The sequence below is a fragment of the Vibrio sp. 10N.222.49.A3 genome (assembly GCF_041475145.1).
GTDB classification, from domain to species: domain Bacteria; phylum Pseudomonadota; class Gammaproteobacteria; order Enterobacterales; family Vibrionaceae; genus Vibrio; species Vibrio tasmaniensis_A.
The window spans coordinates 1-57,671 of record NZ_JBFRVM010000056.1; the positions used below are offsets into that span (position 1 = coordinate 1).

49 protein-coding genes (1 of these 49 running past the window's edge) are annotated in these 57,671 nt (G+C 45.4%); 28 read left to right on the forward strand and 21 right to left on the reverse strand.

From position 1 onward, the window contains the following. Positions 1 to 267: 267 nt before the first annotated feature. On the reverse strand, positions 268 to 1,029 hold the full coding sequence (locus AB4589_RS11635; protein WP_371709450.1) for a TatD family hydrolase: 762 nt from the start codon (positions 1,027 to 1,029) through the stop codon (positions 268 to 270). Between the two features lie 208 nt (positions 1,030 to 1,237). Between AB4589_RS11635 and hemB the strand changes: the two genes are divergently transcribed. From hemB to polA, 3 genes are all read left to right on the forward strand, one after another. Next, entirely contained in the window at positions 1,238 to 2,281 is a 1,044-nt protein-coding gene (hemB, locus tag AB4589_RS11640; RefSeq protein ID WP_372100538.1) for a porphobilinogen synthase, read from the forward strand. A gap of 81 nt (positions 2,282 to 2,362) precedes the next feature. Next, the gene (locus tag AB4589_RS11645) at positions 2,363 to 2,803 is read left to right on the forward strand and encodes a GNAT family N-acetyltransferase (RefSeq protein ID WP_009848048.1); all 441 of its coding nucleotides are present in this window, start codon (positions 2,363 to 2,365) and stop codon (positions 2,801 to 2,803) included. Positions 2,804 to 3,496: 693 nt separating this feature from the next. After that, positions 3,497 to 6,298, forward strand: a complete 2,802-nt coding sequence (gene polA / locus AB4589_RS11650; protein WP_372100540.1) for a DNA polymerase I — start codon at positions 3,497 to 3,499, stop codon at positions 6,296 to 6,298. Positions 6,299 to 6,805: 507 nt separating this feature from the next. Here the strand turns inward: polA and AB4589_RS11655 are convergent. Together AB4589_RS11655 and yihA are read right to left on the reverse strand one after the other, a co-directional pair. After that, on the reverse strand, positions 6,806 to 7,411 hold the full coding sequence (locus AB4589_RS11655; RefSeq protein WP_372100542.1) for a GTP-binding protein: 606 nt from the start codon (positions 7,409 to 7,411) through the stop codon (positions 6,806 to 6,808). A gap of 231 nt (positions 7,412 to 7,642) precedes the next feature. Further along, positions 7,643 to 8,302 (reverse strand): ribosome biogenesis GTP-binding protein YihA/YsxC, encoded by a 660-nt coding sequence (gene yihA / locus AB4589_RS11660; protein WP_009848045.1) that lies wholly within the window; start codon positions 8,300 to 8,302, stop codon positions 7,643 to 7,645. Between the two features lie 148 nt (positions 8,303 to 8,450). Between yihA and AB4589_RS11665 the strand changes: the two genes are divergently transcribed. From AB4589_RS11665 to hemN, 5 genes are all read left to right on the forward strand, one after another. Then, complete coding sequence (locus AB4589_RS11665) at positions 8,451 to 9,068, forward strand: cytochrome c (protein ID WP_009848044.1); 618 nt, start codon at positions 8,451 to 8,453, stop codon at positions 9,066 to 9,068. A 557-nt stretch (positions 9,069 to 9,625) separates the two neighbouring features. After that, on the forward strand, positions 9,626 to 10,264 hold the full coding sequence (locus tag AB4589_RS11670; protein ID WP_372100544.1) for a class I SAM-dependent methyltransferase: 639 nt from the start codon (positions 9,626 to 9,628) through the stop codon (positions 10,262 to 10,264). Continuing rightward, the gene (yihI, locus tag AB4589_RS11675) at positions 10,264 to 10,821 is read left to right on the forward strand and encodes a Der GTPase-activating protein YihI (protein WP_004735577.1); all 558 of its coding nucleotides are present in this window, start codon (positions 10,264 to 10,266) and stop codon (positions 10,819 to 10,821) included. Before AB4589_RS11670 ends, yihI begins: the two co-directional genes overlap by 1 nt. 6 nt (positions 10,822 to 10,827) lie before the next feature. Beyond that, the gene (locus AB4589_RS11680) at positions 10,828 to 11,316 is read left to right on the forward strand and encodes a DUF2489 domain-containing protein (protein WP_009848043.1); all 489 of its coding nucleotides are present in this window, start codon (positions 10,828 to 10,830) and stop codon (positions 11,314 to 11,316) included. Positions 11,317 to 11,663: 347 nt separating this feature from the next. Further along, positions 11,664 to 13,055: an oxygen-independent coproporphyrinogen III oxidase gene (gene hemN / locus AB4589_RS11685; protein WP_017099251.1), complete on the forward strand. Its 1,392-nt coding sequence runs from the start codon at positions 11,664 to 11,666 to the stop codon at positions 13,053 to 13,055. A gap of 83 nt (positions 13,056 to 13,138) precedes the next feature. On the opposite strand, the gene AB4589_RS11690 is transcribed toward hemN, so the two are convergent. The 5 genes from AB4589_RS11690 to glnA all read right to left on the reverse strand — a co-directional run bounded on the left by AB4589_RS11690 (position 13,139) and on the right by glnA (position 20,840). Further along, positions 13,139 to 15,754, reverse strand: a complete 2,616-nt coding sequence (locus AB4589_RS11690) for an EAL domain-containing protein (RefSeq protein ID WP_372100546.1) — start codon at positions 15,752 to 15,754, stop codon at positions 13,139 to 13,141. Positions 15,755 to 15,862: 108 nt separating this feature from the next. Beyond that, positions 15,863 to 17,266 carry a nitrogen regulation protein NR(I) gene (gene glnG, locus AB4589_RS11695; protein ID WP_009848040.1) on the reverse strand — a complete coding sequence of 468 codons (1,404 nt, stop codon included), beginning with the start codon at positions 17,264 to 17,266 and terminating at the stop codon, positions 15,863 to 15,865. A gap of 110 nt (positions 17,267 to 17,376) precedes the next feature. Beyond that, positions 17,377 to 18,453, reverse strand: coding sequence for a nitrogen regulation protein NR(II) (gene glnL / locus AB4589_RS11700; protein WP_017099571.1), 1,077 nt, complete (start codon positions 18,451 to 18,453; stop codon positions 17,377 to 17,379). A 168-nt stretch (positions 18,454 to 18,621) separates the two neighbouring features. Next, the gene (locus AB4589_RS11705; RefSeq protein WP_012602998.1) at positions 18,622 to 19,191 is read right to left on the reverse strand and encodes a DUF4124 domain-containing protein; all 570 of its coding nucleotides are present in this window, start codon (positions 19,189 to 19,191) and stop codon (positions 18,622 to 18,624) included. Between the two features lie 239 nt (positions 19,192 to 19,430). After that, the gene (glnA, locus tag AB4589_RS11710; protein ID WP_009848037.1) at positions 19,431 to 20,840 is read right to left on the reverse strand and encodes a glutamate--ammonia ligase; all 1,410 of its coding nucleotides are present in this window, start codon (positions 20,838 to 20,840) and stop codon (positions 19,431 to 19,433) included. 563 nt (positions 20,841 to 21,403) lie between these two features. Here glnA and typA point away from each other — a divergent pair. Next, complete coding sequence (gene typA / locus AB4589_RS11715) at positions 21,404 to 23,236, forward strand: translational GTPase TypA (RefSeq protein ID WP_009848036.1); 1,833 nt, start codon at positions 21,404 to 21,406, stop codon at positions 23,234 to 23,236. A gap of 192 nt (positions 23,237 to 23,428) precedes the next feature. On the opposite strand, the gene AB4589_RS11720 is transcribed toward typA, so the two are convergent. After that, positions 23,429 to 23,959, reverse strand: a complete 531-nt coding sequence (locus AB4589_RS11720) for an AAA family ATPase (RefSeq protein WP_372100549.1) — start codon at positions 23,957 to 23,959, stop codon at positions 23,429 to 23,431. Between the two features lie 20 nt (positions 23,960 to 23,979). Then, the gene (locus AB4589_RS11725) at positions 23,980 to 24,621 is read right to left on the reverse strand and encodes a DUF2959 domain-containing protein (RefSeq protein ID WP_017099256.1); all 642 of its coding nucleotides are present in this window, start codon (positions 24,619 to 24,621) and stop codon (positions 23,980 to 23,982) included. A gap of 205 nt (positions 24,622 to 24,826) precedes the next feature. Here AB4589_RS11725 and AB4589_RS11730 point away from each other — a divergent pair, with 205 nt between their 5' ends. Genes AB4589_RS11730 through AB4589_RS11740 form a run of 3 tightly spaced genes read left to right on the forward strand, consistent with a single transcriptional unit; the run spans position 24,827 to position 27,126 of the window. Further along, positions 24,827 to 25,768, forward strand: a complete 942-nt coding sequence (locus AB4589_RS11730) for a virulence factor BrkB family protein (protein ID WP_372100550.1) — start codon at positions 24,827 to 24,829, stop codon at positions 25,766 to 25,768. After that, entirely contained in the window at positions 25,740 to 26,174 is a 435-nt protein-coding gene (dtd, locus tag AB4589_RS11735) for a D-aminoacyl-tRNA deacylase (protein ID WP_004735590.1), read from the forward strand. Before AB4589_RS11730 ends, dtd begins: the two co-directional genes overlap by 29 nt. A 16-nt stretch (positions 26,175 to 26,190) precedes the next feature. Continuing rightward, on the forward strand, positions 26,191 to 27,126 hold the full coding sequence (locus tag AB4589_RS11740) for a YiiD C-terminal domain-containing protein (protein WP_372100552.1): 936 nt from the start codon (positions 26,191 to 26,193) through the stop codon (positions 27,124 to 27,126). A 39-nt stretch (positions 27,127 to 27,165) separates the two neighbouring features. On the opposite strand, the gene AB4589_RS11745 is transcribed toward AB4589_RS11740, so the two are convergent. From AB4589_RS11745 to hslR, 4 genes are all read right to left on the reverse strand, one after another. Then, positions 27,166 to 29,136, reverse strand: coding sequence for an AsmA family protein (locus AB4589_RS11745; protein WP_372100554.1), 1,971 nt, complete (start codon positions 29,134 to 29,136; stop codon positions 27,166 to 27,168). Positions 29,137 to 29,289: 153 nt separating this feature from the next. Next, complete coding sequence (gene pckA, locus AB4589_RS11750; protein ID WP_372100556.1) at positions 29,290 to 30,915, reverse strand: phosphoenolpyruvate carboxykinase (ATP); 1,626 nt, start codon at positions 30,913 to 30,915, stop codon at positions 29,290 to 29,292. A gap of 337 nt (positions 30,916 to 31,252) precedes the next feature. Next, on the reverse strand, positions 31,253 to 32,146 hold the full coding sequence (hslO, locus tag AB4589_RS11755) for an Hsp33 family molecular chaperone HslO (protein ID WP_009848029.1): 894 nt from the start codon (positions 32,144 to 32,146) through the stop codon (positions 31,253 to 31,255). Between the two features lie 18 nt (positions 32,147 to 32,164). Then, positions 32,165 to 32,551: a ribosome-associated heat shock protein Hsp15 gene (gene hslR, locus AB4589_RS11760; protein WP_371707173.1), complete on the reverse strand. Its 387-nt coding sequence runs from the start codon at positions 32,549 to 32,551 to the stop codon at positions 32,165 to 32,167. Positions 32,552 to 32,882: 331 nt separating this feature from the next. On the opposite strand from hslR, the gene gspC reads away from it, so the two are divergent. The 12 genes from gspC to AB4589_RS11820 all read left to right on the forward strand — a co-directional run bounded on the left by gspC (position 32,883) and on the right by AB4589_RS11820 (position 44,448). Continuing rightward, complete coding sequence (gene gspC / locus AB4589_RS11765; protein ID WP_372100558.1) at positions 32,883 to 33,764, forward strand: type II secretion system protein GspC; 882 nt, start codon at positions 32,883 to 32,885, stop codon at positions 33,762 to 33,764. Positions 33,765 to 33,805: 41 nt separating this feature from the next. Beyond that, a complete protein-coding gene (gene gspD, locus AB4589_RS11770; RefSeq protein ID WP_372100560.1) occupies positions 33,806 to 35,830 on the forward strand; it encodes a type II secretion system secretin GspD in 2,025 nt (674 codons plus the stop codon). Further along, positions 35,830 to 37,332 (forward strand): type II secretion system ATPase GspE, encoded by a 1,503-nt coding sequence (gene gspE, locus AB4589_RS11775; RefSeq protein WP_009848025.1) that lies wholly within the window; start codon positions 35,830 to 35,832, stop codon positions 37,330 to 37,332. Before gspD ends, gspE begins: the two co-directional genes overlap by 1 nt. Before the next feature lies 1 nt (position 37,333). Further along, on the forward strand, positions 37,334 to 38,554 hold the full coding sequence (gene gspF, locus AB4589_RS11780; RefSeq protein WP_371707170.1) for a type II secretion system inner membrane protein GspF: 1,221 nt from the start codon (positions 37,334 to 37,336) through the stop codon (positions 38,552 to 38,554). An 88-nt stretch (positions 38,555 to 38,642) separates the two neighbouring features. Next, on the forward strand, positions 38,643 to 39,086 hold the full coding sequence (gene gspG / locus AB4589_RS11785; RefSeq protein WP_009848023.1) for a type II secretion system major pseudopilin GspG: 444 nt from the start codon (positions 38,643 to 38,645) through the stop codon (positions 39,084 to 39,086). 100 nt (positions 39,087 to 39,186) lie between these two features. Continuing rightward, positions 39,187 to 39,780, forward strand: a complete 594-nt coding sequence (gspH, locus tag AB4589_RS11790) for a type II secretion system minor pseudopilin GspH (RefSeq protein WP_102257545.1) — start codon at positions 39,187 to 39,189, stop codon at positions 39,778 to 39,780. Beyond that, positions 39,767 to 40,156 carry a type II secretion system minor pseudopilin GspI gene (gene gspI / locus AB4589_RS11795; protein ID WP_076667666.1) on the forward strand — a complete coding sequence of 130 codons (390 nt, stop codon included), beginning with the start codon at positions 39,767 to 39,769 and terminating at the stop codon, positions 40,154 to 40,156. The genes gspH and gspI overlap by 14 nt, the downstream gene beginning before the upstream one ends. Then, positions 40,143 to 40,910: a type II secretion system minor pseudopilin GspJ gene (gene gspJ / locus AB4589_RS11800; RefSeq protein WP_017099559.1), complete on the forward strand. Its 768-nt coding sequence runs from the start codon at positions 40,143 to 40,145 to the stop codon at positions 40,908 to 40,910. The genes gspI and gspJ overlap by 14 nt, the downstream gene beginning before the upstream one ends. Then, on the forward strand, positions 40,894 to 41,943 hold the full coding sequence (gene gspK, locus AB4589_RS11805; RefSeq protein WP_371701502.1) for a type II secretion system minor pseudopilin GspK: 1,050 nt from the start codon (positions 40,894 to 40,896) through the stop codon (positions 41,941 to 41,943). The genes gspJ and gspK overlap by 17 nt, the downstream gene beginning before the upstream one ends. Further along, positions 41,912 to 43,159 carry a type II secretion system protein GspL gene (gene gspL, locus AB4589_RS11810; protein WP_371701504.1) on the forward strand — a complete coding sequence of 416 codons (1,248 nt, stop codon included), beginning with the start codon at positions 41,912 to 41,914 and terminating at the stop codon, positions 43,157 to 43,159. The genes gspK and gspL overlap by 32 nt, the downstream gene beginning before the upstream one ends. Positions 43,160 to 43,178: 19 nt before the next feature. Next, positions 43,179 to 43,661 (forward strand): type II secretion system protein M, encoded by a 483-nt coding sequence (locus AB4589_RS11815; RefSeq protein WP_009848017.1) that lies wholly within the window; start codon positions 43,179 to 43,181, stop codon positions 43,659 to 43,661. 7 nt (positions 43,662 to 43,668) lie between these two features. Further along, positions 43,669 to 44,448: a type II secretion system protein N gene (locus AB4589_RS11820; protein ID WP_372100563.1), complete on the forward strand. Its 780-nt coding sequence runs from the start codon at positions 43,669 to 43,671 to the stop codon at positions 44,446 to 44,448. A 121-nt stretch (positions 44,449 to 44,569) separates the two neighbouring features. On the opposite strand, the gene cysQ is transcribed toward AB4589_RS11820, so the two are convergent. From cysQ to AB4589_RS11840, 4 genes are all read right to left on the reverse strand, one after another. Beyond that, positions 44,570 to 45,397, reverse strand: coding sequence for a 3'(2'),5'-bisphosphate nucleotidase CysQ (gene cysQ, locus AB4589_RS11825; RefSeq protein WP_009848015.1), 828 nt, complete (start codon positions 45,395 to 45,397; stop codon positions 44,570 to 44,572). Between the two features lie 36 nt (positions 45,398 to 45,433). Next, positions 45,434 to 45,985, reverse strand: coding sequence for an ADP compounds hydrolase NudE (gene nudE / locus AB4589_RS11830; RefSeq protein ID WP_009848014.1), 552 nt, complete (start codon positions 45,983 to 45,985; stop codon positions 45,434 to 45,436). Between the two features lie 345 nt (positions 45,986 to 46,330). Next, the gene (gene nfuA / locus AB4589_RS11835) at positions 46,331 to 46,954 is read right to left on the reverse strand and encodes a Fe-S biogenesis protein NfuA (protein ID WP_372100565.1); all 624 of its coding nucleotides are present in this window, start codon (positions 46,952 to 46,954) and stop codon (positions 46,331 to 46,333) included. A gap of 70 nt (positions 46,955 to 47,024) precedes the next feature. After that, positions 47,025 to 47,738, reverse strand: coding sequence for a ComF family protein (locus AB4589_RS11840; RefSeq protein ID WP_372100567.1), 714 nt, complete (start codon positions 47,736 to 47,738; stop codon positions 47,025 to 47,027). Between the two features lie 93 nt (positions 47,739 to 47,831). Between AB4589_RS11840 and bioH the strand changes: the two genes are divergently transcribed. Next, positions 47,832 to 48,608: a pimeloyl-ACP methyl ester esterase BioH gene (bioH, locus tag AB4589_RS11845; protein WP_009848011.1), complete on the forward strand. Its 777-nt coding sequence runs from the start codon at positions 47,832 to 47,834 to the stop codon at positions 48,606 to 48,608. Positions 48,609 to 48,969: 361 nt separating this feature from the next. Then, positions 48,970 to 49,443: an ATP-dependent Lon protease gene (locus AB4589_RS11850; protein WP_372049459.1), complete on the forward strand. Its 474-nt coding sequence runs from the start codon at positions 48,970 to 48,972 to the stop codon at positions 49,441 to 49,443. Between the two features lie 267 nt (positions 49,444 to 49,710). On the opposite strand, the gene AB4589_RS11855 is transcribed toward AB4589_RS11850, so the two are convergent. After that, positions 49,711 to 52,041: a Tex family protein gene (locus tag AB4589_RS11855; RefSeq protein WP_372100568.1), complete on the reverse strand. Its 2,331-nt coding sequence runs from the start codon at positions 52,039 to 52,041 to the stop codon at positions 49,711 to 49,713. A gap of 663 nt (positions 52,042 to 52,704) precedes the next feature. After that, on the reverse strand, positions 52,705 to 53,187 hold the full coding sequence (greB, locus tag AB4589_RS11860) for a transcription elongation factor GreB (protein WP_371709431.1): 483 nt from the start codon (positions 53,185 to 53,187) through the stop codon (positions 52,705 to 52,707). 178 nt (positions 53,188 to 53,365) lie between these two features. Between greB and ompR the strand changes: the two genes are divergently transcribed. Both ompR and envZ read left to right on the forward strand, forming a co-directional pair. Beyond that, on the forward strand, positions 53,366 to 54,085 hold the full coding sequence (gene ompR, locus AB4589_RS11865) for a two-component system response regulator OmpR (protein WP_009848007.1): 720 nt from the start codon (positions 53,366 to 53,368) through the stop codon (positions 54,083 to 54,085). Positions 54,086 to 54,393: 308 nt separating this feature from the next. Beyond that, complete coding sequence (gene envZ, locus AB4589_RS11870) at positions 54,394 to 55,689, forward strand: two-component system sensor histidine kinase EnvZ (RefSeq protein WP_371709430.1); 1,296 nt, start codon at positions 54,394 to 54,396, stop codon at positions 55,687 to 55,689. 67 nt (positions 55,690 to 55,756) lie between these two features. Here the strand turns inward: envZ and recG are convergent, their stop codons facing one another. Then, positions 55,757 to 57,671 carry the 3' portion of an ATP-dependent DNA helicase RecG gene (recG, locus tag AB4589_RS11875; RefSeq protein ID WP_372100571.1) on the reverse strand. 164 nt of this gene lie beyond the right edge of the window, so only the last 1,915 of its 2,079 coding nucleotides appear in the window; the start codon falls outside the window, past its right edge — the gene reads right to left on this strand; its stop codon occupies positions 55,757 to 55,759.

Genomic DNA, 57,671 nt, shown 5'->3' on the forward strand with positions numbered 1-57,671 from the left:
TTTAACTGATCGGCATTAGGCCCGAGGCCGCTTTTTTATTATGTCGATTTTATCGAACCTTTAACTGATAGCCACAGTTCTGACATATATAGAGCTCTTTGATGCCCAAAATTTTATGCCATAGGGTTCGATGTTGACGTTGTAAGTGAATAGTGTGATTACACATAATCATCTCAATTTGACTTTTATTTATTATAATCGTCAATATTAAACAATGTACCTATGCATTTCAATGAATAACTCTAAAGTATTATGTGAAGTAAGGTCTTATATATTAAAGAGGGTGCTAGCATTTTTTGAAGTTGTGGTGTCGACCTCTTCAAGGCTAATCCCGCGCAATTCAGCGATGCGTTTTGCTACCAATTCCGTGTAGGCTGGCTCATTACGTTTACCGCGATTCGGTGTTGGTGCCAAGTATGGGCAATCTGTCTCTAGAATGACGTAATTCATATCAAGATGTGGAATCACTTTGTCCATTCCTGAGTTCTTAAAGGTCGATACACCGCCTAAACCTAAGTGAAAGCCTAGCTCGTTGATTGCCTGGGCTTCCTCTAAGCTGCTGCCAAAGCAGTGGAATACGCCACGTAAGCTGCCATCTTGTTCTTGGCGAAGCAGGGCAAGTGTCTCTTCAATGGAATCACGCGTGTGGATTACGACAGGTAGGTCTAGATCTTTTGCCCACTGCAGTTGAGTCACGAAAGCCATCTCTTGTTCAGCCTTGAAGGTTTTATCCCAGTACAAGTCGATACCAATCTCACCCACGGCGATAAAGTCATGTTTATCAAACCAAGCTCGAATGGTTTTGAGGGTTTGCTCGATATTCGCATCCACATAACAAGGGTGTAAGCCCATCATTGAACGACACACATCAGGAAACTGAGCTTCCGTCGCTAACATGGGCTCGATAGATTCTAAATCGATGTTCGGCAATAGAATGGTATCAATACCTTGAGCCAGTGCGCGTTGCACGACTTGTTCACGGTCTTCATCGAATTCGCTCGCGTAAATATGAGCATGGGTGTCGATCATTATTTTGTCCTGAAAGCAGTCTTTACTGAGTTGTCATGAGTATACGGCAGTGTGAGGAGAAGGTCATTTTTTGCCATTTATCCCTGTTTTTGAGTGGGTTTTATATTTTACTGCTAGCGTCCTGAGCCATCAGTGATATGCTTTTGCCTGTATTTAGCACTTTTCATATCTAAGCATTTCGGTGCTTAGACTAGGCAAGGAGAATCTAGTGTCTGTTTCAATTCAAGGTCAATTCCCAGGTCGCCGTATGCGCCGTATGCGTAAACACGACTTTAGCCGTCGCCTAATGGCAGAAAATCAATTGTCTGTGGATGACCTCATCTACCCAATGTTTATCCTGATGGGTAAAGACCGCCGCGAGCCTGTCGAGTCAATGCCGGGTGTTGAACGCTTGTCGATCGATCTGATGCTTGAAGAAGCGGATTACCTGTCAAAATTGGGTGTTCCGGCGATTGCTCTGTTTCCGGTCGTGAACCAAGATGCTAAAAGCTTATGCGCGGCTGAAGCTCATAATTCAGAAGGTTTAGTGCAGCGTGCGGTACGTTCATTAAAAGAGCACGTGCCAAATATGGGTGTGATTACTGATGTTGCACTGGACCCATTTACTACTCACGGGCAGGACGGCATCATCGATGAAGATGGTTACGTGATGAATGATGAAACGACTGAAGTGTTGATTCAGCAGGCGTTATCGCATGCTGAAGCCGGTGCAGATGTGGTTGCTCCGTCGGATATGATGGATGGTCGTATTGGTAAGATCCGCGAAGCGTTAGAGGAAGCGGGTTATATTCATACTCAGATTATGGCGTACTCTGCGAAATACGCATCGTGTTATTACGGCCCATTTCGTGATGCAGTCGGCAGTGCTTCGAACCTGAAAGGTGGTAATAAGAAGAACTACCAGATGGATCCTGCCAACAGCGATGAAGCGATTCACGAAGTGGCAATGGATCTTAATGAAGGTGCGGATATGGTGATGGTTAAGCCAGGCATGCCTTACTTAGACATCGTGCGTCGTGTGAAACATGAACTTCAAGCACCAACGTATGCTTATCAAGTGTCTGGTGAGTATGCGATGCACAAAGCAGCAATTCAAAACGGTTGGCTGAAAGAACGCGACACCGTTATGGAATTACTGCTGTGCTTTAAGCGTGCTGGTGCTGATGGCATTCTGACTTACTTCGCTAAAGATGTTGCAGAGTGGCTTGCTGAAGACAATGCACAAGCAGCCAAGCACTTAAAAGAAAAGTAACAACTTAACGTTAACTTAAGTGATATTCAGTAAAAGGGTTGGCCATTGTGTCAGCCCTTTCGCTTATGAGGATGGAAGAAGATGTCAGTCATAGTACGTGAAGGTTCACTGGGAGAGGTTGTGTCTGTTGTCGAGCAGATCTCTGAATTTGCTAGAAAAGAGAGTGTCGCTTCACTGGCAGCTCGGCTTGAAGGGAAAAAGAGCCTGATCTTAGTGGCTGAAGAGGCGAACGTGTTACTCGGCTTTAAAATTGGTTATGAGCTTAACTCAAATACTTTCTATAGTTGGTTTGGTGGTGTGTCACCGCTTGCAAGAAATAAGGGGGTCGCACAGGCTCAATTAGATGTTCAGGAGCAGTGGGCACAAGAGCGGGGTTATGAGCAGCTGAAAGTAAAATCTCGTAACCAGTTTCCTGCGATGCTGTGTTTACTATTGAAAAATGGATATCGAATTGAAAAATTGGAAGAAAAAGAAGAGATTAATGAAAATCGAATCCATTTCGTGAAGCAATTATCAGCTTAATGATTTGCTTTATCGGGGTGATAAATCATTTAAAATGAATTTAATGAGATTTATTATCATTTATTTGTTGACTATTAAATGAGAATCATTATTATTAACCCTGTCTTAGGGAATGAGGAAATGTTCACAAGGATGTTAAGTACTCAAGTATCAACTTGGTTACCCAACAGAATTCTCGCGAACTTGTACTAAGTTCTTTTTGACACGACATTGCTCACATTGCTTCCAGTGTAATTTATAGCTTTTAGGTAAAGCTGTGGTATTCAATTTGAATGGCTTTACCAGTTTTTGCTAGGCGACATCTTCGGGTGTCGCTTTTTTTATACCTCCAATTCAACAATATGCATATTTAGTGGCACGTTTTTTTATGAATAAAACGCCATCAGCATTCTTTTCCACAATGCAGGATCGTAAAAAGATCGTTGATCATATGTTCGATCTGTAGAATTATTCTTTATTTTCAGTGTGTTGCTGGTGTTTTTTGATTTGTTAACCTTACTTCTCAACAGGGTGGATAAATAATATAAACAGAGTTATCCACAGAACGCTTGCGTCTAAGAACAAAAAATAACAACAAATCGATTATAACGAATACAACCGAGTGAACGGATACAGATCGACAACATGGAATCCAACCAACAGACGTGGCATTCTTAACAGATAATTTCTGTACTTACTGGATTCACAAATATTATGGCTCGTATTCCTGATAATCCATTGATTCTGATCGATGGCTCTTCTTACCTATATCGCGCGTTCCATGCTTACCCTGGCACCATGAGCAATGGTGATATCCCAACGAACGCTGTTTATGGTGTAGTTAACATGCTACGCAGCATGATGCGTCAATTTGCTTCTGATCGTATTGCGGTTATTTTTGATGCGAAAGGGAAAACGTTCCGTGATGACATGTACCCAGAGTACAAAGCAAACCGCCCACCTATGCCTGACGATCTTCGTTGCCAGATAGAACCATTGCACAATGTGATTCGTGCGATGGGTTTGCCACTTATCTCTATTCCTGGCGTTGAAGCAGATGACGTGATTGGTACGCTTGCTTCTCAAGCTTCTGCGATGGGGATGCCTGTACTTATCAGTACTGGTGATAAAGATATGGCGCAGTTAGTTGATGCCAACGTTACTCTGATCAACACCATGACCAACGTGGTAATGGATCGCGAAGGTGTGATTGAGAAGTTTGGTATCCCACCAGAACTGATCATCGATTACTTGGCACTGATGGGCGATAAAGTCGATAACATCCCTGGTGTTCCGGGTGTGGGTGACAAGACAGCGACGGCTTTACTACAAGGCATTGGTAGTATCGAAAAGTTGTATCAGAATCTTGATGATATTGCGGCGCTTGGTTTCCGCGGTTCGAAGACGATGGCTAAGAAGCTGGCTGATAATAAAGCCAATGCTGACATGTCCTACGAGCTTGCAACAATCAAGCTAGATGTTGAGCTTGAAGAGACACCAGAATCATTGGTAAAAGCTCAACCCAATATCGATGAGTTGATCAAGCTATACGGTCAATTGGTTTTCAAATCTTGGCTGAACGAGCTCCTTGAAGGTGGCAGCGGAGTGGTTGAGGCGGATGAGAAATCTTCCGCAGCGGGAGCTGGATCAGTACGTAGCAGCGCTTCTACTGTAGAGATGAATACGTCTGCCGTGACGATTGATCGTAGCAACTACGAAACGATTCTAGATGAAGCGTCATTCAATGTTTGGTTAGAAAAGCTTAAAGCAGCTGAATTGTTTGCTTTTGATACTGAGACAGACAGCCTTGATTACATGGTGGCGAACCTGGTCGGTCTATCATTTGCGACGGACGAGGGCGTTGCCGCTTACGTACCGGTTGCTCATGATTACCTAGATGCACCGCAACAGCTGGATCGTGATTGGGTACTTGAACAACTGAAACCGATTCTTGAAGATGATGCTCAAGCTAAAGTGGGTCAAAACCTGAAGTACGATATGAGTGTGCTAGCGCGCTACGGTATCGAGATGAAAGGCATCAAACACGATACCATGCTGGCGTCTTACGTTTTCAACAGCGTAGGTGGCAAGCATGATATGGACAGCCTAGCGCTGCGTTTCCTTCAGCACAGCTGCATCTCATTTGAGCAAATCGCAGGTAAAGGTAAGAAACAGCTTACTTTCAACCAGATTGAACTGGGTGAGGCGTCTCCATACGCTGCAGAAGATGCTGATGTGACATTACGTCTTCATAACCGCCTGATGGAAAACATTGAGCAAGATGAAAAGCTAAAAACCATCTATGAAGAAATCGAAGTACCGCTGATCCCTGTGATGTCTCGCATTGAACGCACAGGTGTATTCATTGATGACATGTTGTTAGGGGCTCAATCGCAAGAGATTGCGGTTCGTCTGGATGAGCTAGAGCAGAAAGCTTACGAGATAGCAGAGCAAGAGTTCAATATGAACTCGCCAAAACAACTGCAAGCGATCCTGTTTGAGAAAATGGGTCTGCCAGTTATCAAGAAAACGCCATCAGGTGCACCTTCAACCAACGAAGAAGTGCTTCAAGAGCTGGCGCTTGATTACCCGCTACCTAAGTTGATCATTGAGTATCGTGGTCTTGCGAAGCTTAAGTCGACGTACACAGATAAACTGCCGAAGATGATCAACGCTGAGACTGGTCGTGTTCATACGTCTTATCATCAAGCGGTGACCGCGACGGGCCGTTTGTCTTCGACTGATCCAAACCTACAGAACATCCCAATTCGTAATGAAGAAGGTCGTCGTATCCGCCAAGCATTCGTTGCACAGCATGGTTGGAAGATTCTAGCGGTCGATTACTCTCAAATTGAATTGCGTATCATGGCGCACCTATCGGGTGATAAAGCGCTGCTGGAAGCATTCCAACAAGGCAAAGATATCCACGCGGCAACGGCTGCTGAGATCATTGGTGTTGATATTGAGAGTGTGACCACTGAGCAGCGTCGTCGTGCTAAAGCGGTTAACTTTGGTCTTATCTACGGCATGAGTGCTTTTGGTTTGGCTAAGCAGCTAGGTATTCCTCGTGGCGAAGCACAACACTACATGGATACTTACTTTGAGCGTTACCCAGGTGTGATGCAGTATATGGAAGACACACGCAGCGCGGCTTCAGAGCAAGGCTTTGTTGAAACCATTTACGGTCGTCGTCTGCACCTTCCTGAGATTCAATCTCGAAATGGCATGCGTCGTAAGGCTGCTGAACGTGCGGCAATCAACGCGCCAATGCAGGGCACAGCAGCAGATATCATTAAGAAAGCGATGCTGTTGGTTGATGAATGGATTCAAGCGGAAGGCGATGGTCGTGTGAAACTGCTTATGCAAGTACACGATGAATTGGTCTTCGAAGTGGAAGAGTCAGCTTTAGCCGAAATTGAAAGTAAAGTACAAGAATTGATGGAATCCGCCGCAGAGCTAGAAGTACCGCTTGTCGCGGAAGCTGGCCACGGTGACAACTGGGATCAAGCCCACTAATCAGTTTTTGACCTTATTGAGTAAATTAGTATGAGCCAGTGCACAAACACTGGCTTTTTTTTGTCTCGAATAAAGTTAAGTCATAAGAAGATTTTGGGTGTTTTAATAAAACGTTCATGAAAAAAAACTACAAAAATGGTTTTCATTTCTGAGCAATTGTTGTACATTAAATCTTGTAGGGTACAGAGGTAAGATGTTCTATCTTTCAGACCTTTTGTTTCACGTTATTGGATTAGGCTGATTCAGCCGCCCCAGTCAGTATTTGACTGGGGCGTTTTTTCTTGTGCGAAAGAAAAATATCTCCAACCTACTATTCCCCCGTAAAATCTCCCATTTTTAGTGCCTTTTGTTACGTTTCCCCCAAGCAGCGTGATAAACACTTGATTGCCTTAGATCTGGAATTCAATCAGCAATTGGTAATTTTAATCCGTCTCTAAGTGCATTGTTTTATTCTTGAAAATAACTTTTATTTTACAAGTAACTCATAATACATTGATCGCTTACGTCTTATTTATCAGGACATTGAGTGGGTGAATGCTCAATGTAGTCCATGATTTCCTGTTGTTTCTCGGTGCTGTATTTCAGAGCTTCGGCCGTGATCTGGATAGATTGCGCCATAGAAGAGATATTGTTGGTCGCTTCCACCAAGGTTTGCTGCATGGGTTTTAGGATAAGTAGATAGATAGCGGTCAACGCGATAACAATGACAGCGATAACGGCTGCCAACGCAATAATGATTTTAGTTTGGATATCATCTAGCAGTAATTGACTGGTTTTCTTAAAGGCGAGTCGAGATTGGTCTAAGACTTGTGGGAGTTGATTGAGTGATGTCTTGGTGGAGCTCGCAAGCTGATTGAGGCTTTCAACGGTTTGATTCAGGGCTTGTTGTTGGTCATTGCTGAGGTTGGGGTTGTTGACTATCGCCTGCAAAGATTGCGATATCACCTCAAGGGACTCACTCGCGTCTTTTGCATACTTTTCCATACCATCTAGGTCTAAAGTCATATCAACATTGACTAGAGCGGCCTCGGTCTTGGGCTGTTCCGCTTCAGATGCTACACCGGAAAATGAGATCAATATAAGTGCGATGGTCGCCAAGGGTTTTTTCCACATGAGTATTCCTTTCTCACTGTTTAGTTTGTTAAAGGTTGTCTTTTAGTATGGTTCACTTCTCTCGCTTCTAACTGATTAATCTTGTCTTTAACTCTCAAGATCTAGGTTTAACTCACTAATTTGTGGGTAAAAAAATACCCCACCTATAAAAGGCAGGGTATTGATAAGGCTAAATCACGTGTTGTCAGTGCTTTAACCTCTAATTAATAGATAAAGCTCTAGATAGAGGAATTACTCTGAGTCGTTTTGCTCTTCGTCCGCTAGCTCATCAATGATTTGATCAGCAAACACAGGTGCAAACCACTCATCCATCTTGGCACGCAGTTGGTCAACGCCGATGCCCTTCATTGAAGAGAAGACATCAACCGCTACATCACCACCGAAAGATTTCGCATCATTACGGATTTTCAGTAGCTGTGCTTTACGCGCACCGCTTTTCAGTTTGTCTGCTTTTGTTAACAAAACCTGTACTGGGATGCGGCTATCGATAGCCCAGTAGATCATTTGTTGGTCAAGGTCCTTCATTGGGTGACGGATATCCATCAATACCACTAAACCTTTTAGGCTTTCACGTCGTTGTAGGTATTCACCTAGCGACTTCTGCCATTTTTTCTTCATCTCAAGCGGTACTTGAGCGAAGCCATATCCCGGTAAATCGACAATATGACAGCCGTCGGTAACCTTAAATAGGTTAATTAGCTGAGTTCGACCTGGGGTTTTACTGGTTTTCGCCAAGCTTTTTTGGTTTGTAACGCGGTTTAGTGCGCTAGATTTACCAGCATTGGAGCGTCCTGCAAACGCAATTTCGATCCCTTCGTCTTCTGGTAAGTGACGAATATCAGGTGCACTGGTAATGAAATGCGTGTTTTGATAATGAATTTTTACGCTCACTGTTAACTCCATCTCGACTTTGTGTAGTCGATTGATTACTTTTTTGTGAATTTGTGTAAAATAACCGTGCTCGGCATAAGGTCGCCTATTGTACCATGAGTGGCAACATAGAGTGGTACTGGAAGCTTGATAATTATAATGGAATGTCATGAAGAAATTAGCGCTAATTTTGAGTCTTTTAGCCAGCTGCTCAGTATGGGCTCAAGGTAGTATTGAAGCTGGTAAAGCCAAATCACAAACATGTGTTGCCTGCCACGGTGCTGACGGCAACAGTCTGATCACTCAGTATCCTAAGCTGGCTGGTCAACATGAGAAGTATCTAGAGAAGCAGTTAAAAGAGCTTAAGCTAGGTATGACGAGTGGTGGTAAACAAGGTCGTTACGAGCCTGTAATGGGTGCAATGGCGATGCCTTTATCTGAAGAAGATATGGCTGACCTAGCGGCATACTACGCATCTCTCCCTATCTCTAGTAACTCTACTCCTGAAAATGTAGTAGATGAAGGTAAGGTTCTTTACACTGCGGGTAACGCAGAACGCGGCGTAACGGCTTGTATTGCTTGTCACGGCCCTCGTGGTAATGGTACCGAACTTTCTGGTTTCCCTAAGATTTCAGGTCAGCACGCAGATTACATCAAGGCTCAACTTGAGAAATTCCGCGATGGTAACCGTAATAACGACATGAATGCGATGATGCGTGATGTAGCTAAAAAGTTAACAGACGCAGATATTGATACCTTATCGAAGTACGTTGGTGGTTTACACTAATATGTCGGTTTCTTGCTCTTAGCCAGAGTAATGAAATGTACGTTCGAGCGAGATTGAAGAGACGCCCCGATCAGTAATGGTTGGGGCGTTTTCTTTTGTATTGATTTTATATATCCGGTTTGTGTTAATGTCTAATTTATCAATGCTTGTTCGAATTGTGTACAAAAGTGTGAGCTCGCACTCTTGTAGTCTTTTTGTAAAAAGGTAAAGTAGCCGCCATCAGCTAGGAGCTGACTTAGATACGGATGGTCATCTAGTCTAACGGTATAGACAGAAACGGATCAGGCTAGGACAGCCCAGCAACAAGGTGTTAGAAAAGGATAGCCAAAACTCATCAGGACGATGAACAACAAACAAATTTGGCATGGAAAGCACCAATAACAAATGGAGATTTGTGTACCAAGTTGAGTATGCAAATTTTGGCCGATATAGGCAGATTTAGAGAGCGATAGGTTTTCCTATCGCTTTTTTTATTGATTTGATGAAAAAACACCCAATACCTCTCCACTATAAACTCAGTTTCTGGTATGTTTCGCATCCCTGTTTAAGGATGTGCTATGTATACTTGTCCCTTATGCCATCACCAAGGCGTGAATCACTATTTTGAAGACAAACGCAGAGCCTATCTGCAGTGTCAGCAATGTGAACTGGTATTTGTTAAACCTGAACAAAGGTTAGAAGCAAAAGAAGAGAAAGCACACTATGATCTCCATGAGAACGATCCTAGTGATGCAGGCTATCGCCGTTTTCTATCTCGCATCGCGGATCCACTAACAGACAAAATTCCATCTAACTCACACGGGTTGGATTTTGGTTGTGGCCCAGGCCCTACGCTATCTATTATGTTAGAAGAAGCCGGACACACCATGGAGTTGTACGATATCTATTACCACCCAGAAACTTCTGTGTTGGAAAAAGCGTATGACTTTATGACTGCCACGGAGGTGATAGAGCATCTTTATCACCCAGACAAAGTGTGGCAGCAATGGTTGAATTTAGTTAAACCCAAGGGCTGGATTGGTCTTATGACTAAACTAGTAATAGACGTAGACGCGTTTGCTGGTTGGCACTACAAGAATGACCCGACACATGTCGTCTTCTTTAGTCGTCAAACATTCCAGTTTTTGGCAGAGCGGGATAAGCTCGAACTAGAATTTTTTGGAAATGATGTAATTTTACTGAGGAAAGTGCAGTAATGGGTCGTAGTAAGAAATCAAGAAAACCGGGAGCACTTGGCGCTCCGGAACCTATGGTTACTCGTAACCGTAGTGAATCTGATGTTGAAGGTCGTGAACGTAAGCGTGTTAAAAAGCGTAAAGGCCTTAAGTCTGGCAGCCGTCACTCTGATGGTAGCGAAGCAAAACAGCGTAAAGCTGCACTAGCTCGTGACCCTCGTTTAGGCAGCAAGAAAAAAATCCCGCTGATTGTTGAACCAGCGAAGAAGTCGACGAAACAAGAGCGCAAGCTATCTAACGAACAAGAGTTAGAGATGCTTGAGAATGATGCTCAACTGAACACATTGCTAGATCGTATCGAAAATGGTGAAAACCTAGGTGCTGGTCTGCAGAAGTTTGTTGATGAGAAACTTGATCGTATCGAACACCTAATGGGCCGCTTAGGTCTGCTAGAGCCAGAAGACGATGAAGAAGAGATCTTCGAAGAAGCACCTGTTGCCTCTAAGAAGAAAGCAAGCTCTGACGAAGACTTGCTATCTCAATTCGAAGATTTCGACTTAGACAGCTTTAAAGGTTAATAGCCAATGAACGTAACCTTATTAGCAATTGCTGGTGGAATTATCATTCTCGGCTTGGGCTCTTACGCAGGTTACCTTCTACTTCAAGTGAAGAAGCAGACGGAGTTGCAAAAGCAGCATCAAGCACTTGCCATTGAAAAACGTAACGCGACGATTTACGAAAACGTAAATACTTTGTGCTTAGCGGGTATTCAAGGCCAGTGTGACTTACCTGAGATCAGTATCCGAGTGTGTATCATTATGGATAACGTTCAGGGTGATGAGCGTGTCGATTTTGATTCTGAGTATCCTGCTCTTTCTGAGCTGTACCATATCGTAAAAGATATGGCTCGCGGAGATGCAAGACAGGAACTGACGAAGAAAGATCGCATGCAGCAGAATCTCACGCGCCATAAGGCAGAGACTCGCTTGAATGATGCGGTCATCGAAGATTTGAAAAGGTTGCAGGAGAAGGTTAAGCCTCTCAACAACCAAATCAACATTCAGATGATCTAGTCACTAAGACTATTTAATATAGAGGCTTGTTGAACACTCCATTTTTAAGACGTGCTGCTTTTAATACCTATGCCTTTAAGACTTTTCATCTTAAATGCATCTTGTTTTTAAGTCGCCTTGTCTTTTAATAGACGATGTTAAATGAGCCTTCTTACCTTTTGCGTCTTGTTAATCCCGACGCTTTGTTAGTGATCAAGCTAGCAGTTCTGAGTTTTTGTCTGAAAAATTGATTTTGTCTTGGAACGACCTTACTGGTCGTGTGGCAAAATAACCCGTCTATATTTTAATGTATGTAAAATGATTTGAGAGACCTTAGGTTCTCGTGGATCTAAATTGGAATTACCGCTATGTCGAGCAAGCCAGTAACAACGAATCAGCAAATCGTTTGGGATCAAGAGATCTTAAACAAGTACAACTATTCGGGACCTCGTTACACTTCATATCCAACAGCGTTGGAGTTTCATGAAGCGTTTACCGTCGCTGATTACGACATGGCGTGTACTCAGTACCCTGAGCGTCCACTCTCTCTTTACGTGCATATCCCGTTCTGCCATAAGCTTTGTTACTACTGTGGTTGTAATAAAGTCATTACTCGTCACTCGCATAAAGCGGATGAGTACTTGGATGTGATTGAACATGAAATCCGCCAGCGCGCCTCTTTATTGAATGGCCGTAAAGTGACTCAACTGCACTTCGGTGGTGGTACACCAACGTTCTTGACCAAAACACAAATCACTCGTTTGATGGGCATTTTGCGTGAAGAGTTTAACTTCACCGCTGACGCTGAAATCAGTATTGAAGTTGACCCGCGTGAGATTGAGCTAGACGTACTTGACCACCTTCGAAATGAAGGCTTCAACCGCCTGAGCATTGGCGTGCAAGACTTTAATAAAGAAGTACAGAAGCTGGTTAACCGTGAGCAAGATGAAGAGTTCATTATTGCAATGGTTCAACGTGCGACAGAGCTAGGCTTCCGTTCAACTAACCTGGATTTGATCTACGGCCTACCAAAGCAGACTCAAGCTTTGTTCGCTGAAACATTGAAGCAAGTGTTAGAAATGAAGCCGGGCCGTTTATCTGTATTTAACTACGCACACATGCCGCAACTGTTTGCTGCGCAGCGTAAGATAAAAGATGAAGACCTACCTGAAGCTAAAGAGAAGATGGCTATCTTACAAGATACTATCGAGACGCTAACCGGGGCGGGTTATCAGTTCATAGGTATGGATCACTTCGCATTACCTGAAGACGAGCTAGCCGTAGCACAACGTGAAGGTATTCTGCATCGTAACTTCCAAGGTTACACTACTCAAGGTGAAGCTGACCTAATTGGCTTCGGTGTTTCTGCGATTTCTATGGTTGGTGATGCTTACGCACAAAACCAAAAAGAGCTGAAGAAGTACTACGCTCAGGTGAATGACCTGCGTCATGCACTTTGGAAAGGTGTAGCTCTAGACAGTGACGACCTTCTACGTCGAGAAGTGATCAAGCAGCTGATTTGTAACTTCAAGCTTGATAAAACAATGATCGAATCTGAGTTCTCGGTTAACTTTAATCGCTACTTCAAAGAAGACTTAGAGCTTCTACAAACCTTTATCAACGATGAGTTGGTTGAAGTCGATGACAAAGAAATCCGCGTAACTTTGCGTGGCCGTTTGCTGATCCGTAACATCTGTATGTGTTTTGATAAATACCTACGTGCCAAGGCTCGCCAACAGCAATTCTCTCGCGTCATCTAATAACTCGATAGAGAATAGAAACATAAAAAATGCCAGCATCATGCTGGCATTTTTGTATCTGACTCATTCGGTTTCTGCCTGATTTAGGTGAGGCTCTCTTTGGTGCCCTGTTTAGCCTCTGCGTTTTGTTCGACTTTGTTATTCGTTTTAAACTTGGCATTTAGCTTACTGCCGAGGTCGGTAGGCCATTGGTCAAACGGAACTGGACGGCTGTATAAGAAACCTTGAGCTAATGGGCATTGAAGCTGCTTGAGTAGTTCAGCTTGTTGTTGTGTTTCAACGCCTTCTGCCACCAAACTCACTTTGAAACCCTTGGTAATGTTGACGATGGCCGCGACGATGGAGCTGTCTAGGTTCTCTTTTTCCAATTTACTGACGAAGCTGCGATCGATCTTTAAGCAATCAAATGGCAGTTTGTGTAAGTAAGCCAGTGACGAATAGCCGGTACCAAAGTCATCAATTGCAATCGAGATGCCTAGTGCTTTTAGCGTCAGCATATTATCGATGATGGTTTGGTCATTGTCGACGATGCGTGATTCAGTGATCTCTAGCGTCAGGTTTTGGGCTGGTAATTTGGTGTCACGCAGCGTGGTTTTAACCAATTCAATGAATCCGCTTTCACTCAGTTGGTCGACAGATAAGTTAACGTGAATAGAGAAGTCTTTATTCCATTTTCCAGATTCAATCGCAATTGCGGCATCTCGACATGACTTGTGCAAAATCTGCTTACCAATGTCGTAGATCAATCCTGTTTCTTCTGCTAAAGGAATGAACTCCAAAGGTGAGATTATACCCTCGTCCGTTACCCAACGAGCCAAAGCCTCGGCACCTATGGTAGCTCCGGATTCCAGGTCGATTATAGGCTGATAGAAGGGCTCGAACTGCTGAAGCTCAATTGCCTTGTTAAGACGTGCCAGCATCTTGGTACGATATCTCGATGCTTTGCCCATTTCTGGGTTGTAAATACTGACACTGGTTTTGTCTTGCTTTGCGTTGCTCAAGGCTATACTGCTGTTGCGTAGCAGCAGTGTAATGTCGTTGACGTTCGAGACATTCACTACACCCATTGATACTTTGATCACCACGCTTTCTGATTCCATGGCAAATGGGGAGGTAAAGATTCGAAGCAAGCGGCTCGTCAGTAGCTGGACGTCATCTATTTGATTGATGTTAGGAGCGTAAATCGCAAATTCATCCCCGCCAGTTCGAGCTAACAGGAAGTTCGATGGCAGCGTACCTCTTAAACGAGCAGCCGCAATGATAAGCAGTTGGTCACCATTGTAATGGCCGAGGCTATCATTAATATCTCGAAAGCGGTCAATACCAATTAAGTAAAGTGTACCTTTTTCGTTTTCAGGGTTTTTCTTGGCTGTATCAATAAAGCCTTCACGACTATACAGTTTAGTTAATGAGTCATAGGTAAGTTGAGCCTGTAACGCCTGAAAAGAAGCCTTCAAATTGTTGGTCATTTCATTAAATGACGCAGTTAACATGCTAATTTCATAGATATTGCCCGTTTTTGGCATGCTCGTATCCCAGTCACCTTTGGCGAGGCGCTTTGCTGCCCCTGCAGTTGAAGTGATGGGTTGAGTTACGCGATTAAAGGCAATTAATCCAGCGATAATACCAATGCAACTGAGCGTTAGACCGAGTAACCAACTGTTTCTTTGGTTTTTTGGTAACTCACCAAGTAGGCTACTTTCTGGGATCGACATACCAATAATCCAAGTGATGCCGTACTCATCTTCATAAGGGGTAAGTTGATTGAAATATCGTTCGTTATCTAAATTAAAACTAAAGCGCTGCACATTTAAATCATCGATTAGATGAAACTTATCTACATAACGGGCACTTTCACGTATTACCGCGTTAGCACTCTCTGTTGCTAACAAGCGCTGGCCTTTGTCTGTTTGTCCTGTTCCCCAAGAGACCACGCTGCCTCCGCCCGAATGAGCGACTAAGCGCTGTTGCTTATCAATAATATAAACAGAGGCATCCGTTTTATCTTTGAGATCCTTGAGAAAAGCATTAAAGGTGTTGATCTTAATATCGCTGGCGAGGACACCTTTGAGCTCGTTATCACTATAGATAGGAGCGAGAGCCGATAAAGTGATCTCTTGTCGTTCATCTGCATTGGCATAAATTGATGACCATACAGCCTTGTTCTGTGTCACGACTGGAGTGTACCAAGGGCGAACTCTAGGGTCATAACCTGAAATTATGGTTCGAATGTCTCCGCTAATCGCATTACCACGATAAATGACAAGTTTGCCTTGAGTTCGATCATCCCGGGCCATTAAAGTTAAGCCGCGGTTTGTTTCTTTTCGAAAGCCGACATAGTTACCATCTTCAGAACCAAAGCCGATTACATCAAGCTGAGGGATCGCTTGAAAATGCGCAGAAAACTTATAAAGAATATAGTCTTGAACTTGACTAAGATTTCCCTCTTTATAAAGGTTGTGATAACCGATGTTATGACTTAGTGAAAGGTTAGCGTGAAATGGCTTTTCTAAAAAATCGGCAAGGCTTTGATGAACGTTATCAGTGAGTGATGTTAGTTGGCGCGCACTAATATCACTCACCATCTCCTTGTAGCTTTGCTTTTGAGTGAAAATCATTACGCCCATAGTGAAGAGAAATATCATCACGAATGGCAGAACCACTGCGGTTCTCAAGGTAATTTGTGTTTTCAAAGACATCTTTAGCTACAGTTTGGATAGATAGTGTACTGTAATTGTACCGATACTATTCAAAGCAAGCGACACTTTTTTAGCTTTAAAAAATATGTATGTAGAGGCATATAAAGATCAGTACAACTCTTTGAGTTTACGAGTAAGGGTATTTCTTCCCCATCCTAAAACTTTCGCTGCATCTTGTTTATGGCCATTAGTATGGTTGAGTGCGGCCTCTAATAATATACGTTCAAACTCGGGTAGAGCATAAGTCAGCAGCTCTTTTTCGCCGGAATCAAGCGCACTCTTGGCCCAATTAGCCAGCAGTTGTTGCCAATTACCATCAGTACCTTCGCTGATCACAACCTTCTCTTCCAACAACTCAGGTGGTAGATCCGAAGGGAGTATTTCGCTGCCGCTCGCCATTACAGTTAGCCAACGACAAATGTTCTCAAGCTGACGTACGTTACCCGGCCAATTGAGCTGATTGAGCTTCAGAATGGTCTCTGGGTGTAGTGTCTTCACTTCTACGCCAAGCTCTTCAGCGGCTGATGCTAGGAAGTGGTGAGTCAGCTTTTCAATGTCCTGTTTACGTTCGCGCAGTGCCGGAATATGGATTCGGATAACGTTGAGTCGATGGAAAAGGTCTTCACGGAAACCACCGTCATGTACTAAGCGCTCAAGATCTTGGTGGGTTGCGGCAACGATACGAACATCGACCTTAACCGCAGAATGTCCACCTACGCGATAAAACTGGCCATCAGACAGCACGCGCAGTAGTCGAGTCTGAATATCGAGTGGCATGTCGCCAATCTCATCAAGAAACAGAGTACCCCCGTTGGCTTGCTCGAAGCGTCCTTGGCGAACACTGTTAGCACCGGTAAAGGCGCCTTTTTCGTGGCCAAACAGTTCTGACTCGATGAGATCTTTGGGAATCGCAGCCATGTTCAGGGCGATAAAGGGCTTTTTCGCTCTTGGGCTGTGACGATGTAAGGCGTGTGCGACTAGTTCTTTACCTGTACCTGATTCACCATTGATCAGTACGGAAATGGATGACCGAGACAAACGACCAATGGCGCGGAAGACTTCCTGCATCGCAGGCGCTTCGCCAATGATTTCTGGCGCGTTGGTGTCTTCTACTGCTTCACTCGCCTGTTCTCGCTTTTGCTCTTGGCTGTGGGCGATTGCTCGTTCTACTAAAGTCAGTGTCTCATCGATATCGAACGGCTTAGGCAGATACTCAAAAGCGCCTTTTTGATAAGCATTGACCGCTGCATCAAGGTCTGAGTGCGCGGTCATAATGATCACTGGCAGGTCGGGAGAGCGTTGATGAACCTGATGCAAAAGCTCAATACCGTCAATGCCGGGCATGCGAATATCAGATACCAATACATCTGGCGTCTCGCGCTCAAGAGCAAGTAATACGCTCTCTGCATCAGCAAATGTTTCACACTTTATATCCGCAGATGAAAGTGTTTTCTCTACTACCCAGCGGATAGAGCTGTCGTCATCGACGACCCAAACGTATCCTTTACTCATAATTCAATTCCTTTGCAGCCAAATCTATTGTGATAATCATTGTTGTTTTTATTGTTCGGTATTCAGTGTTGCTAATGAAACGTTGTTTCCAGTGGGAGACCCAGCTTTGCTTATATCGGCAAATAAATCGTGAATGTGGTGTTGCCCGGCCAGCTTTCAACATCAATTTTCCCATTGTGTTGATCGATCAGGTTTTGAGATATCGATAGCCCTAGCCCTGTACCTCCTTCTCGTCCGCTGACCATTGGGTAAAACAGGGTGTCTTTCAATTCATCGGGGATACCCGGGCCGTTGTCGCAGATCTCAATGCGAGCGGCGAGTTTGTGTCGCTGACCATGAATGTTTGCTTGATGCACCGTTCTGGTGCGAATGGTGATTTTCCCTGATTCTTGAGCCTTCAGAATCTGAGCTGCGTTGCTCACTATGTTGAGCATGGCTTGTTCTACCTGTGCTGAATCCATCAAGATGTCCGGTAGGCTCGGGTCGTAGTCTCGTTCGATGATGAGTGTTGAGCCTGATTCTAGCTCGACGAGTTGCCTTACTTTTTCAAGTATTTGGTGAAGGTTCTCTTCCGATTTGGTCCCCGGTTTCTGTGGGCCAAGCAGGCGATCGACCAAAGCTCTCAGGCGGTCGGCTTGCTCAATAATGATCTGCGTATATTCATTAAGGGACTGATCAGGGAGCATTTTACCAAGTAGCTGCGCGGCTCCTCTTAATCCGCCCAATGGATTCTTAATCTCATGGGCTAATCCGCGCACCAATAGTTTAGCCGCTTGTTGTTGTGCGTGTTGGTTGAGCTCTTGGCTGAGGCGTCTTTGTTGGTCTATCTTGCGCATCTCAACCAATAACAGCGTTTCTCGCTGCCAAGAGATTGGGCTCACTGTTACCTCAAGCATTAGTGGGCGGTTATCAACCACAAAGGTAACGTCACTGTCGGTAATGCTCTGGCCACTTTGTAGCGGTTGAGTCAACAGCGCTAAATCCAGTGAGGCGTGCTGGATAAGTTGGCTCAGAGGGTGATCAACGATACGTCGTGCACTTTGCGAAAAGAGTTGTTCAGCCGCCGGGTTGGCATATCGGACATACAGTTGCTCATCGAGCATCAATGTTGAGGTCACCATATTGTCGAGAATGGCGCTGGAAAGATGATGTGTATCTATGCTGTCGCTTTTGGCTGATCGATTCACTATTTCGTCCTTGAACTGGTGTTTTTCTCACTGCACCAAATTGGTGCGAAGCTAAGTTCAAGTATGGCGCATATCAACCAGAAGCTAAAGATAATTCATTAGAGTTGCTGAAAGCTGCTTCGAACAGGTGAAAAGTAGAGGTAATTTGGCCTCTTTTAACACATTGGCTTACTTGAGCGTCGCTCGATGTAAATACACGGTGACTGGACTAGTAGATGCAATAAGCTTGCCGCTTCTATGTGCTTGAATTGCAATGGTGTGAGTGCCTCGATCGATACCTTTCAATTCCCAGTTAGGTTGGGTTTGTGGAGCGCCATAACGACGACCATCGAGCATCAGTTGCAACTGCTCTCCAATACCAAGCTTGCGGTTGAGTTTTATTTTTATTGGGATTAAGCCACGGTTGCTGCGGATGGTTTGATCATGAACTGGAGTCAGCATGCTGAGGGCTAACTGAGCGGGTACCTCTCGTTTCGTGTTATCTGTTTTTTTCTGAGCTTGAGCTGGTGTTGCCGTTTTACTTGTAGAGGGATCTGCAGCGTCAACAGGCGTTGAGGCCTCAAATTTAGGGGCTGGTGCGGAAGCTTGTACGTCAGGTAGGCGAAGAGCCTCCGCACCTTGATCGGTAGGGGTATCACTAAAGTGAAGCACACCATCCTCATCTTCCCAGGTGTACACCGTTTGAGCAGAGCACGAGAATGCGACTGTTAATCCGATTAGGAACAGTATGTTTTTCATATCGTTAGCCTCTTTCCACCGTTAGGTGTTTTCACGTTTGACGTTAGTTTTGTTATTGATTTTATTGTATTTATAGCAACAGCCTCTGAGGGCTTTGTTTAAGATATGGTACGAGGAAGCAGGGGGAGGGAGAATAGAAAAAAGGCCCGCCTGCGAGGCGAGCCTAATATTTTTTAGTGCTTCTTACATGTTGCAATAGCCTTTACTGCAGTAAGAATTACATGCTAACCGACTAAGGATTAAACTGAGTAGTACAGTTCAAACTCAAGTGGGTGTGTAGCCATGTTCACGCGCTGTACGTCGTCAGATTTCAGTGTGATGTAAGAATCGATGAAGTCGTCAGAGAATACGCCACCAGCAGTTAGGAACTCACGGTCTTCGTTAAGTGCTGCTAGAGCACCTTGTAGAGATTCTGCAACTGTTGGGATTTCAGCTGCTTCTTCTGCAGGAAGGTCGTATAGATCTTTATCCATAGCTTCGCCAGGGTGGATCTTGTTCTTAATACCGTCAAGGCCAGCCATAAGCATTGCTGAGTAGCATAGGTATGGGTTAGCTGCTGGGTCACCAAAACGTAGCTCGATACGACGTGCTTTCGGGCTTGGTACTACTGGGATACGGATAGAAGCAGAACGGTTACGTGCTGAGTAAGCAAGCATTACAGGTGCTTCGAAACCAGGTACAAGACGCTTGTATGAGTTCGTTGATGGGTTAGCAAATGCGTTGATTGCACGAGCGTGCTTGATTACACCACCGATGTAGTAAAGCGCCATTTCAGATAGGCCGCCGTACTTATCACCAGCAAACAAGTTTTGTCCATCTTTGTTCAATGACATGTGAACGTGCATGCCAGAACCGTTGTCACCAACTAGTGGCTTAGGCATGAATGTCGCTGTTTTGCCAAATGCGTGCGCAACGTTGTGTACAACGTACTTGTAGATTTGAGTCTCATCCGCTTTTGTTGTTAGCGTGTTGAAGCGAGTTGCGATTTCGTTTTGACCCGCAGTTGCAACTTCGTGGTGGTGAGCTTCAACAACTAGGCCCATCTCTTCCATTACTAGACACATTGCTGAACGGATATCTTGAGATGAATCGACAGGAGCTACTGGGAAGTAACCGCCTTTAACGCCAGGACGGTGACCTTTGTTACCGCCTTCGATGTCAGAACCTGTGTTCCAAGCTGCTTCTACATCATCAATTTTGAAGAAAGAACCAGACATGTCGTTTGAGAACTTAACGTCATCGAATAGGAAGAATTCTGGCTCTGGACCCACTAGAACTGTGTCTGCGATACCCGTAGAACGTAGGTATTCTTCAGAACGTTTAGCGATAGAGCGTGGGTCACGGTCGTAGCCTTGCATTGTTGCAGGCTCAAGGATGTCACAACGGATGTTTAGCGTTGCATCTTCTGTGAATGGGTCCAGTACAGCAGAAGCTGCGTCTGGCATCATTACCATGTCAGATTCATTAATGCCTTTCCAACCAGCTACTGAAGAGCCGTCAAACATTTTGCCTTCTTCGAAGAAGTCTGCATCAACTTGGTGAGAAGGAATAGAGATGTGCTGCTCTTTACCTTTTGTATCAGTAAAACGTAAGTCGATAAATTTAACTTCGTTCTCTTGGATCAGGGATAGTACATTTTCTACTGACATCTTGGATAACCTCCAGTGTTATTAATTCGGTATTAGCTCGATTCGGTTGAAACCAGCATTGATTAATGTCTATACGTGCATTAATCGATGCTGATTTATCTATAGCCAAAAACGTGCCAAAAAAATTATTCCATTAATTTCAATGATTTACTTTTTTTCTTGATTTGCGAACTCTGACTTTTGCACCAAAATGATCTTTGATTGCACGATATTGGTGCAATTATTTATCTGTGCACCAATATGAGACATAAGCGAACACCATTCAGCAATGAATTGTCTAAGTTGTCAATCCACTTTTGTTATTTTACCGGAGATTTGGTTGCCCACTTAGCGGGTGATACTTTTCGATAACCCTACGAATTAGTCGACTAGACACTGTACGGAACCAAAGTTAAGCGGATATGAATCGCTAATAAAGAAAAAAGCCTTGGTTCAGATCACATATTTCTGGGTTTTTGTCTAGAATCTGGTATATTATTGACCGTTTTTTAAATCAAGCTAGCGGTTATTATCCAAACTTTTGAGATAAGTGACGGCTACTTTTATGAGTGAATCGAGAATCCATGTCTACTCCACAGATTGATAAGTTAAGAAATATCGCGATCATCGCGCACGTTGACCACGGTAAAACGACTTTGGTTGATAAACTACTACAACAGTCAGGCACTCTTGAGTCTCGTGGTGAAGCTGAAGAGCGTGTCATGGATTCGAATGACATCGAAAAAGAGCGTGGCATTACAATCCTTGCTAAGAACACAGCAATCAACTGGAATGATTACCGCATCAACATCGTAGATACTCCGGGACACGCGGACTTCGGTGGTGAAGTTGAGCGTATCATGTCTATGGTTGATTCTGTTCTGCTTATCGTTGACGCAGTTGATGGCCCAATGCCTCAAACTCGTTTCGTAACGCAAAAAGCATTCGCACACGGTCTTAAGCCAATCGTTGTAATCAACAAGATTGACCGCCCAGGCGCTCGTCCTGATTGGGTTATGGATCAAGTATTCGACCTTTTCGACAACCTAGGTGCTACAGATGAGCAACTAGACTTCACCGTTGTTTACGCTTCAGCTCTAAACGGTTGGGCAACAATGACTGAAGGCGAAACTGGCGAGAACATGGAACCATTGTTCCAAGCTGTTGTTGATACAGTAGAAGCGCCAGCAGTTGACCTTGACGGTCCACTACAAATGCAAATTTCGCAACTTGATTACAGCTCTTACGTAGGTGTTATCGGTGTTGCTCGTGTTACTCGTGGTTCGGTTAAGCCAAACCAACAAGTAACTATCGTGAATGCTGAAGGCAAAAAACGTAACGGTAAAGTAGGTACTGTACTTGGTTACCTAGGCCTTGAGCGTCACGAAGTAGAACAGGCTAACGCTGGCGACATCATTGCAATCACAGGTCTTGGTGAGCTGAAAATTTCAGACACTATCTGTGACGTAAACACTGTTGAAGCAATGGAACCTCTATCTGTTGATGAACCAACAGTAACAATGACTTTCCAAGTAAACACTTCTCCGTTCGCGGGTAAAGAAGGTAAGTTTGTAACTTCACGTAACATCCTTGAGCGTCTTGAAAAAGAATTGGTTCATAACGTTGCACTACGTGTTGAAGAAACTGAAAGTCCAGACCGTTTCCGCGTATCAGGCCGTGGTGAACTTCACCTTTCTATCCTGATCGAAAACATGCGTCGTGAAGGTTTCGAGCTAGCAGTATCTCGTCCAGAAGTAATCATCAAAGAAGAAGATGGTCAGAAAATGGAACCGTTCGAAACGGTTACTATCGATGTAGTTGAAGAGCACCAAGGTGCGATCATGGAAAGCATCGGTCTACGTAAGGGTGAGCTAACAGATATGGCACCAGATGGTAAAGGCCGTGTTCGCATGGACTTCATGATGCCTTCTCGTGGTCTTATCGGTTTCCAAACTGAATTCCTTACAATGACGTCTGGTTCTGGTCTTATTTACCACTCGTTCGATCACTACGGTCCTTACAAAGGCGGTATCATTGGTCAACGTAACAACGGTGTTCTAATCTCGAACGCGACTGGTAAAGCACTGACTTACGCATTGTTCTTCCTTCAAGCTCGTGGTCGTCTATTTACAGAGCACGCTGATGAAGTTTATGAAGGTCAAGTAATCGGTATTCACAACCGTTCAAACGACCTGACAGTAAACTGTCTGAAAGGTAAGCAACTAACGAACGTTCGTGCATCTGGTACTGATGAAGCACAAGTTCTTTCTCCACCGATCAAGCACACTCTAGAGCAAGCTCTTGAGTTTATCGATGAAGATGAACTAGTAGAAGTAACGCCACTAAACGTACGTATCCGTAAGAAGCTTCTTACTGAAAACGAACGTAAGCGTGCAGCACGTCCAGCTAAGGCTTAATCGCCAGATGACTAGCTTCTAGCTATTCAAGCAATAGGTTTTAGAATAAATAAGAAAGCCCCGAGTAGCCTAGCTGCTCGGGGCTTTTGTTTTATGTGGTGTTAGAGTTGATACGGGTAAACGAGATGCGAGATACGAAAGGCGTTTAAGTATTCGTCATCCTCAAGAGGGAGGGACGACCGAGTTGGGGATCTAGCTTTTGATACCTAAGTAACGCTCAACGAATTGAAGCCGCTCATCGACTGATATAAATGGCACCTCGACAACCTCATAGCCAAGCTCTTGATAGACTCTGACTAGCGCGTGGTGAATGTCTAACGCTTCCTCAAACGGATAAGGTCTCACATCATCTTGTACGTAAATCGATGCCTCAGGACGACAGAACAAGACTTGTGAGTGGTAGCCTTGGCTCGCTTCTCGGTAGTTCGCATCAATCTCAAGATTAGCCTGAGCTAAGTAACCACAGATATCTGGAGTCGCACGGTCAAGAAAAGCAATTTGGTGCTGCTTCGCTTGCTCTTTTTGCTCGCTCATCACGTCTAAACACAAGCGAGCAAAGCCCGGTAGGTCTAACCAAGGTAAGATACCGTTCTCAAGTTGGCTCTGTTGTTCTATCAATTGGCGAGAGGATTCTGCGAAGGTTGGGTAACCTATGTCACCCAAGGCATTAATCAGAGTTGTTTTTCCGGCTCCGGGGCCGCCAGTAATAATGATAGGCTGCATGCTGTTGTTTCTCTGTAGTGCTACTTCTGGTTCAGTTGAGCCAAGAACTTATCCGATTCTGCTATCGCCGCATTCATCTGTTCTATCGCGTAGGCGATGTCTTTTTCTAAGCTCATAAACTCTCCCTGCAATGAACCAACGGCACTCGCATTGAGGTTGTGTTTGAGATAAAGCGTGTTGTCGCGAAGAGTGTTGAGTACCGGATCCATTTTCTTCTCAGCCCGTTTCATCGCTGACAGCATGGTCTGGTAAGATGATTTGGTTTCACGCAGCTTTTTCTCACTTGAACGACGCAGTGAATCGCTGGTGTAAAGGTCCAACTCTCCCTGCCACTCTGCAAATAGCGCATCCGACACATCTTCAATCGCAGCAATTCGGTCACTGACATTTTGTGCGGCTTTCTCACTGTCTTGGTATTTATCATTAATCTTGTTGTACATGTCTTCAAGGTCGCCGCCACTAAAATTAGTCAGGCTACTCAAAGCTTCAAGTGCGCTAGTAAACTCTTCCTGAGCGTCCTGTTGCGACTCTTTAGCGTCTTCCACTCTGTCGACCATAATGTCACGCTTGTGGTAACCCACTTGCTCCATTGCGGAGTAATAAGCTGATTGGCATCCAGTAAGAGTAAAAATAGAGAGGACTATAACTATTAAATAAGGCATCCTAGTTTCCTATAGTTAAATAATATCAATCGTAGTAAATAACTGCTCAACCTAGCTTGTTAAAATGCTCGATAACGGCGTTAGAGTTTTTGATTGTAGAATAACTACTTATCACAAAACTCTGCCTTGTTCTCAAGCCTTTTTCCTACGCTATTTTTGAACATTTACTTACTGTGATTAATATAACGGAATATTAATTAGGACTATGAACGAGTTACCAGGGAGTTACAAGTTGAAGATAAAAAAGGCAGCTACAGGAAGCATCCAGTTTTCCCGCTATCTTCTTACGCGGATGACGCACGATAGAGTTAATGTGAATGCGGGGTACTTGGCGTACATTACTTTGCTCTCGATCGTACCGATGTTGACGGTTTTGCTCTCTATTTTGTCGTCATTTTCAGTTTTTGCTGATGTTGGTTTAGTGATTCAAAACTTCGTTATTACCAACTTTGTTCCCGCTTCCGGGGACGCGGTGCATGGTGCTTTACTGGAGTTTGTTGCTAATACCGGCAAGATGACGGCGGTGGGCAGTGTGTTCTTATTCATTGCCGCTCTGATGCTGATCTCCAATATTGATAAAAACCTAAACTACATCTGGCGAGTAACGGAAAAGCGACGTGCTGTGTTGTCTTTTTCGATGTATTGGATGGTGCTAACACTTGGGCCTATTTTGATCGGAGCGAGCATTGCTGCAACGTCGTATGTGACATCATTAAACTTGTTACAAAACGAAGTCGTGTCGAGTGCTTTTAATACAGTGATTCGCAAGCTCCCTTTGATTACCTCATTCTTTGCGTTTTTCGGTCTGTATCTGTTGGTTCCCAACAAAAAGATTCACTTTTCTCAGGCGGCAGCTGGCTCTCTAGTGGCGGCTCTGTTGTTCGAACTCAGCAAGAAAGGCTTTGCAGCTTACATTACTCAGTTTCCGTCTTACCAGTTGATTTATGGCGCATTAGCGGCGATTCCCATTCTTTTTGTTTGGGTCTATTTGTGCTGGTTGATTGTGTTAGTGGGTGCTGAAGTGACGGCCGCGTTGGGCGAGCAGGAACAGTGGAGTGACTCTCAAGAAATGGTACACTCGTCGGATAAAGACAAAATTACAGAGCAAGGAAACAACAGTGATAGCACTGATCCAGAGAGTAAGTGAAGCTGCCGTCCGTGTTGATGGCGAAGTAGTGGGTGAGATTGAGCAAGGCTTATTAGTTCTGTTAGGTGTAGAAAAAGGTGATGACGAAGCCAAAGCCAAACGTTTGATGGAACGAGTGACCACTTATCGTGTCTTTGGAGATGAAGACGATAAAATGAACCTTAACGTGAAGCAGGTAGAAGGTAAGGTATTAGTGGTGTCTCAATTCACTTTGCCAGCTGACACCAAGAAAGGGACACGAGCTGGATTTTCTCGCGGTGCTCACCCAGAAGATGCAGAGCGTCTTTACAACTACTTCTCTGACCAATGTGAATCAGTGTTGCCAACGGAACGTGGCCGATTCGCAGCCGACATGAAAGTGTCTTTGGTTAATGATGGCCCAGTGACATTCTGGCTGCAGGTTTAGGCTTAAAGGAATAAGCATGTTTAAACTCATAACCCCGACCACCGAAAATCAACTGAACAAGTATTACCATTTTCGCTGGCAAATGCTCCGCGAACCTTGGCGAATGCCGGTCGGTTCAGAGCGCGATGAATATGACCCAATGAGTCACCATCGCATGATTGTTGATGGTCGAGGTCGCCCGATGGCGATTGGTCGTCTCTATATCACCCCAGATCTAGAGGGGCAGATTCGCTATATGGCGGTGAAGAACTCTCGCCAAAGCAAAGGCATGGGCTCACTTATCTTGGTTGCGCTAGAGTCACTGGCACGCCAAGAAGGGGCGAAGCGTTTGGTGTGTAATGCTCGTGAAGATGCGATCTCATTCTATGAGAAGAATGAGTTTGAGCGTCGTGGTGAGATTAACGACCAACGCGGGCCTGTGCGTCACCAACAGATGGTAAAACCTCTTGATCCGATGGCTGATGTACTGCGCAAACCAGAATGGTGTAATGAGCTTCAACAGCGCTGGGAGCATCAGATCCCGATCAGTGACAAGATGGGCATCAAGATTAACCAATACACGGGTTATCAGTTCGAGTGTAGTGCTCAGTTGAATCCAAACCTTAACCCTCATAACACCATGTTTGCTGGCTCAGCCTTTACCTTGGCGACCTTAACCGGTTGGGGTATGACTTGGCTACTAATGAAGGAGCGTGGGTTGACTGGTGATATCGTACTAGCAGATAGTAATATTCGTTATCGTCATCCAGTTGAGCAAAATCCAGTGGCATCCACGTCATTGGATGGGATCAGTGGCGATTTAGATCGCCTCGCGTCTGGCAGAAAAGCTCGTATCATCATTCACGTGACCATTAACAGTGGCGACGTGGAGGCGGTTGAGTTTACAGGAACCTATATGCTGATACCTGACTACAAAAAGAGATTATCAATAGAATCCAACGTAAGCATATAGCTGACAATGGCTAGCAGATAAAGATACAGATAGAAGGCGCTACTCTTGTGGAGTGGCGCTTTTTTGTTGGCAGTCGTTAATCTCGGAATATTCAGCTTGGGTGAGCTTTCCTGATATTTGGTGGCATGGGTCGGATAGTGAAATAGAGAGAGTGTGTTGCTCTGCTTTTAGCAAGTCGAGCTCCCCAGACATTTCGCCATTTAACGTTTGAATCCTTTGTTCGCTTTGCTCTGCTGCCGATGCACCAATAATGTGCACTGGTTCAAGTGTGAAGCGTCCACGGTCAAAATTCGCATTGAGCTCTGGGATTTCAAATACGTTATCAGTCGATGTTTCAGAAAGCTTATCATTAAAGGTCATCACACCTTGGCGAACGCTACCAGTGAGTTGACCTGTTGTGGAATAGCCGAGCATTAATGAATCGCCGTATAAACCCGCAGCTTGAAGTTCAAATTCGCCATAACCGGTTGCGTCGAGCGGTAGTTTAAGTTGCTGTAACATGGGTGCTATCGGTAATCCATCGGCAGAGATCTCTAAGCTCCATGGCTTACTGATTTGGTTAAAATCGAGCGTTGCATTGGCTTCAATGTAGCCATTCCTGAGTGGCGCAAACAGACGTGTCAGCGTCCATTTCCCTTGCTCGCTATTCATCTCAACCACAGGCTGTGCGCTGAGAATATTTTGGTAGCTGGCATCATTGGCGCTCGCCATCAACTTCCCTTGCCACAGGCCCAGTTTTCTATCTTGCAGCAGTTGAACTTGATGCCCCTCGACATGTAATCCTGAGACCTGCCAGTAAGGCTTTTGTGCGAGTTGGATAAGTTGGCTGCGTTCTATGTTAATTCGGCTGATTTCGACATTCTGGAGCTGCGTGAGCCAAGGTATCAAGCGAGTGGCGGGTAGAGGCCTATCTTGGCTTTCCGTAATCCACTTTATACCTTGCAGGTCGAGCTGTGCTAATTGAATGCTGTTAGGGGTTACTTTGCCATTAAGTTGAACAGTGCCCTGTAGGAATTGAGTATAGAAGTCTTCAATCAGAATCTGGTTCGGATCTAAATTGAGCTTGATACTTGGCTCGATGAACATGTCTTCATCAATGGTCACTCCCTCTGCTTGCAGAGAGAAAATGGCTTTCTGTTGCTTCCACAGCTCAAAAGGCAGTTGGATATTTTCTAGTGAGGCATCAAAAGCTGCGAGGTGGCCGTCTTGCCACTCTACATCGGTACGCAGAATATCTAAGCTATTGATGTGATTGATCTGAATACCTGCCACATCCCACTCTTTGCTTAGTAGGCTTTGGGTCTGTTTCTGATTGAGTCGTAAGCCATCGACGGTCACATTCACCAACGACCAATCTTGCTGATACTGCTCTGCTTGACCAGAAATTTTGGCACCACGCCAGTCAAACGAAGCGCCATACAGGGTGCTATCACTTGGTTTAAGATCTAGGTCAATCAACAGGTTATCGAACGCTTCGCCTTGCCAATACAGCTGTGAAGCAGAAAGTTGGGTTTTTCCATAAGGTAGAAGTGAGTTGTCGTTGTTCCACGTTGGGTCGGAGATCTGAAGATCGATGCCTCGCGCGTTAAAGTCTGGGGTTGAAAAGTCGAGATTGTTGATGGCCAGCTGGTGGATCTTAATGCTTGGCTGGGTAAATAAAGAGGCGAGCGTTTCTAGGTCGTCGGCTTCTAACTGCAGTCCGCTGATCAATACTGAGTCCAAAACCAGCTTAGTTTCAAGAATAGAGTCTGAGCTGAACCAAAGGTCAACCTTGTCGATATACAGCGGTGTTTGTTTTTCAGGTTGGCTTTGGGTAATGCCCATTAAGGTGATGTGATAAGGCGCCTGGTACTCAACATCTTCAATGAGCACAGGTTGTTCAATCGCATGTTTGATAAAAAAGTTAGTAACATCCGCGCGGTATTGGGTTTGCAGGCTTAATAGCAATGCTGCGATAGTTGCAACGGCGATAGCCAACGCAATGCCGAACACCATGAATACCTTTTTCATTCCCTGAAAGCCTTAAATTTCAATCGTCTCAAAACAGAGTGGAACAAAAAGGGACAAGCAGCAACAAAAAAGCCCCTCAAAAGAGGGGCTTGCTACAAAAATATCACTTTAAATTGGGCGTTCGCTTTTAGCTTGGCCCGAGCAGATGTTGGGTTAGTCCAGTTGAGGGCCAGCCGCAACCAGTGACTTACCTTCAGCGTTGTCTGTGTACTTATCAAAGTTGTTGATGAAACGCTCTGCTAGATCTTTCGCTTTGCTTTCCCATTGTAGTGGGTCAGTGTACGTGTCACGTGGATCAAGAATCGCTGGGTCAACATCGTGCAACGCTAGTGGTACTTCTAGGTTAAACATAGGGATAACCTTAGTCTCAGCGTTGTCGATTGAGCCATCTAGGATAGCGTCGATGATGCCACGAGTATCTTGGATTGAGATACGTTTGCCTGTGCCATTCCAACCTGTGTTCACTAGGTAAGCTTCAGCGCCCGCCGCTTCCATACGCTTCACAAGTACTTCAGCGTACTGAGTTGGGTGAAGAGTTAGGAATGCTGCACCAAATGCCGCAGAGAACGTTGGTGTTGGTTCAGTAATACCACGCTCTGTACCTGCTAGTTTCGCAGTGAAGCCAGATAGGAAGTGGTACTTCGTTTGCTCTGGAGTCAGTTTAGAAACAGGTGGTAACACACCAAATGCATCAGCAGTCAGGAAGATAACCTTTTGAGCGTGACCGGCTTTTGATACTGGCTTAACGATGTTGTCGATATGGTGAATCGGGTAAGAAACACGAGTGTTCTCGGTTTTTGAGCCGTCATCAAAATCGATAGAACCATCGCCACGAACCGTTACGTTTTCTAGTAGCGCATCGCGACGGATAGCATTGTAGATTTCAGGTTCTGCTTCTTTAGATAGGCGAATGGTCTTGGCGTAACAACCACCTTCGAAGTTGAAGATACCATCGTCATCCCAACCGTGCTCATCATCACCGATTAGCTCACGCTTAGGATCGGTTGATAGGGTTGTTTTACCGGTACCTGATAGGCCGAAGAAAATCGCTACATCGCCTTCTTCACCGACGTTAGCACTACAGTGCATTGAAGCAATGCCTTGCAGAGGAAGTAAGTAGTTCATCATTGCGAACATGCCTTTCTTCATTTCACCGCCGTACCAAGTACCACCGATGATTTGAACGCGCTCTGTTAGGTTGAAAGCAACGAAGTTTTCAGAGTTTAGCCCCTGCTTTTCCCAGTTAGGGTTAGTTGTTTTAGCACCGTTCATTACCACGAAATCAGGTTCGAACGTTGCTAGCTCTTCGTCTGTTGGACGAATGAACATGTTCTTAACGAAGTGCGCTTGCCACGCTACTTCAGTAATAATACGTACACTTAAGCGCGTATCAGGGTTAGCACCACAGTAACCGTCGATGACAAACAGGCGCTTGCCAGATAGCTGAGTTGTCACAAGCTCTTTAAGCTCATCCCATACTTCAGTTGTAATCGGTTTGTTGTCGTTTTTGCCTTGATCTGACCACCACATGGTATCGTGCGTGGTGTCATCTTTAACAATGTACTTATCTTTTGGTGAGCGGCCAGTAAAGATACCAGTGTCAACCGCAACAGAGCCTAGTTCCGTTACTACGCCTTTTTCGTAGCCTTCCAAACCTGGCAGTGTCTCTTCAACGAATAACTGCTCGTAGCTAGGGTTACGAAGAACTTCAGTAACGCCAGTCAGTCCGTGCTTAGTTAGATCAATTTGTGCAGCCTTAGTATGTTCCATAACGGTCATAGGTGCTCCTTGTAGGATATTTTGTAGGGATTTTGTATTAATTTTTTATTGTTATCTGCTCACCATGCTAGCAACGAGGCTCGGGGGAAACAGGGATATAGCTCAAAAAATATCCATATTAACCATGGGGTTTTAAGCGCCTCATCACATATTGGCCTGACTAGTCTATCCTGTACGCAAACCTTTGCGCTAGAGGAGAGAACATTATTAATTGATTAAAATTAAGAGGTGATTTTATTACGAGATGTTACGGAGTTTGCGATATTTTGATCACAAAAAAGGCCAGCGTTGTGCTGACCTTTTTGGGGTAAATTACGTGTTTTTGGTACGCCGTAAATTAATGAACCGTATTGCTGCCTTTATCTGCTGCTTCTGCATACAGAGCGTCAACATCATTCTTGTCGAACGAGTAGTTTGTGCCACAGTAATCGCAGTGTAGAGCAACGCTACCTTCCGTGCTAAGAATGTCGTAGATCTCTTCTTGAGCGACAGTAATGATAGCGGCACCGCTTCGGTCACGTGAACAACCACAGAAGAATTCAACCGGTTGTGGTGTGAACAGTTGTACTTTCTCTTGGTTGTACAAACGGTAAAGCAGTTCGTTTGCTTCTAGAGTGAATAGCTCTTCATTTTTAACTGTGTCAGTTAGCTGCTCTAGGTGCTCGAAGTCGTCTGGCGTACCGGTGCCGTCTGGCATCACTTGTAGCAACATACCAGCAGCGTGTGCTTTACCTTCATGCTCGCCCGTGCGCAACCATAGACGTGTCTTTAGCTGTTCAGAGTTTGCGAAGTAACCTTCAAGGACTTCAGCTAAAGTGTCACCTTCAAGACCAACGATACCTTGGTAACGCTCACCTTTCTTAGGATCGATAGTGATCACTAGGTGACCTTTACCTATTAGATCGTGCAGGCCAGCGTCGTCGGCAATGTCACCATCAAAGCGAGCAACGCCACGGATCTTCTGATCGTTATCGCCATTAATAACAGCGAGAGATACAGGGCCATCACCTTGCAGTTGCATCGTGATAGAGCCTTCAAACTTTAGAGTCGCTGTTAGTAGCGTCGTTGAAACCAGTAGCTCACCCAACAGCTTTTGTACTGGCGCTGGGTATTCCTTGCTAGAAATAATCTGTTGGTACGCTTCGTCCATCTGTACCAATTCACCACGAACTGATAGGTCTTCAAATAGGTAGCGATTTAAAACATTACTTGTAGACATTGGGTTGGCCATTTGGCTATTCCTTCTAGCTTATTGAGTCTTGAACTTGATGATGTCACGACGTTGCTTTTTATCTGGGCGACGTTCTGGTGCTGGGCTATGAGCGTTCAGTTTACGTTGTGTTGCAAACTCTTCTCTCTTTGCCAAGCTCTCGGTGGTTTCTTCATAGAGGGTTTGAGCTATAGGAGCTCCACCACGATGGGCCGAGATTTTCTCGATTGTCACCGTCTTTTCTTCATTACCTTGGCGCAGGGTAATCACTGCTCCAAGTTCGACAATTTTACTTGGCTTGCTGCGCTGACCATTATAGTGGACTTTGCCACCATCGACCATGTTGCGAGCAATAGACCGGGTTTTGTAAAAACGAGCTGCCCACAACCATTTATCGAGTCTGACAGCTTCATTAGCAGTTTTCATATAGGGCTGTGCCTTATTAAGTGAGAAATGAATGCGGTTTAACTGTAATGAACAGTGCGCAACATGTTTTTGATGATGCTTATCACATTAAGTAGAAGCTTAAAGTGGAGGCGGTTAGCATTTTTTTCAAGTCATAATACAAAATAGCCATGTTATGCCGATTTATCGATTTGCTATGATATAGTTCAGGATCTTATTGCTTAAATAAGCTTGGTATCGAACGAATGAATAAAAAAGCTGAAAGTTTAATGATTTGCAGCGTTTGTCGTCATGAAAAGGGACTAGGAAAGTGAACTTTTTAGAGCTCAAAAATCGCGTAGGGAATTCTCCTATGTTGAGCCGCTTATTAGAGAATGGATTTGTACTTCAGCAGAAACTAAGCTTAGCGATCTGTTGTGTATTGATTGCAGCTTCCGCATGGATTTTAGGACAGCTTGCATGGTTTATCGAACCTGCTGAGCAAACTGTCGCGCCTTGGGCAGCAACCGCTTCATCATCTTCAGCACCTCAATCGACCCTTGATATCTCTTCTTTGCAGCAGAGCAACATGTTTGGTGCTTACAACCCAAGCACGCCCGCAGTGGTTGAACAGCAAGTTATCCAAGATGCGCCTAAGACGCGATTAAATCTCGTTTTAGTGGGTGCAGTAGCGAGCTCGAATCCAAAACTGAGCTTAGCGGTGATCGCCAATCGCGGCACGCAAGCGACCTACGGAATTAATGAAGAGATTGAAGGCACTCGAGCCAAGTTAAAAGCGGTATTAATCGATCGCGTTATCATTGATAACTCAGGTCGAGACGAAACCTTGATGCTTGAAGGTATTGAGTACAAGCGTTTAGCTGTCTCAGCCCCTGCGCCACCTCGCGCTTCTTCTTCGGTTCGTGGTAATAACCCTGCTTCAGCAGAGCAAAAGCTAGATGAAATTAAAGCGAAGATAATGAAAGATCCGCAACAAATCTTCCAATATGTTCGACTGTCTCAGGTGAAACGCGACGATAAAGTGATTGGTTATCGTGTGAGCCCTGGCAAAGATTCAGAACTTTTTAACTCTGTTGGGCTCCAAAACGGAGATATTGCCACTCAGTTAAATAGACAAGACCTGACAGACCCTGCTGCTATGGGCAACATATTCCGTTCTATCTCAGAGCTGACAGAGCTAAACCTCGTCGTCGAGAGAGATGGTCAACAACATGAAGTGTTTATTGAATTTTAAAACTTTGCGTCTAACGAAGGACGAAAGTGTAGGAGAAGTACGTGAAGCATTGGTTTAAGAAAAGTGCATGGTTATTGGCAGGAAGCTTAATCTGCACACCCGCAGCCATCGCGAGTGATTTTAGTGCCAGCTTTAAAGGCACTGATATTCAAGAGTTTATTAATATTGTTGGTCGTAACCTAGAGAAGACGATCATCGTTGACCCTTCGGTGCGCGGAAAAATCGATGTACGCAGCTACGACGTACTCAATGAAGAGCAATATTACAGCTTCTTCCTAAACGTATTGGAAGTGTATGGCTACGCGGTTGTCGAAATGGACTCGGGTGTTCTTAAGATCATCAAGGCCAAGGATTCGAAAACATCGGCAATTCCAGTCGTTGGAGACAGTGATACGATCAAAGGCGACAACGTGGTGACACGTGTTGTGACGGTTCGTAATGTCTCGGTGCGTGAACTTTCTCCTCTGCTTCGTCAACTAAACGACAATGCAGGCGCGGGTAACGTTGTGCACTACGACCCAGCCAACATCATCCTTATTACAGGCCGAGCGGCGGTAGTAAACCGTTTAGCTGAAATCATCAAGCGTGTTGACCAAGCGGGTGATAAAGAGATTGAAGTCGTTGAGCTAAAGAATGCCTCTGCGGCAGAAATGGTACGTATTGTTGATGCGTTAAGCAAAACCACAGATGCTAAAAACACCCCTGCCTTCCTACAGCCTAAATTAGTTGCCGATGAGCGTACCAATGCAATTCTTATCTCAGGCGACCCTAAAGTACGCAGTCGTTTAAGAAAGTTGATTGAACAGCTTGATGTGGAAATGGCGACTAAGGGTAACAACCAAGTTATCTACCTTAAATACGCAAAAGCGGAAGACTTAGTCGATGTGCTGAAAGGCGTGTCTGACAATCTGCAATCAGAGAAACAAACATCAACTAAAGGCAGTTCATCGCAGCGAAACCAAGTGATGATTTCCGCTCATAGTGATACTAATTCGTTGGTGATTACCGCACAGCCAGACATCATGAACGCGCTGCAAGACGTGATCGCTCAACTCGATATCCGTCGTGCTCAAGTTTTGATTGAAGCCTTAATTGTTGAAATGGCAGAAGGTGACGGCGTTAACCTAGGTGTGCAGTGGGGCAACCTAGAAACGGGTGCCATGATTCAGTACAGCAATACCGGTGCATCGATTGGCGGTGTGATGGTAGGTCTAGAAGAAGCAAAAGACTCGACAACAACTAAAGCTATTTACAATAAGGATAATAAGTTCCTACGTAATGAAACCACGACAAAAAAGGGTGACTATTCAACCTTGGCTTCTGCACTGTCTGGTGTTAATGGTGCAGCTATGAGCGTGGTCATGGGTGACTGGACTGCCTTGATCAGTGCGGTAGCAACCGATTCAAACTCAAACATTCTGTCTTCTCCAAGTATTACGGTGATGGATAACGGCGAAGCGTCGTTTATCGTTGGTGAAGAGGTTCCTGTTTTAACCGGTTCGACAGCGGGTTCAAGTAACGACAACCCATTCCAAACGGTTGAACGTAAAGAAGTGGGCATCAAGCTTAAAGTGGTGCCACAAATCAATGAAGGTGACTCGGTTCAACTGCAAATAGAACAAGAAGTATCGAACGTATTAGGGGCAAACGGGGCCGTAGATGTTCGTTTTGCTAAGCGTCAGCTAAATACGTCAGTGATTGTTCAAGATGGTCAAATGCTGGTGTTGGGGGGCTTGATTGACGAGCGTGCACTGGAGAGTGAGTCTAAGGTCCCATTCTTGGGTGATATTCCTGTTCTTGGACACCTGTTCAAATCAACCAGTACTCAGGTTGAGAAAAAGAACCTAATGGTATTTATCAAGCCAACCATTATTCGGGATGGCATGACTGCAGATGGTATCACACAACGCAAATACAACTTTATCCGTGCTGAGCAACTGTACAAGGCAGAGCAAGGCTTGAAACTGATGGATAACGATAATATTCCAGTACTTCCTAAGTTTGGCGATAGCATGAATCATCCTGCTGAAATCCAAGCCTTCATCGATCAAATGGAAGCAGAATAATGGCTGAATTGGTAGGGGCGGCACGTACTTATCAGCGCTTGCCGTTTAGCTTTGCGAATCGCTACAAGATGGTGTTGGAATATCAGCACCCGGAGCGCGCGCCAGTACTTTATTATGTTGAACCTCTGAAATCGGCGGCGATCATTGAAGTGAGCCGTGTTGTGAAAAATGGCTTCACGCCACAAGCGATCAGCGCAGACGAATTTGATAAAAAACTGACGGACGCGTATCAGCGTGACTCGTCGGAAGCTCGACAGTTAATGGAAGATATTGGTGCCGACAATGACGACTTTTTCTCGTTAGCGGAAGAGTTGCCACAAGACGAAGACTTGCTTGAATCAGAAGACGACGCACCGATCATCAAGTTAATTAATGCGATGTTGGGTGAGGCGATTAAAGAAGGCGCTTCGGATATTCATATCGAAACCTTCGAAAAGTCACTGTCGATCCGTTTCCGTATTGATGGTGTGCTGCGCGATGTATTAGCACCAAGCCGTAAGTTGGCTCCGCTGTTGGTTTCGCGTGTCAAGGTTATGGCTAAGCTGGATATTGCGGAAAAACGCGTGCCACAAGACGGTCGTATTTCTCTACGTATCGGTGGCCGAGCGGTTGATGTGCGTGTATCTACCATGCCTTCTTCACACGGTGAACGTGTGGTAATGCGTCTGTTGGATAAAAACGCCACTCGCCTAGATCTACACAGTTTGGGTATGACGGCAGAGAACCACGAGAACTTCCGTAAACTTATTCAGCGCCCACACGGTATTATCTTGGTTACCGGTCCTACGGGTTCGGGTAAATCAACGACCTTGTACGCTGGCCTGCAAGAACTCAACAGTAACGAACGCAACATCCTTACCGTTGAAGACCCAATCGAATTTGATATTGATGGTATTGGTCAAACACAGGTAAACCCTAAGGTTGATATGACCTTTGCGCGCGGCTTACGTGCGATTCTTCGTCAAGATCCCGATGTGGTAATGATTGGTGAGATCCGTGATTTAGAGACTGCTGAGATCGCTGTTCAAGCCTCTTTGACGGGTCACTTGGTCATGTCGACTCTTCACACCAATACGGCAATCGGTGCGATCACGCGTCTGCGTGATATGGGCATTGAACCTTTCTTGATCTCTTCTTCTCTGCTGGGTGTTTTGGCTCAGCGCTTGGTTCGTACTCTGTGTAACGACTGTAAAGAACCTTACGAAGCCGATAAAGAACAGAAAAAGCTGTTTGGTATGAAGAAGAAAGAGAGCCTCACACTTTACCATGCAAAAGGTTGTGAAGAGTGTGGCCATAAAGGTTATCGAGGTCGTACCGGTATTCATGAGCTACTGATGATTGACGATTCGGTACAAGAGCTGATTCACAGTGAAGCTGGAGAACAGGCAATTGAGAAAGCGATTCGTGGCACAACCCCAAGTATTCGAGATGATGGCTTGAGCAAAGTTCTGAAAGGGGTAACGTCCTTAGAAGAAGTGATGCGAGTGACTAAGGAAGTCTAGTATGGCGGCATTTGAATACAAAGCGCTGGATGCCAAAGGTAAGAGCAAAAAGGGCTCGATTGAAGCGGATAATGCTCGTCAGGCTCGCCAACGTTTAAAAGAACAAGGTTTAATGCCGGTTGAGATGACCGAAGCTAAGGCGAAAAATGCGAAAGGTACTCAGCCTTCGACCAGCTTTAAGCGTGGTATCAGTACGCCAGATCTTGCGTTGATTACTCGTCAAATATCCACGCTCGTTCAATCAGGCATGCCGCTAGAAGAGTGCTTGAAAGCGGTCGCTGAGCAGTCTGAAAAGCCACGTATTCGAACTATGTTACTGGCAGTCCGATCTAAAGTGACAGAAGGTTACTCGCTAGCGGATAGCTTGTCTGATTATCCATACATCTTCGATGAACTGTTTAGGGCCATGGTTGCGGCGGGTGAGAAGTCTGGTCACTTAGATGCGGTATTGGAGCGACTGGCCGATTACGCAGAAAATCGTCAGAAGATGCGCTCTAAGCTGCTACAAGCGATGATCTACCCTGTGGTGCTGGTGGTGTTTGCGGTGACGATTGTTTCGTTCCTGTTGGCAACCGTGGTACCTAAGATCGTCGAGCCTATTATCCAAATGGGCCAAGAGCTTCCTCAGTCGACACAATTTTTATTGGCATCGAGTGAATTTATCCAGAATTGGGGCATCCAATTACTGTTGTTGATCATTGGTGTGATTGTGTTGATTAAGACCGCGCTAAAAAAGCCGGGTGTTCGCATGAACTGGGATCGCAAACTATTAAGTATTCCGCTGATCGGCAAGATTGCGAAAGGGATCAATACCTCTCGTTTTGCACGAACACTCTCAATTTGTACCTCGAGTGCGATTCCAATCCTTGAAGGGATGAAGGTCGCGGTTGATGTGATGTCGAATCAACATGTGAAACAACAAGTATTACAGGCTTCAGACAGCGTTAGAGAAGGCGCAAGCCTACGTAAAGCGTTGGATCAAACCAAACTCTTTCCACCGATGATGCTGCATATGATTGCCAGTGGTGAGCAGAGTGGTCAGTTGGAACAGATGCTGACAAGAGCGGCAGACAACCAAGACCAAAGCTTTGAGTCGACGGTCAATATCGCGTTAGGCATTTTCACCCCAGCGCTTATCGCGTTGATGGCCGGTTTGGTGCTGTTTATCGTGATGGCGACACTGATGCCAATGCTTGAAATGAACAATTTAATGAGTGGTTAACCTACTGCTCATCAGGCGTTAGTTTTTGGATTATCGAGAAGAAGGGCATTATTACCGTCAACTCGCTATCTGTAATTTGGAGAAAATAATGAAAAATAAAATGAAAAAACAGTCAGGCTTTACTCTATTGGAAGTGATGGTTGTGGTGGTTATTCTTGGTGTTTTAGCTAGCTTTGTTGTTCCTAACCTTTTGGGTAACAAAGAGAAGGCGGATCAACAGAAAGCCATCACGGATATCGTGGCGCTAGAGAACGCGCTAGATATGTACAAACTGGATAACAGTGTTTACCCAACAACGGATCAAGGCCTTGATGGATTGGTTTCTAAGCCAAGCAGTCCAGAGCCTCGTAACTACCGTGACGGTGGCTACATTAAGCGTCTGCCTAACGACCCATGGGGCAATGAGTACCAATACCTAAGCCCAGGTGATAACGGTACTATCGATATCTTTACGCTTGGTGCTGACGGCCAAGAAGGTGGTGAAGGTATCGCTGCGGATATCGGTAACTGGAACATGCAAGATTTCCAATAAGCTTCGGTTTATTGTCGCTTGATAAGTTCCTGTTGATTGAACAGTTCGTGTTAGTTGATACGTTATTGATGGTAAGACGTATACAGATGGAGTCTACAAGGTGAAAACTAAGCAAACACAGCCAGGTTTCACCTTGATTGAGATTCTTTTGGTGTTGGTATTACTGTCAGTAACGGCGGTCGCGGTGATCGCGACTATTCCGACCAATAGCAAAGATGTCGCTAAAAAATACGCTCAAAGCTTCTATCAACGAGTTCAATTACTCAATGAAGAGGCTATTTTGAGTGGCTTGGATTTTGGCGTTCGTGTCGATGAAAAGAAATCGACGTACGTTCTGATGGCGCTTAAGTCAGAAGGTTGGCAAGAAGTCGAATTTGAAAAAATCCCCTCTTCAACTGAATTACCGGAAGAACTCGCGTTGTCACTGACTTTAGGTGGTGGCGCATGGGAAGACGATGATCGTTTGTTCAATCCCGGAAGCTTGTTTGATGAAGATATGTTTGCGGATCTTGAAGAGACAAAAAAGCCCAAGCCACCTCAGATATACATTTTGTCGAGTGCTGAAATGACGCCATTTGTATTGTCGTTTTATCCAAATACCGGAGACACCATACAAGATGGTTGGCGTATTCGCGTGTTGGATAATGGTGTGATTCGACTGCTAGAGCCGGGAGAAGAAGATGAAGAGGAATAACCGTTCTCCTTCTCGTGGTATGCCTCTTGGTTCTCGAGGAATGACACTGCTTGAAGTATTAGTTGCGCTGGCTATCTTCGCTACGGCGGCGATCAGTGTGATTCGTGCTGTCACCCAGCACATCAATACGCTCAGTTATTTAGAAGAAAAAACCTTCGCGGCGATGGTTGTTGATAACCAGATGGCCTTAGTCATGCTGCATCCTGAGAAGCTTAAAAAAGCGCAGGGCACGCAAGAGTTAGCGGGAAGAGAGTGGTTCTGGAAGGTGACTCCCATCGATACCAGCGATAATTTATTAAAGGCGTTTGATGTGAGTGCAGCAACCAGTAAGAAAGCTTCTCCAGTGGTCACGGTGCGCAGTTATGTGGTCAATTAAAAGCGTGTCGTTAGCTAAGAGCAAGTCGCCAAGCGAGAGCATGTCCGCCAATAAGCGAGAGCCTCGTAAACAAGGTCTATCTTCAAAAGGGAGAGGCTTTACTTTAATCGAAGTTTTGGTCTCGATTGCCATCTTTTCCACGTTAAGCATGGCGGCTTATCAGGTGGTAAATCAGGTCCAACGAAGCAATGAACTCTCTATTGAGCGCAGTGCTCGTTTAAATCAACTGCAACGCAGTTTAGTCATTTTAGATAATGATTTTCGCCAGATGGCGGTACGACAATTTCGTACCAATGGTGAAGAAGCATCATCTAAGCTGATCCTAATGAAAGAGTATTTACTGGATTCCGACAGTGTTGGCATTATGTTTACTCGCCTTGGTTGGCACAATCCACAGCAGCAGTTCCCTCGCGGAGAAGTCACCAAAGTAGGCTACCGCATAAAAGAGGAAACGCTTGAGCGTGTATGGTGGCGTTACCCCGATACACCTGCCGGCCAACAAGGTGTGATTACTCCTCTGCTTGATGATGTTGAGAACCTGGAGTTCGAGTTTTATGACGGAAGCCGCTGGGGCAAAGAGTGGCAAACCGATAAATCACTGCCTAAAGCGGTGAGACTTAAGCTGACACTGAAAGATTACGGTGAGATAGAACGTGTTTATCTCACACCAAGTGGCGCCTTAGATCAGGTCGATGATTCTTCAAACAGTGACTCTTCAGGCAGTAATGAGGGGAATAATGATTCATCAAACTAATAAGCCTGCACTGACAAGGTCGGCTGTGGGGCGTAAGCAGCGTGGTGTCGCGCTGATCATTATTCTGATGCTTTTGGCGATCATGGCAACCATAGCTGGCAGTATGTCGGAACGTCTGTTTACGCAATTCAAGCGCGTTGGCAATCAACTGAATTACCAACAGGCTTACTGGTATAGCATTGGTGTAGAAGCGCTTGTCCAAGACGGTATTAGGCAAAGTTATAAAGATAGTGATACGGTGAACTTAAGCCAGCCATGGGCGTTAGAAGAGCAGGTGTACCCATTGGATTATGGCCAAGTTAAAGGGCGTATCGTTGATGCACAGGCTTGTTTCAATCTTAATGCGCTCGCTGGGATTACGACGACATCAAGTAACCAAACCCCTTATTTAGTGAAGGTTTGGCAAACCTTACTGGAAAACCAAGATGTGGATCCTTATCAGGCTGAGGTTATCGCAAATTCAAGTTGGGAATTTCTGGACTCTGATACTCGAGCCACCTCTTCTACGGGTGTAGAAGACAGCACTTATGAGGCGATGAAGCCAGCTTATTTGGCGGCGAATGGCTTAATAGCAGATGAATCGGAGCTGCGAGCCGTTTATCAGGTCTCTGGTGAGGCAATGGAAAAGGTACATCCATTTATTTGTGCTTTGCCCACTGATGATTTCCGATTAAACGTGAATACCATCTCGGAAAAGCAGGCATCTTTACTGGAAGCAATGTTTGCACCCGGTCTAAGTGAATCAGACGCCAAACAGCTGATAGACAAGCGCCCATTTGATGGCTGGGATTCGGTGGATGCGTTTATGGCTGAGCCTGCTATTGTTGGTGTGAGTGCTGAAGTCAGCAAACAAGCGAAAGCATATTTAACTGTAGATAGCGCCTATTTTGAGCTAGATGCAGAGGTATTAGTTGAGCAGTCTCGTGTACGTATACGAACGCTTTTCTATAGTAGTAATAGAGAAACAGTGACGGTAGTACGCCGTCGTTTTGGAGGAATCCGTGAGCGAGTTTCTGACCGTTCGACTGAGTAGCGAGCCACAAAGCCCAGTGCAGTGGTTGGTTTGGTCGACAAGCCAACAAGAAGTGATAGCAAGTGGTGAGCTGTCTAGCTGGGATCAGCTTGATGAGTTAACGCCTTACGCTGAAAAGCGTAGCTGTATCGCTTTATTGCCGGGAAATGAGTGCTTAATTAAGCGTGTTGAAATTCCGAAAGGTGCTGCTCGCCAGTTCGACTCTATGCTGCCATTTTTGTTAGAAGACGAAGTGGCACAAGATATCGAAGACTTACATCTAACCATTTTAGATAAAGATGCAACGCACGCTACTGTGTGTGGTGTAGATCGCGAATGGTTAAAACAAGCTTTAGACCAGTTTCGCAAAGCCAATATTATTTTCCGTAAGGTGCTGCCAGATACACTATCCGTGCCTGTTGAAGAACAAGGCATCAGTGCGTTGCAAATCGACCAGCATTGGCTATTGCGCCAAGGTCACTCTCAACGTCAAGGTAACTATCAAGCCGTATCAATCAGCGAAGCATGGTTAGCGATGTTTTTGCAAAGTGATTGGGTTGTAGCTGACGACGAAGAGCAACCTACGACTATCTTCAGCTACACCACAATGCCGAGCGATGATGTACAGCAGCAAAGCGGTATGGAATGGCAAGCAAAGCCTGCGGAATTGGTGATGTCCTTATTGAGCCAACAAGCGATCACAAGCGGCGTAAATTTACTGACGGGCACCTTTAAAACCAAATCTTCTTTCAGTAAATATTGGCGTGTATGGCAGAAGGTGGCGATCGCTGCTTGCTTGCTGGTGGCCGTGATTGTGACTCAACAAGTGTTGAAGGTGCAGCAATACGAAGCACAAGCACAAGCCTATCGCATGGAGAGTGAGCGTATCTTTAGAGCCGTTCTGCCAGGTAAACAACGAATTCCGACAGTAAGCTACCTTAAACGTCAGATGAATGACGAAGCTAAGAAATACGGTGGCTCAGGCGATGGTGACTCCTTACTTGGTTGGTTAGCATTGCTACCAGAAACGTTAGGACAAGTGAAATCGATCGAAGTCGAAAGCATTCGCTATGATGGAAATCGCTCTGAAGTTCGATTACAAGCTAAAAGCGCTGATTTTCAACATTTTGAGACGGCTAAAGTAAAACTTGAAGAGAAGTTTTCCGTTGAACAAGGGCCATTGAACCGTAATGGCGATGCCGTATTTGGCAGTTTTACCCTTAAGCCCCGTCAGTAACTGCGTAAGGAGATCAGTGATGAGAAATATAATTGAGCCACTCCAAGCGTGGTGGACTTCAATAAGTCAAAGAGAGCAACGATTAGTCGTTGGTTGCTCAATTTTATTGGTAGTAGGTATCATTTATTGGGGGCTAATACAGCCCCTCAGTCAGCGAGCTGAACTGGCACAGAGTCGCATTCAAAGTGAAAAGCAACTACTGGCTTGGGTTACCAATAAAGCCAATGAGGTGGTTGAACTAAGAGGCAATGGTGGCATTAGTGCTAGTCAGCCTCTGAATCAATCCGTGCCCGCATCTATGCGTCGCTTCAAGATTGAATTGATACGAGTGCAACCACGTGGCGAGATGCTGCAAGTGTGGATTAAACCTTTGCCATTTAATCAATTTGTTGATTGGCTGACATACCTGAAAGAAAAGCAGGGTGTTGAGGTTGAGTTTATGGATATTGATCGCTCTGATAGCCTTGGGGTTATTGACGTCAACCGACTACAGTTTAAATGAGGTTAATGTGAAACGCGGTTTATCTTTTAAGTATGGTTTGTTATTTAGCAGCATCTTTATCGTTTTTTTCTCGGTAAGTTTGTTGCTGCACTTGCCGGCTTCTTTTGTTCTCAAACATGCGCCCGTTGTACGTGGTTTAAGCATTGAAGGTGTTGAGGGTACGGTTTGGCAAGGTCGCGCTAACAATATTGCGTGGCAGCGTGTCAATTACGGCTCAGTGCAGTGGGACTTCCAGTTCTCTAAGCTATTCCAAGCCAAAGTAGAACTTGCGGTTCGCTTTGGACGTAACAGCGACATGAACTTATCTGGTAAAGGGCTTATCGGGTATAGCATGAGTGGTGCTTACGCGGAAAACTTAGTGGCATCAATGCCAGCTAGTAACGTGGTGAAGTATGCGCCTGCTATCCCTGTGCCAGTGTCTATTGCAGGACAAGTTGAACTGACTATCAAACATGCGGTTCATGCTCAACCTTGGTGCCAATCGGGTGAAGGTACGCTTGCTTGGTCGGGCGCTGCGGTTGATTCTCCGGTTGGCTCGTTAGATTTTGGCCCTGTGATTGCTGACATCAGTTGTGAAAACAGCACTGTTTCAGCGAAAGGTAATCAGAAGAGTGCTCAAGTTGATAGTGAGTTTTCTGCGAGCGTAACGCCAAATCAAAGCTACACCTCGGCTGCATGGTTTAAGCCGGGCGCTGAATTCCCACCTGCGATGCAGAGTCAGCTTAAGTGGTTGGGCAACCCTGATAGCCAAGGTAAATACCAATTTACTTATCAAGGCCGTTTTTAGCTAAATAGTTAAGGGTTACTAAACGACGAAATATAAATAAAACGGGCACCTCAGTGAGGTGCCCGTTTTATTTGTTCTGAGAATCTAGAGGATATCTGACGGTTAAAGAGAGCAAACAAGCCTAGTCTTTACCTTGTAAGATTTCTGCCCACGGTAAGTCAGCATCACCAAGTACAATGAAGTTCGGGTTCTCAAGCGTCTCTCTTTCATTGTACGAAAGCGGCTCTAACTGGGTACTTAAGATTCGTCCGCCAGCTTCTTCAACAATGCACTGGGTTGCTGCGGTATCCCACTCTCCGGTTGGTCCAATACGTAGATAACAGTCCACAGCACCTTCTGCGACTAAACATGCCTTAAGCGCAGCAGAGCCAAGAGGAACTAAGTCGTAGTTCCAAGCAGAGCTCATACGGTTAGTTATTCGATTGATGTCTTGGCGACGGCTGATTGCCATCGCGATCGATTGGTTTGGTAGCTCGTGACGATGCGTTTTGATTTTAACGCTGTCATTAAGATCTGGGATCTTCCAAGCGCCTTTGCCACTGTAAGCGTAATAGCTCACACCTGAAACCGGTGCGTACACGACGCCCATTACCGGCTTGTTGTGTTCGATTAGGGCAATGATTGTCGCGAAATCGCCACTTCGTGCGATGAACTCCTGTGTACCGTCCAGCGGGTCAACCAACCAGTAGCGATCCCATTGAGAACGTTGCTCTAGGCTGATATCAGCGGCTTCTTCCGATAACACCGGAATATCAGGTGTCAGTTCGCTAAGTTTTTTCGAGATCAGTTTATGAGCGGCGAGATCAGCACTAGTGACGGGCGTATCATCACTCTTGGTAAACTCTTCGTAATCTTTTTTCTCGTAGATCTCTAAGATCAGTTGCCCAGCAGAGCGAGCAATCTCAATGACAGAGGGCAGCAGGTGAGACAAATCTTTTGTTATTGGCATAAATATTCTCTTACTCTTCGAGTGATTCTGACTGTTTTAATTATTGTTTAATACGCGAAGGGCTAATAGTAGGGCGGTAATACTGCGAGCCTCACAGAAGTCGAGATGCGTTAACAGTTCTTCGGCTTGAGCAAGTGGCCAGCGCACAATGTCTAGTGGCTCTGGTTCATCACCTTCTAGTTTCTCTGGGTAGAGCTCTTCTGCGATAAACAGCGTCATCTTGCTAGAGAAATAAGAGGGTGCAAGGATCACTTCTTTTAGAGGAGTCAGCTTGTTGGCACCAAAGCCAATCTCTTCTTTTAGTTCACGAACGGCGGCTTCATTTGGTTGTTCGCCTGGATCAATTAGACCTTTTGGGAAGCCGAGTTCATAGCGCTCTGTACCCGCAGCGTATTCACGTACTAACAGAATATCGCCTTGTTCAGTAATCGGAACCATCATGACTGCGTTTCGGCCGCTGGGCTTCATACGTTCGTAAGTGCGCTCTTCACCGTTTGAAAAGCGTAAATCGAGAGACTCGATAGAGAACAGTTTTGATTGAGCGACAGTTTGCTGAGCCAATATTTCTGGTTTGGTCCTTTTTGTCATTGCGCTCACTCCTTAACTCATTGGAATTCTTTCTTATAAAGTCATTCTAATATAGGGGAAATGACGGTGAGTTCCTAGATCCTAGCTTTCATATCCTAGAATTATTGGAGCAGGAACCGATTGCGATCACTTGAATACCTTACTGCAAATGGTAACGCCTCACTATTGTTGGCATTGAACGGGAAATATACGGTTCAGGAGTGCTTCTGCTGTTTTAAACACAAAAAAAGGTTGATGCTTGCGCATCAACCTTTTGATTGAATCTTTAACTACCTACTGGCTAAGACTGTATGAGTACTTAGCCGTAGGAGCACTTAGTTGTAAAGTGCCTAGTAGTAAAAATGATTAGTAGTAAGAGTGCTCACCGCGATCGTGTTCAGTTGCATCACGAACGGCTGTCAATTCACCTTCGAATTGTTGAAGAAGTTCTTTCTCGATGCCTTCTTTTAGCGTTACATCAACCATAGAACAACCGTTACAACCACCGCCGAATGCAACGATAGCAGCACCTTCTTCAGTGATCTCTACTAGGCTAACGTGACCGCCGTGGCCAGCAAGCTGTGGGTTCACTTGGGTTTGGATTGCATACTCAACACGCTCTATCAGAGTTGCGTCGTCTGATACTTTACGCATTTTAGCGTTTGGTGCTTTAAGTGTTAGTTGAGAGCCCATTTTGTCAGTCACGAAGTCAATCTCAGCTTCGTCTAGGAATGGCAGGCTTAACTCATCTACGTATGCAGAGAATGCTTCGAAAGACAGTTTTGTATCAGACGCTTCGATAGCATCTGTTGGGCAGTAAGAAACACCACACTCAGCGTTTTGTGTGCCTGGGTTTACCACGAACACACGAATGTTTGTACCTTCAGGCTGCTGTGACAGCAGATTGGCAAAGTGAGTTTGAGCTGTTTCTGTAATAGTAATACTTGACACGACGAATACCTGAGTAGATTTGTAGGTTATTAGCGCCATTCTACTCCTGTCAGACTTGTATTTCAGCCCTTTTTTGTTGGATTGCTGTACAAGTAGCGATTCACAGCTTCTATCCAGAGGGCTCAGGAGTGCGGCAGATGCAGTAAATATCAATCCTTTTCACACCTACTTCAAGTAGTAATTGGCATAATTGATACACAGTACTGCCGGTGGTTACAACATCATCAATTATCGCGACGTGAGAGGGGATGTTTCCTTGAAAGTCTTGTTTTCGAAGCGTAAAAGCACTCTTTAGATTGTGCAATCGTGCGGATTTAGTTAGCCCTTGCTGAGAAGCTGTTGAGCGAATTCGACGGAACAGCACCTCATCTTTAACGCCAAGTTCTTGAGCTGTGTAATTAGCGAGCAGCTGACTTTGATTAAAGCCACGGTGAATGTATCGACGCCAATATAGAGGGACACTGGTGATCATCGAAGCAGGATACTCGATACGTGAGGCCAATAGCTTTGACAGATCGCGTGCAAACCAAAACTTATCGGCGTACTTCATTTGCTGAATGTAACGTGCTGTTGGAAAGGTGTAGTCCCCAACACAATAGAGACGATGCCAAGGTGGAGGCTGTGATAAACATTGCCCACACTGCTCTACTGTGAGCAGCGTTTTTAAACCACATCGTTGGCAGCGAGGAACTGGATCAAAGAGTTTGAGACAAGAATTACACCATCTAGGGTGAGTATCGCTGTGCGACTTATCTAGCTTACACAGGTCGCATTGAGGTGTGACCAGACGTGATGTGTGTTTTTGTAGCCAATCGGATAACATAGCTCGTGATGCTTTTGGGTTATGGTGTTCCTTTTACTCACAATACTGAAAAGCGCGGTTTATCGCTGATGGAAAAAGTAGGGAATATCGAGAATGAGTGACACGTTATATTGGCATGTTTCTGGGCAAGGGCCTGATTTAGTGTTGGTTCACGGCTGGGGAATGAACGGTGCGGTATGGCAACAAACCGTTGATGCGTTAGAAGCTGATTTTCGAGTGCATGTTGTTGACCTTCCTGGGTATGGACACAGTTCTCATTGCCACGCTCAAGATCTTGAAGAGATAGCTCAGCAACTGTTGGCCGAAGCTCCAAAGCAGGCTATTTGGGTCGGTTGGTCACTGGGTGGCTTGGTCGCAACACACATGGCTTTGCATCACTCAGATTACGTAAGCAAATTGGTGACTGTTGCCAGTTCTCCTAAATTCGCCGCTGCAAAAGAACCCGTGTTATGGCGAGGCATTCAGCCAAACGTATTAAGCGCATTTACCGAACAGCTGGTTGAAGATTTCCAAACTACTATCGAACGCTTTATGGCACTGCAAGCCATGGGCAGCCCTTCTGCAAGGCAAGATGTAAAACAACTCAAGCAAGCGGTACTGTCTCGTCCGCTTCCGAATCCTGATTCTTTATTAGCCGGCTTAAAGATGCTGTCTGATGTTGACTTGCGTGAACAACTGCCGGAGATTTCAGTGCCTATGTTGCGTTTATACGGGCGACTGGATGGATTGGTGCCAATCAAGGTAGCAAAAGATCTGGGTAGAGCGCTGCCTCATACCGAGCAATATATATTCACGCAGTCTTCACATGCGCCGTTTATGACAGAAGCCGATGCCTTTTGCAGTGAACTAGTTAGCTTCGCGCAAAAATAATCACTAAATTTATTGCCGGATTGGTCGATATATAACCTAATACCAATCACAGTAAGTAAGTAAGTAAGTGTTCAAAAATAGCGTAGGAAAAAGGCTTGAGAACAAGGCTGCTTTTTTTTGACAAGTAGTTTTGATAAGTAGTTATTCTACAGTCAAAAGTTCTAACGCCGTTATCGAGCATTTTAACAAGCTAGGATGAGCAGTTATTTACTACGATTGGTATAACACCAAGGCATTGCATGATACTCAGACCTCACTCTCTCATGAGTTGATTGCGGTAAGTTGGGCTATGCCTGTTGTGCTGACTCAGTACGACAGTGTTATGGCAACAGTGATGGGCGATTCTTGAGGAGAGTTCGCGATGATTGTGTCACCTGCAACTGCAGTAAGTGTGCCACTAATCGCCCCGTCCGTTAATGTGCAAACAGAGCAAGTTGCGCGTGATAATAGAGTCCGAGAACCTGTTGCTCCCGCAGTAGCATTGGCGAGAACCAATGCAGAGCGTAAGGTAAAACCGGACGATAAACGAAGGCAGCAGTCGGCTTGGGATCCTTCAGACCATCCAGGTTATGAAATGGAGAACGAGTCAGAGGCCAATTCGGTTAGCCATGAAAAGCCACAAGATCCTTTTGACAGGCTGTTCAGCTTATTGGCTCTGAGAACATACAGTGCTGATCAAGGAAAGGGCTATACCATGCGTTTCCGCCTGCCAAAGCATGTTTTAGATGCGGCGATTCAGGAGGGACAGATGGAGAAACGACGTAAGGTCATAAAATATCATTATGGTCATGCTGTTGCGCCTCATGCTCCGTCAGAGATGTTAGTCGTATTATAGTTATACTCTTCATACTTGAAGCTGCAGCGTTGTTAACTGCGTAAGTTCACCCTAATCACATAGAACCTCTATGCTCATAGGGCTGAACTTCATTCCTTTGTAAGGAAAAGGTTGCCTAGCTGCAACTCCAATTATTTTGAGTATAAGCACGAAGAATACAACCAAGCTTCGATGTCTCTTTTGAACACATAATAAAAAAACCTGCATACCCTAAGGGATGCAGGTTTTCTGTTTTAAGCATATCTGTTTTGCAGACGAGTTAACGGATTACTTTTTCGCTTTTGCAAAAGCAGCAGCGAATGCACCACCCATCGCCGCGTTTTGTTGTGGTTCCTCACGACGGCGTTGTCCACCTTGTGAGTTTTGGTTCGGGCGGTTTTGTGTGCGAGGTGCACTTGAACGTTGTGCGCGGTTATCTTGTCCAGGCTCATCTTTCATGCGCATGCTTAGTGCAATACGTTTACGCTGAACATCCACTTCCATCACCTTCACTTTCACGATATCACCCGCTTTCACCACTTCACGTGGGTCAGCGACAAAGCGATCGGTCAGCGCTGAAATGTGTACCAAGCCGTCTTGGTGAACACCAATATCTACGAACGCACCAAAGTTTGCCACGTTTGAAACCACACCTTCTAAGATCATGCCAGGTTCCAAGTCAGACATGCTATTTACGCCATCGGCGAACGTCGCAGTCTTGAACTCAGGACGAGGATCTCGACCCGGTTTATCCAGCTCTTTGATGATGTCGGTTACTGTCGGTACACCAAAATTCTCATTAGTGTAATCAACCGCATGTAAGCCACGTAAGAAGTCTGTGTTACCTACCAGAGACTTGATGTCTTTCTGGTTTTTCTCGGCGATGGTTTTTACCAATGGGTAAGCTTCTGGGTGAACCGATGATGCGTCTAGCGGGTTCTTACCATCCATGATACGCAGGAAGCCAGCACACTGTTCAAAGGCTTTTGGCCCTAAACGAGCGACTTTCTTCAAGGTAGTGCGGGCTTCAAAGCGACCGTTTTCATCACGGAAATCCACGATGTTTTGAGCGATGGTGTTAGAAAGACCAGCTACGCGGGTTAGAAGCGCAGCAGAAGCGGTATTCACATCAACACCAACCGCGTTTACACAGTCTTCGACAATCGCATCTAGGCGCTTAGCGAGCATAGTTTGGCTAACGTCGTGTTGGTATTGGCCCACACCGATCGATTTAGGGTCTATCTTCACTAGTTCTGCCAGTGGATCTTGTAGACGACGCGCAATAGACACCGCACCACGAATCGAGACATCCATATTCGGGAATTCTTTTGCCGCTAGCTCAGAAGCAGAATAAACCGATGCGCCCGCTTCGCTAACAATGATTTTCTGTGCTGTTAGGTTGCCACGCTTAATCACATCAGCAACAAAGCTGTCGGTTTCGCGTGAAGCCGTACCATTACCAATCGCAATCAAATCAACATTGTATTGACGAACCATCTGCTCAACAACGTGTGCAGATTTGTCGTATTGCTTTTGAGGTGGGTGAGGGTAAATGGTCTCTGTTGCCAGAACCTTACCGGTTGAATCCACCACGGCGATTTTCGAACCAGTACGTAAACCCGGATCCAAACCTAGGGTTGCACGAGGGCCAGCAGGCGCCGCCATTAGCAAGTCTTTAAGGTTGGTTGCGAACACTTCAATCGCTTCGATTTCACCGCGTTCTTTCATCGCGCCCATCAACTCAGTTTCCATGTGCATAGAAACCTTGATACGCCATGCCCAACTAATCACTTGCTTACGCCATGCATCTGCAGGAGCGCTGCTCAGGGTAATACCATAGTGTTCAGAGATGATGTTTTCGCAGTATGAACCACGGACGCCTTCTTCTTGTTCTGGGTCTGCATTCATTGCCAACGTTAGGAAGCCTTCATTACGGCCACGCAACATGGCAAGCGCACGGTGAGAAGGGACTTTATTGAGTGTTTCGTTGTGTTCAAAATAGTCTTTGAACTTCTCGCCAGCTTGCTCTTTGCCTGCCACGACACGTGAAACGAGCTCAGAGTTACGTGTTAGATGTTGGCGAATCTTTTCAAGTAGGTTTGCGTCTTCTGCAATACGCTCCATCACGATTGCACGTGCCCCATCGAGTGCGGCTTTAGTATCAGCAATGCCTTTATCGCTGCTGATGAAGTTAGCGGCTTCGGTTTCAGGATCGTGCTGTGGTTCATTCCAAAGTGTATCGGCAAGTGGTTCTAAGCCTGCTTCGATTGCGATTTGACCTTTGGTACGACGCTTTGGTTTGTATGGCAGGTATAGATCTTCTAGGCGAGTCTTACTGTCGGCTTGAGTGATATCACGCTCCAGTTCTGGCGTGAGCTTGCCTTGGTCTTGAATCGATTTTAGGATCGTTTGGCGACGAGCGTCTAGCTCGCGAAGGTATGAAAGGCGACTATCAAGGTTACGTAGTTGGGTATCGTCTAAGCCACCCGTGACTTCTTTACGGTAGCGGGCAATAAAGGGAACGGTATTACCGTCGTCAATTAGGTTTACTGCGGCGGTGACTTGCTCTGAACGAACATTCAGTTCTTCAGCAATCAGTCGACAGATAGCTTGGCTCATCCGATGAATCTCTTATTTAATATCATGACAAATACATGGGGGTGAGCGTACGCTTTTTCTAGCTTTGACTGTGTAATTATCCTGTCAGAAGTCCAATTTCCGTTTCTGATACCCACTTTGTGCGAGATCTCTCACACGTGGTGTGCGACTAAGTCACTTTAAATCGATGAAATCGTCTTAAAATAAATCTAAGTTACTGATTTTATTTGTTTGTGTGTTTGTGGGCGTATTTCTCGCCTGAAATATTTTTTGGGACTGTCTAGGAAACTCGCCCAAATACCGTAATATTTAACTTGTCGACAGGGAGTTGGCAGGAACAGGAAAAAGCCTAATGGACTAGGTATCTTCAGGATGAAGATTTGATTACTTAGGATGAGTGGTCAGCAAGGAAGTGATAACCTCTGGATGAGATTCGCCAGTCAGGATGACAGGCTAGAATGGACACCGCTAGGATGGCGATGAACAAAAAGGAAATTGGTTAAAGGATTTAGCCACTATCAAGGAAAGATGCAGGGAGCACCTTATCTCGAAGAGATAAACAGTAGCCGGATTGCTGCGATAGAGACTTAACCCCGTCAGGCGAAAGCCTAGCGGGGTTTTCTTTTATCTGGCGTTTGGGTTTGCTGAACACTTAGCTCATCGCTAAGTGTTTATTAGGTTTGATTATTCGTCGTCTGCGTAGCGAATCGAGTTAATGAACCACTCTTTGTCGCCTTCCGGTGTGGTTACCGTAAACTCGTCATCCACTTCTTTCTTGAGCATAGCTCTAGCCATTGGTGAGTCGATAGAGATATAGCCTTTGGCATCGCCGTAGATCTCTTCTGGGCCGACAATTCGAAACTTCTTAATTTCCCCATCATCATTCTCAATCTCGACCCAAGCACCGAAAAATACCTTACCTTCTTGTTGTGGCGAGTAATCCACGATAGTGACATCTGGTAGGAATTTGCGTAGGAAACGCACTCGGCGATCAATCTGACGAAGCAAACGCTTATTGAAGGTGTAATCTGCGTTTTCTGAACGATCTCCAAGGCTTGCAGCCCAAGTGACTATCTTAGTAATTTCAGGACGTTTCTCGTGCCATAAGTGGTCATGTTCTGCTTTGAGTTTGTTATAACCTTCGCGGGTGATAAGTTTGGTTTTCATAAATCTGACTTAATGAAATGATGATCTAAGATAGAATATATAGAAAGGCAACATACGTTAACAATTATTTAGGCGACTTTTCCCTCAATAATGTTACATTTTTAATGTCTTATACCAATATACAATGTACCAAGAATGCTTAACCTTAGGTTTAAGCTTTAATAGGTGGAACCATTACATGCAAGAAAACTACAAAATTTTAGTGGTCGATGACGATGCTCGTTTACGTGCACTGCTAGAACGCTATCTGTCAGAGCAAGGCTTTCAAGTGCGTAGCGTGGCAAACAGTGAGCAGATGGACCGCCTGTTAACCCGTGAAAACTTTCACTTGATGGTATTGGATTTAATGTTGCCGGGCGAAGACGGTCTTTCGATCTGTCGTCGTCTACGAAACGCAAACAACTCGCTACCAATCCTGATGCTTACAGCAAAGGGTGACGAAGTGGATCGCATTGTGGGTTTGGAAGTGGGTGCTGATGATTACCTGCCAAAACCATTTAATCCACGTGAACTGCTTGCTCGTATCAAAGCGGTAATGCGTCGCCAAGTGATTGAAGCACCGGGCGCGCCAAGCACAGAAGAGTCTGTGGTTGAGTTTGGTGAGTTCCGCCTAAACCTAGGTACACGTGAAATGTTCCGCGGTGAAGAGCCTATGCCTCTTACCTCAGGTGAATTTGCGGTTCTGAAGTCACTGGTCACTAACGCTCGTGAGCCAATGTCTCGCGATAAGCTGATGAACATGGCTCGTGGCCGTGAGTATTCAGCGATGGAACGTTCTATCGATGTCCAGATTTCGCGTTTGCGTCGTCTAGTAGAAGAAGATCCAAGTAAACCTCGTTATATCCAAACGGTGTGGGGCTTGGGTTATGTATTCGTTCCAGATGGCAAAGCTGTGTAATCTAGCTTTGCTCGTTGTGTGATTCAGAATTCTTTATTTACGGGTCATCTCATTAATATGCGATGGCCCGTTTTGTATTCAGCACAATGAGAGATACCAATCGTAGTAAATAACTGCTCATCCTAGCTTGTTAAAACGCTCGATAACTTCGTTAGAAATTTTGATTGTAAAATAACTACTTATCAAAAATTGCAGCCTTGTTCTCAAGCCTTTTTCCGGCGCTATTTATGATCATTTACTTACTGTGATTGGTATTACAGCTATAGTTCCCACTATATCCCTTTATCATCCCTCACTTTAGGTCTTCTATGCGCATACGTAGCTCCTTTACTCAGTCGATAGTGCTCTTCTTAACCCTGTTGGTTGCTAGCCAAATCTTTTCTTATTACGCGGTGTTCAATTATGCATTGATGCCGAGTTTGCAGCAGTTTAATAAGATTTTGGCTCACGAACTAAACCTAGTATTGGACCAAGGCAGTGATATCGAGATTGATGCGCCACTGCGTCAGCGTGTACTTGAGCAGCTCGGGGTTACGGTTCATGCCAAGGACCGTGAAGCGTCGGGCGAGTACTACCATGCGGTCGCGATAGACCTGATGAGTGAGGAGATGACCAAAGAGCTCGGCTCTGAAACCGAAGTGCGATTGGTTTTGGGCAAAGAAAGTTACGTGTTGTGGATGGACATTGCGCAGTTGCCTAACTCCTTGATTCGTATTCCCCTATCTGAGCTGCAAGAAGAAGACTTTGCGCCTCTATTTCGTAACAGCCTGATCATGGCGTTGTTGATTGTTGCTGGTGGTTGGCTGTTTATCCGCTTGCAAAATCGGCCGTTGATAGCCCTAGAGAAAGCCGCGCAAGGTGTTGGGCGTGGTGATATTCCACCGCCACTTCCAGTGCAAGGTGCACAAGAGATTCGCTCGGTAACTCGAGCCTTTAATCAGATGTCGAAGGGCATTCAAGAACTCGAAGAAGATAGAGCCCTACTCATGGCGGGTATCAGCCATGATCTGCGTACACCACTCACGCGTATTCGCTTGGCGACTGAGATGATGTCGCCAGAAGACAGTTATCTAGCGGAAGGGATCATCAGTGATACTGAAGAGTGCAATGAGATCATCAGTCAGTTTATGGATTACCTAAAGCCTGTTGATCGAGACTCATTCCAGGCGGTATTTGTTGATGATATTGCGCGCGAGGTCTCTAGCTCTGAAGGTGGCTATGAGGTTCAGATTGAAACCGATATTCCAGAAACCATGAAACCTGCGTTGGGTAACCCGATCGCGATGAAGCGTGCAGTGAGTAACTTGGTGGTGAACGCGCTACGCTACGGTAATGGTTGGGTCAAAGTATCGACTGGCATGACGGCAGATAACAAACTGGCTTGGGTAACGGTAGAAGATAACGGTCCGGGTATTCCACAAGACCAGATCGGGAAGTTGTTTGAACCGTTCACGCGTGGTGACACGGCTCGTGGTAGTGAAGGGACAGGTTTAGGTTTAGCGATCGTGAAACGTATTGTTAGTCAGCATCAAGGTGCGGTGGTGGTGAATAACCGCAGTGAGGGTGGCTTGAAGGCGCAGATCAGTTTCCCTGTGAAACCTTAGGCTATACGCACGAAAAAGGCTTCCTTGTAGAAGCCTTTTTACGTTTTAAGCAAGATATGAGGGCGAATTACGCCTTAGAATACACATCGCGCTCACCCAGCCAGCGGTTGATGATCGCCTTGGCGTTGTCTGGGTAGCTATCGTGAATATGACGCGCGATACGCTGCACTTCAGGTATCAAACGTTGGTCACGGACTAAGTCGGCAATCTTAAAATCAGCCAAGCCTGTTTGCTTAGTGCCAAGCAGTTCACCGGGGCCACGGATCTCTAAGTCACGCTGAGCTATCACAAAGCCATCGTTACTTTCACGTAGTACTCCTAAGCGTTTCTGAGCGGTTTTAGAGAGTGGGGAGTGATACAGCAGTACACAATGGCTCGCGACTGAACCACGGCCAACACGGCCACGCAGTTGGTGGAGTTGCGCTAGACCAAGACGCTCAGGATTCTCGATGATCATTAAGCTTGAATTCGGTACATCCACACCTACTTCAATCACGGTTGTAGCAACTAACAGGTGCAGTTTGTTCTCTTTGAATTCCTGCATCACCGCTTGTTTCTCTGCGGGTTTCATTCGGCCATGAACCAAACCAATTTTTACGTCGGGCAGTTTGCGTTGCAGCTCTTCTGCCGTATCCGCTGCAGCTTGAGCTTCCAGTACTTCCGATTCATCGATCAACGTACACACCCAGTAAGCTTGTTTGCCTTCATTGAGACACGCATTTTTCACACGTTCAACAATGTCATCGCGCTTGGTATCAGGAATCGCGACGGTTTGAATTGGGGTTCGCCCCGGTGGTAACTCATCAATAATCGAGGTTTCAAGGTCGGCATAGGCCGTCATCGCAAGTGTTCGTGGAATTGGCGTAGCAGTCATCACCAACTGATGAGGGTAATAACCTTGCTTCGCGCCTTTTTCACGCAGCTCTAGTCGCTGGTGGACACCAAATCGGTGTTGCTCATCAATGATCACTAAGCCAAGGTTTTTGAATTCGACATGCTCTTGAAATAGCGCATGAGTACCGACCACCATTTGCGCTTCGCCGCTGGCAATACGTGTTAGCTCAGTTTCACGAGCTTTGCCTTTGAGCTTACCTGCTAGCCATCCAACTTGAATACCCATTGCCTCAAACCAGTTGGCAAAGTTAATCGCGTGTTGTTCTGCGAGTAGTTCAGTTGGTGCCATCAGTGCTACTTGCTGACCGTGTTGGAGTGCACGAACAGCCGCGAGTGCCGCGACTAAGGTTTTACCTGAGCCCACATCACCCTGTACTAAACGCATCATAGGGTGCGGCTTTTCCAAGTCAGCTTCGATCTCTTTGGTTACTCGTGCTTGTGCGTTGGTTGGCGAGAACGGCAGCTGAGCTAACAGCTTATCTTTGAGGGTGTTCACCGGAGGAAAAGGCATTGCCTTGTCTTGCTGCCCTTTACTGCGAACAGACAACATCGACAGGTTTTGAGCCAGTAGCTCTTCCATAATTAGACGCAGTTGCGCGGGGTGCTTGCCTTCATCAAACAGCTCTAGGTCAATGCCCGGGGGCGGCCTGTGAATGGTATGCAGTGCTTGTGCGAGGGTAATTTGGTGGTCGTATAGACCAGACGGTAGCAGCTCATTGACGGCTGCTTTATCGATTAACTCTAGAGCTTGGTCTGTGAGGTTACGTAGCGTGACTTGTCTTAGCCCTTCAGTGGTTGGATACACCGGAGTCAGGTTGGCTTCAACGTCTGGTTGTTGCCTAGGAGCAAAGAATTTGTAATCCGGATGGACAATCTCAAGCCCCATATTGCCGCGCTTGATCTCACCATAAGCATGCACTTGTTTGCCTTCGGCAAAGTTATTCTTCATTCCTGCAGTAAAGTTGAAAAAGCGCAGAGTAATCGTGCCGTTACCATCACTGATTTTTACCGCCAACATCTTACGTTTACCAAAAATGGTATCGACGTGCATTACCTTACCTTGCACCGCAGCCCAAAGACCAGCGTGC

What these genes read in the sequence shown, in the direction of transcription:
- AB4589_RS11690 (WP_372100546.1), bottom strand. Translation starts at nt 15,754, where the DNA reads ATGTCTTTGAAAACACAAATTACCTTGAGAACCGCAGTGGTTCTGCCA.
- gspC (WP_372100558.1), top strand. Translation starts at nt 32,883, where the DNA reads ATGTTGAGCCGCTTATTAGAGAATGGATTTGTACTTCAGCAGAAACTA.
- ompR (WP_009848007.1), top strand. Translation starts at nt 53,366, where the DNA reads ATGCAAGAAAACTACAAAATTTTAGTGGTCGATGACGATGCTCGTTTA.
- glnG (WP_009848040.1), bottom strand. Translation starts at nt 17,266, where the DNA reads ATGAGTAAAGGATACGTTTGGGTCGTCGATGACGACAGCTCTATCCGC.
- gspK (WP_371701502.1), top strand. Translation starts at nt 40,894, where the DNA reads ATGATTCATCAAACTAATAAGCCTGCACTGACAAGGTCGGCTGTGGGG.
- nfuA (WP_372100565.1), bottom strand. Translation starts at nt 46,954, where the DNA reads ATGGCGCTAATAACCTACAAATCTACTCAGGTATTCGTCGTGTCAAGT.
- AB4589_RS11855 (WP_372100568.1), bottom strand. Translation starts at nt 52,041, where the DNA reads ATGAGCCAAGCTATCTGTCGACTGATTGCTGAAGAACTGAATGTTCGT.
- AB4589_RS11745 (WP_372100554.1), bottom strand. Translation starts at nt 29,136, where the DNA reads ATGAAAAAGGTATTCATGGTGTTCGGCATTGCGTTGGCTATCGCCGTT.
- gspG (WP_009848023.1), top strand. Translation starts at nt 38,643, where the DNA reads ATGAAAAATAAAATGAAAAAACAGTCAGGCTTTACTCTATTGGAAGTG.
- AB4589_RS11725 (WP_017099256.1), bottom strand. Translation starts at nt 24,621, where the DNA reads ATGCCTTATTTAATAGTTATAGTCCTCTCTATTTTTACTCTTACTGGA.
- AB4589_RS11720 (WP_372100549.1), bottom strand. Translation starts at nt 23,959, where the DNA reads ATGCAGCCTATCATTATTACTGGCGGCCCCGGAGCCGGAAAAACAACT.
- AB4589_RS11645 (WP_009848048.1), top strand. Translation starts at nt 2,363, where the DNA reads ATGTCAGTCATAGTACGTGAAGGTTCACTGGGAGAGGTTGTGTCTGTT.
- greB (WP_371709431.1), bottom strand. Translation starts at nt 53,187, where the DNA reads ATGAAAACCAAACTTATCACCCGCGAAGGTTATAACAAACTCAAAGCA.
- gspJ (WP_017099559.1), top strand. Translation starts at nt 40,143, where the DNA reads ATGTGGTCAATTAAAAGCGTGTCGTTAGCTAAGAGCAAGTCGCCAAGC.
- typA (WP_009848036.1), top strand. Translation starts at nt 21,404, where the DNA reads ATGTCTACTCCACAGATTGATAAGTTAAGAAATATCGCGATCATCGCG.
- AB4589_RS11680 (WP_009848043.1), top strand. Translation starts at nt 10,828, where the DNA reads ATGAACGTAACCTTATTAGCAATTGCTGGTGGAATTATCATTCTCGGC.
- AB4589_RS11665 (WP_009848044.1), top strand. Translation starts at nt 8,451, where the DNA reads ATGAAGAAATTAGCGCTAATTTTGAGTCTTTTAGCCAGCTGCTCAGTA.
- pckA (WP_372100556.1), bottom strand. Translation starts at nt 30,915, where the DNA reads ATGACCGTTATGGAACATACTAAGGCTGCACAAATTGATCTAACTAAG.
- cysQ (WP_009848015.1), bottom strand. Translation starts at nt 45,397, where the DNA reads ATGCCAATAACAAAAGATTTGTCTCACCTGCTGCCCTCTGTCATTGAG.
- hslO (WP_009848029.1), bottom strand. Translation starts at nt 32,146, where the DNA reads ATGGCCAACCCAATGTCTACAAGTAATGTTTTAAATCGCTACCTATTT.
- polA (WP_372100540.1), top strand. Translation starts at nt 3,497, where the DNA reads ATGGCTCGTATTCCTGATAATCCATTGATTCTGATCGATGGCTCTTCT.
- AB4589_RS11740 (WP_372100552.1), top strand. Translation starts at nt 26,191, where the DNA reads ATGTTTAAACTCATAACCCCGACCACCGAAAATCAACTGAACAAGTAT.
- hslR (WP_371707173.1), bottom strand. Translation starts at nt 32,551, where the DNA reads ATGAAAACTGCTAATGAAGCTGTCAGACTCGATAAATGGTTGTGGGCA.
- AB4589_RS11670 (WP_372100544.1), top strand. Translation starts at nt 9,626, where the DNA reads ATGTATACTTGTCCCTTATGCCATCACCAAGGCGTGAATCACTATTTT.
- hemN (WP_017099251.1), top strand. Translation starts at nt 11,664, where the DNA reads ATGTCGAGCAAGCCAGTAACAACGAATCAGCAAATCGTTTGGGATCAA.
- AB4589_RS11815 (WP_009848017.1), top strand. Translation starts at nt 43,179, where the DNA reads ATGAGAAATATAATTGAGCCACTCCAAGCGTGGTGGACTTCAATAAGT.
- envZ (WP_371709430.1), top strand. Translation starts at nt 54,394, where the DNA reads ATGCGCATACGTAGCTCCTTTACTCAGTCGATAGTGCTCTTCTTAACC.
- AB4589_RS11705 (WP_012602998.1), bottom strand. Translation starts at nt 19,191, where the DNA reads ATGAAAAACATACTGTTCCTAATCGGATTAACAGTCGCATTCTCGTGC.
- gspI (WP_076667666.1), top strand. Translation starts at nt 39,767, where the DNA reads ATGAAGAGGAATAACCGTTCTCCTTCTCGTGGTATGCCTCTTGGTTCT.
- glnA (WP_009848037.1), bottom strand. Translation starts at nt 20,840, where the DNA reads ATGTCAGTAGAAAATGTACTATCCCTGATCCAAGAGAACGAAGTTAAA.
- AB4589_RS11850 (WP_372049459.1), top strand. Translation starts at nt 48,970, where the DNA reads ATGATTGTGTCACCTGCAACTGCAGTAAGTGTGCCACTAATCGCCCCG.
- gspE (WP_009848025.1), top strand. Translation starts at nt 35,830, where the DNA reads ATGGCTGAATTGGTAGGGGCGGCACGTACTTATCAGCGCTTGCCGTTT.
- AB4589_RS11635 (WP_371709450.1), bottom strand. Translation starts at nt 1,029, where the DNA reads ATGATCGACACCCATGCTCATATTTACGCGAGCGAATTCGATGAAGAC.
- gspF (WP_371707170.1), top strand. Translation starts at nt 37,334, where the DNA reads ATGGCGGCATTTGAATACAAAGCGCTGGATGCCAAAGGTAAGAGCAAA.
- yihI (WP_004735577.1), top strand. Translation starts at nt 10,264, where the DNA reads ATGGGTCGTAGTAAGAAATCAAGAAAACCGGGAGCACTTGGCGCTCCG.
- AB4589_RS11655 (WP_372100542.1), bottom strand. Translation starts at nt 7,411, where the DNA reads ATGTGGAAAAAACCCTTGGCGACCATCGCACTTATATTGATCTCATTT.
- bioH (WP_009848011.1), top strand. Translation starts at nt 47,832, where the DNA reads ATGAGTGACACGTTATATTGGCATGTTTCTGGGCAAGGGCCTGATTTA.
- AB4589_RS11840 (WP_372100567.1), bottom strand. Translation starts at nt 47,738, where the DNA reads ATGTTATCCGATTGGCTACAAAAACACACATCACGTCTGGTCACACCT.
- nudE (WP_009848014.1), bottom strand. Translation starts at nt 45,985, where the DNA reads ATGACAAAAAGGACCAAACCAGAAATATTGGCTCAGCAAACTGTCGCT.
- AB4589_RS11730 (WP_372100550.1), top strand. Translation starts at nt 24,827, where the DNA reads ATGAACGAGTTACCAGGGAGTTACAAGTTGAAGATAAAAAAGGCAGCT.